The sequence below is a fragment of the Streptomyces sp. NPDC032721 genome, assembly GCF_055579625.1.
This window is the reverse complement of sequence record NZ_JBVIMX010000001.1, coordinates 958,514-1,016,184: the sequence shown is the minus strand read 5'-3', so window position 1 is coordinate 1,016,184 and position 57,671 is coordinate 958,514. Positions and strand designations below refer to the sequence as shown.

Annotated in this window: 42 protein-coding genes and 2 pseudogenes (2 of these 44 running past the window's edge); 35 read left to right on the top strand and 9 right to left on the bottom strand. The window is 72.0% G+C overall.

Annotated elements, in window-relative coordinates; all coding sequences use genetic code 11:
- The 3 genes in view from ACZ5PB_RS04295 to ACZ5PB_RS04285 are tightly spaced (at most 37 nt apart) and all read right to left on the bottom strand, a layout consistent with a single transcriptional unit that may run on beyond the window.
- Positions 1-533, bottom strand: the 5' portion of a protein-coding gene (locus tag ACZ5PB_RS04295) for an ATP-binding cassette domain-containing protein (protein ID WP_468687629.1). Its footprint begins 478 nt before the window's first position; only the first 533 of its 1,011 coding nucleotides appear in the window; the start codon lies at positions 531-533; its stop codon lies off the left edge, out of view.
- A gap of 37 nt (positions 534-570) precedes the next feature.
- The gene (locus tag ACZ5PB_RS04290; protein ID WP_468687627.1) at positions 571-1,410 is read right to left on the bottom strand and encodes a TIGR03943 family putative permease subunit; all 840 of its coding nucleotides are present in this window, start codon (positions 1,408-1,410) and stop codon (positions 571-573) included.
- Positions 1,407-2,468, bottom strand: a complete 1,062-nt coding sequence (locus ACZ5PB_RS04285; protein ID WP_468687626.1) for a permease — start codon at positions 2,466-2,468, stop codon at positions 1,407-1,409. Before ACZ5PB_RS04285 ends, ACZ5PB_RS04290 begins: the two co-directional genes overlap by 4 nt.
- A 194-nt stretch (positions 2,469-2,662) precedes the next feature.
- Between ACZ5PB_RS04285 and ACZ5PB_RS04280 the strand changes: the two genes are divergently transcribed.
- The 5 genes from ACZ5PB_RS04280 to ACZ5PB_RS04260 all read left to right on the top strand — a co-directional run bounded on the left by ACZ5PB_RS04280 (position 2,663) and on the right by ACZ5PB_RS04260 (position 7,140).
- A complete protein-coding gene (locus ACZ5PB_RS04280; RefSeq protein ID WP_468687625.1) occupies positions 2,663-4,018 on the top strand; it encodes a carbohydrate-binding protein in 1,356 nt (451 codons plus the stop codon).
- Positions 4,019-4,258: 240 nt separating this feature from the next.
- A complete protein-coding gene (locus tag ACZ5PB_RS04275; protein WP_468687624.1) occupies positions 4,259-4,648 on the top strand; it encodes a cell division protein SepF in 390 nt (129 codons plus the stop codon).
- 55 nt (positions 4,649-4,703) lie between these two features.
- A complete protein-coding gene (locus ACZ5PB_RS04270) occupies positions 4,704-5,885 on the top strand; it encodes an AAA family ATPase (protein ID WP_468687623.1) in 1,182 nt (393 codons plus the stop codon).
- Between the two features lie 77 nt (positions 5,886-5,962).
- Positions 5,963-6,325 (top strand): nucleotide pyrophosphohydrolase, encoded by a 363-nt coding sequence (locus ACZ5PB_RS04265; RefSeq protein WP_468688276.1) that lies wholly within the window; start codon positions 5,963-5,965, stop codon positions 6,323-6,325.
- A gap of 275 nt (positions 6,326-6,600) precedes the next feature.
- A complete protein-coding gene (locus ACZ5PB_RS04260) occupies positions 6,601-7,140 on the top strand; it encodes a DUF6099 family protein (RefSeq protein WP_468687621.1) in 540 nt (179 codons plus the stop codon).
- A gap of 11 nt (positions 7,141-7,151) precedes the next feature.
- Here ACZ5PB_RS04260 and ACZ5PB_RS04255 read toward each other — a convergent pair whose 3' ends face one another.
- A complete protein-coding gene (locus ACZ5PB_RS04255) occupies positions 7,152-7,412 on the bottom strand; it encodes a hypothetical protein (protein WP_468687619.1) in 261 nt (86 codons plus the stop codon).
- A 246-nt stretch (positions 7,413-7,658) separates the two neighbouring features.
- Between ACZ5PB_RS04255 and ACZ5PB_RS04250 the strand changes: the two genes are divergently transcribed.
- From ACZ5PB_RS04250 to ACZ5PB_RS04170, 17 genes and pseudogenes are all read left to right on the top strand, one after another.
- Positions 7,659-8,582, top strand: coding sequence for an LLM class F420-dependent oxidoreductase (locus tag ACZ5PB_RS04250; protein ID WP_468687617.1), 924 nt, complete (start codon positions 7,659-7,661; stop codon positions 8,580-8,582).
- A 30-nt stretch (positions 8,583-8,612) separates the two neighbouring features.
- Positions 8,613-9,512: a homocysteine S-methyltransferase gene (mmuM, locus tag ACZ5PB_RS04245; protein WP_468687615.1), complete on the top strand. Its 900-nt coding sequence runs from the start codon at positions 8,613-8,615 to the stop codon at positions 9,510-9,512.
- A gap of 57 nt (positions 9,513-9,569) precedes the next feature.
- The gene (locus tag ACZ5PB_RS04240) at positions 9,570-11,063 is read left to right on the top strand and encodes a 3' terminal RNA ribose 2'-O-methyltransferase Hen1 (RefSeq protein WP_468687613.1); all 1,494 of its coding nucleotides are present in this window, start codon (positions 9,570-9,572) and stop codon (positions 11,061-11,063) included.
- A pseudogene (locus ACZ5PB_RS04235) lies at positions 11,060-13,686 on the top strand (polynucleotide kinase-phosphatase). The gene ACZ5PB_RS04240 and the pseudogene ACZ5PB_RS04235 overlap by 4 nt, the downstream one beginning before the upstream one ends.
- 224 nt (positions 13,687-13,910) lie before the next feature.
- The gene (locus tag ACZ5PB_RS04230) at positions 13,911-14,645 is read left to right on the top strand and encodes a Crp/Fnr family transcriptional regulator (RefSeq protein ID WP_468687612.1); all 735 of its coding nucleotides are present in this window, start codon (positions 13,911-13,913) and stop codon (positions 14,643-14,645) included.
- A 185-nt stretch (positions 14,646-14,830) separates the two neighbouring features.
- Positions 14,831-15,862, top strand: coding sequence for a nucleotidyl cyclase domain-containing protein (locus tag ACZ5PB_RS04225; RefSeq protein WP_468687611.1), 1,032 nt, complete (start codon positions 14,831-14,833; stop codon positions 15,860-15,862).
- Complete coding sequence (locus tag ACZ5PB_RS04220) at positions 15,859-18,306, top strand: hypothetical protein (protein WP_468687610.1); 2,448 nt, start codon at positions 15,859-15,861, stop codon at positions 18,304-18,306. Before ACZ5PB_RS04225 ends, ACZ5PB_RS04220 begins: the two co-directional genes overlap by 4 nt.
- A complete protein-coding gene (locus ACZ5PB_RS04215) occupies positions 18,303-19,769 on the top strand; it encodes a hypothetical protein (RefSeq protein ID WP_468687608.1) in 1,467 nt (488 codons plus the stop codon). Before ACZ5PB_RS04220 ends, ACZ5PB_RS04215 begins: the two co-directional genes overlap by 4 nt.
- Complete coding sequence (locus tag ACZ5PB_RS04210) at positions 19,766-20,362, top strand: Pycsar system effector family protein (protein ID WP_468687606.1); 597 nt, start codon at positions 19,766-19,768, stop codon at positions 20,360-20,362. Before ACZ5PB_RS04215 ends, ACZ5PB_RS04210 begins: the two co-directional genes overlap by 4 nt.
- Before the next feature lie 19 nt (positions 20,363-20,381).
- Positions 20,382-22,805, top strand: coding sequence for a VWA domain-containing protein (locus ACZ5PB_RS04205; protein WP_468687605.1), 2,424 nt, complete (start codon positions 20,382-20,384; stop codon positions 22,803-22,805).
- Between the two features lie 30 nt (positions 22,806-22,835).
- Positions 22,836-26,369 carry a tubulin-like doman-containing protein gene (locus ACZ5PB_RS04200; RefSeq protein ID WP_468687604.1) on the top strand — a complete coding sequence of 1,178 codons (3,534 nt, stop codon included), beginning with the start codon at positions 22,836-22,838 and terminating at the stop codon, positions 26,367-26,369.
- Positions 26,366-29,083 carry a hypothetical protein gene (locus ACZ5PB_RS04195; protein WP_468687602.1) on the top strand — a complete coding sequence of 906 codons (2,718 nt, stop codon included), beginning with the start codon at positions 26,366-26,368 and terminating at the stop codon, positions 29,081-29,083. The genes ACZ5PB_RS04200 and ACZ5PB_RS04195 overlap by 4 nt, the downstream gene beginning before the upstream one ends.
- Positions 29,080-31,257, top strand: a complete 2,178-nt coding sequence (locus ACZ5PB_RS04190; protein ID WP_468687600.1) for a hypothetical protein — start codon at positions 29,080-29,082, stop codon at positions 31,255-31,257. The genes ACZ5PB_RS04195 and ACZ5PB_RS04190 overlap by 4 nt, the downstream gene beginning before the upstream one ends.
- On the top strand, positions 31,257-33,605 hold the full coding sequence (locus ACZ5PB_RS04185) for a hypothetical protein (RefSeq protein ID WP_468687599.1): 2,349 nt from the start codon (positions 31,257-31,259) through the stop codon (positions 33,603-33,605). Before ACZ5PB_RS04190 ends, ACZ5PB_RS04185 begins: the two co-directional genes overlap by 1 nt.
- Before the next feature lie 79 nt (positions 33,606-33,684).
- Positions 33,685-34,917 (top strand): arginine deiminase, encoded by a 1,233-nt coding sequence (locus ACZ5PB_RS04180; RefSeq protein WP_468687597.1) that lies wholly within the window; start codon positions 33,685-33,687, stop codon positions 34,915-34,917.
- 80 nt (positions 34,918-34,997) lie between these two features.
- Positions 34,998-36,032 carry an ornithine carbamoyltransferase gene (argF, locus tag ACZ5PB_RS04175; protein WP_468687595.1) on the top strand — a complete coding sequence of 345 codons (1,035 nt, stop codon included), beginning with the start codon at positions 34,998-35,000 and terminating at the stop codon, positions 36,030-36,032.
- Between the two features lie 128 nt (positions 36,033-36,160).
- Entirely contained in the window at positions 36,161-37,591 is a 1,431-nt protein-coding gene (locus tag ACZ5PB_RS04170) for an amino acid permease (RefSeq protein ID WP_468687594.1), read from the top strand.
- On the opposite strand, the gene ACZ5PB_RS04165 is transcribed toward ACZ5PB_RS04170, so the two are convergent.
- Positions 37,569-37,991, bottom strand: a complete 423-nt coding sequence (locus ACZ5PB_RS04165; protein WP_468687593.1) for an ATP-binding protein — start codon at positions 37,989-37,991, stop codon at positions 37,569-37,571. The genes ACZ5PB_RS04170 and ACZ5PB_RS04165 overlap by 23 nt on opposite strands.
- A gap of 337 nt (positions 37,992-38,328) precedes the next feature.
- Here ACZ5PB_RS04165 and ACZ5PB_RS04160 point away from each other — a divergent pair, with 337 nt between their 5' ends.
- Both ACZ5PB_RS04160 and ACZ5PB_RS04155 read left to right on the top strand, forming a co-directional pair.
- Positions 38,329-39,159: an enoyl-CoA hydratase family protein gene (locus ACZ5PB_RS04160; protein WP_468687591.1), complete on the top strand. Its 831-nt coding sequence runs from the start codon at positions 38,329-38,331 to the stop codon at positions 39,157-39,159.
- A 2-nt stretch (positions 39,160-39,161) separates the two neighbouring features.
- Positions 39,162-41,510, top strand: a complete 2,349-nt coding sequence (locus tag ACZ5PB_RS04155) for a bifunctional salicylyl-CoA 5-hydroxylase/oxidoreductase (protein WP_468687590.1) — start codon at positions 39,162-39,164, stop codon at positions 41,508-41,510.
- 23 nt (positions 41,511-41,533) lie between these two features.
- Here the strand turns inward: ACZ5PB_RS04155 and ACZ5PB_RS04150 are convergent, their stop codons facing one another.
- Genes ACZ5PB_RS04150 through ACZ5PB_RS04140 form a run of 3 tightly spaced genes read right to left on the bottom strand, consistent with a single transcriptional unit; the run spans position 41,534 to position 44,938 of the window.
- On the bottom strand, positions 41,534-42,361 hold the full coding sequence (locus tag ACZ5PB_RS04150; protein WP_468687588.1) for a GNAT family N-acetyltransferase: 828 nt from the start codon (positions 42,359-42,361) through the stop codon (positions 41,534-41,536).
- Complete coding sequence (locus tag ACZ5PB_RS04145; protein WP_468687586.1) at positions 42,358-43,281, bottom strand: PaaX family transcriptional regulator; 924 nt, start codon at positions 43,279-43,281, stop codon at positions 42,358-42,360. The genes ACZ5PB_RS04150 and ACZ5PB_RS04145 overlap by 4 nt, the downstream gene beginning before the upstream one ends.
- Before the next feature lie 4 nt (positions 43,282-43,285).
- Entirely contained in the window at positions 43,286-44,938 is a 1,653-nt protein-coding gene (locus ACZ5PB_RS04140; RefSeq protein WP_468688274.1) for an AMP-binding protein, read from the bottom strand.
- Positions 44,939-45,182: 244 nt separating this feature from the next.
- On the opposite strand from ACZ5PB_RS04140, the gene ACZ5PB_RS04135 reads away from it, so the two are divergent.
- The 10 genes and pseudogenes from ACZ5PB_RS04135 to ACZ5PB_RS04090 all read left to right on the top strand — a co-directional run bounded on the left by ACZ5PB_RS04135 (position 45,183) and on the right by ACZ5PB_RS04090 (position 55,929).
- On the top strand, positions 45,183-46,571 hold the full coding sequence (locus ACZ5PB_RS04135; RefSeq protein WP_468687584.1) for an acyl-CoA dehydrogenase family protein: 1,389 nt from the start codon (positions 45,183-45,185) through the stop codon (positions 46,569-46,571).
- Entirely contained in the window at positions 46,568-46,969 is a 402-nt protein-coding gene (locus tag ACZ5PB_RS04130) for a RidA family protein (protein ID WP_468687583.1), read from the top strand. The genes ACZ5PB_RS04135 and ACZ5PB_RS04130 overlap by 4 nt, the downstream gene beginning before the upstream one ends.
- A 113-nt stretch (positions 46,970-47,082) precedes the next feature.
- A pseudogene (locus ACZ5PB_RS04125) lies at positions 47,083-47,505 on the top strand (FAD-dependent oxidoreductase); the annotation flags it as partial.
- Between the two features lie 113 nt (positions 47,506-47,618).
- Complete coding sequence (locus ACZ5PB_RS04120) at positions 47,619-47,933, top strand: (2Fe-2S)-binding protein (protein WP_468688272.1); 315 nt, start codon at positions 47,619-47,621, stop codon at positions 47,931-47,933.
- A gap of 121 nt (positions 47,934-48,054) precedes the next feature.
- Entirely contained in the window at positions 48,055-48,978 is a 924-nt protein-coding gene (locus ACZ5PB_RS04115) for a dihydrodipicolinate synthase family protein (protein WP_468687581.1), read from the top strand.
- Positions 48,979-49,047: 69 nt separating this feature from the next.
- Complete coding sequence (locus tag ACZ5PB_RS04110) at positions 49,048-50,064, top strand: proline racemase family protein (protein ID WP_468687580.1); 1,017 nt, start codon at positions 49,048-49,050, stop codon at positions 50,062-50,064.
- A complete protein-coding gene (locus ACZ5PB_RS04105) occupies positions 50,061-51,479 on the top strand; it encodes an aldehyde dehydrogenase family protein (RefSeq protein ID WP_468687579.1) in 1,419 nt (472 codons plus the stop codon). Before ACZ5PB_RS04110 ends, ACZ5PB_RS04105 begins: the two co-directional genes overlap by 4 nt.
- A gap of 44 nt (positions 51,480-51,523) precedes the next feature.
- Positions 51,524-52,243 (top strand): GntR family transcriptional regulator, encoded by a 720-nt coding sequence (locus ACZ5PB_RS04100; protein ID WP_468687578.1) that lies wholly within the window; start codon positions 51,524-51,526, stop codon positions 52,241-52,243.
- A 79-nt stretch (positions 52,244-52,322) separates the two neighbouring features.
- Entirely contained in the window at positions 52,323-52,757 is a 435-nt protein-coding gene (locus ACZ5PB_RS04095) for a VOC family protein (RefSeq protein WP_468687576.1), read from the top strand.
- Between the two features lie 826 nt (positions 52,758-53,583).
- On the top strand, positions 53,584-55,929 hold the full coding sequence (locus tag ACZ5PB_RS04090) for a collagenase (RefSeq protein WP_468687575.1): 2,346 nt from the start codon (positions 53,584-53,586) through the stop codon (positions 55,927-55,929).
- 137 nt (positions 55,930-56,066) lie between these two features.
- On the opposite strand, the gene ACZ5PB_RS04085 is transcribed toward ACZ5PB_RS04090, so the two are convergent.
- The gene (locus ACZ5PB_RS04085; RefSeq protein WP_468687574.1) at positions 56,067-57,299 is read right to left on the bottom strand and encodes an LmeA family phospholipid-binding protein; all 1,233 of its coding nucleotides are present in this window, start codon (positions 57,297-57,299) and stop codon (positions 56,067-56,069) included.
- A gap of 156 nt (positions 57,300-57,455) precedes the next feature.
- On the opposite strand from ACZ5PB_RS04085, the gene ACZ5PB_RS04080 reads away from it, so the two are divergent.
- Positions 57,456-57,671 carry the 5' portion of a PaaX family transcriptional regulator gene (locus ACZ5PB_RS04080; protein ID WP_468687573.1) on the top strand. 687 nt of this gene lie beyond the right edge of the window, so only the first 216 of its 903 coding nucleotides appear in the window; the start codon lies at positions 57,456-57,458; the stop codon falls past the right edge of the window.

Here is a 57,671-nt window from a genome sequence, read left to right as displayed (position 1 = left end):
CGGTGGCGGTTGCGCGGGTCGAGGCCGGTGGTCGGCTCGTCGAGGAAGATGATCCGAGGGCTGCCGACCAGGGTCATCGCGAGGTCGAGCCGGCGGCGCATGCCACCGGAGTAGGCGAGCGCGGGCTTCTTCGCCGCCTCCGTCAGATCGAAGCGGGCGAGCAGATCGGCGGTGATCCGGCTGCCTTCACGGCGGGGGAGGTGGTTCAGGTCCGCCATGAGCCGCATGTTCTCCTCGCCCGTGACCATGCTGTCCACCGCCGAGAACTGTCCGGTGACCCCGATCGCGGCGCGTACCGCCTGGGGTTCGGCGGCCACGTCGTGCCCGGCGACCCGGAGCTCGCCCGCGTCGGCGGTGATGAGGGTGGAGAGGATCTGGACGGTGGTGGTCTTGCCGGCGCCGTTCGGGCCGAGCAGGGAGAAGACCGTGCCGGTGGGGATGCGGAGGGCGATGCCGTCGAGGACGGTCTTCTCGCCGTACGACTTGCGCAGTCCGGTCGCCGAGATGGCGAGCCGGTGGGGTGTGTTCGTCATGCCGCAGAGCTTGCGGCGGGGGCGGTTCAGCGCGGTTTCAGCGCGGTTTCAGTGGGTCCTGCGGTTCCCGGCCGGGGGTCGGCTCGACGGTTTGCGGGTTGTCGGGCTCGTCGGCCGGAGCCTTGTCGAGGTAGGGATTCAGCGGCTCCGGGATGTTCCGTACCGTGGCGACGTCGAGCGCGAGGGCGGCCGAGAGGGAGCCCAGGGTGCCGTCCGGGTGCCAGGTGCCGGTGACCTGGACCCAGGTGTCGGCGGGCGGGGCCTTCGTCCCGTGCATCGTCACCGTCAGGGACTGCGAGTCGGCCGCACAGCAGCTCACGAGGAGACGGGTCAAGCGCCAGGTCCCGGCCTTCCCTGCCTTGCCCTTTCCCTTGTCCTTGTTCTTGTCCGGTGTGACGAACCCTTGCAGGAGTACGGTGCGGCCCTTCAGGCTCTGCTCCTGTTCCTGCTGCACGCGCGCGATGTACTCGGTCAGCGAGAGCGGGACCGGGCCGTGCGCGGGGAGTGGCTTGAAGTGTTCGTAATCCTCGACGATCTTCGGGTTGTCCCGGGTCGCGGTGTACGAGCCCAGGGCCGGCGGCGCGAAGAGAAGCAGCGCGAGCGCGGGCGGCAGCAGGAGCCAGGCGATCCGGGGGCCCCGGGAGTGGTCGTGACCGTGGGACGACTCCGCGGCGGTGTGCCGCTGCCGACCGCCCCCGATCAGCCCGTCGCGCACGGCGCCCACCGCCGCCAGCACGCACAGGGCGATCCCGGTGGCGACGAGGAAGGGCATCAGCCCCTGCTTCACGTACCGCAGTCCGATGTCGCTGAACAGCGAAACCCGCAGCAGACCCATCCCGAGCAGCCAGAGCAGCAGCGGCTGTACGGCGCGCTTCACAGCAGCCACCACCCGGTCAGCGCGCTGAACGCCACGGCGACCACGGCGGTGGCCGCCGAGAACCGGACGGCGAAGGACCGGCCGAACGTTCCTGCCTGAAGCGCGATCAGTTTTACGTCGACCATGGGCCCGACCACCATGAACGCCAGCCGCGCGGTGGGCGAGAACCCGGTCAGCGAGGCGGCGACGAAGGCATCGGCCTCAGAACAGACGGCCAGCACCACCGCGAGCGCGGCCAGGAACAGCACCGACAGCCAGGGCGACGCCGAGAAGGTCTCCAGCACGGTGCGCGGCACGGCGACGTTGAAGGTGGCGGCGGCCATGGCGCCCACCACCAGAAAACCCCCGGCGTGCAGGAAGTCGTGCTGGAAGCCCTGCCGGAACTCCTCCCAGCGGCTGTGCCCCGGCCGGTGGCCGGAGTGCCGGGCGGGCATCCGCAGCCACCGCTCGCGTCCGAGCCGCAGCCACAGCCAGCCCATCACGGTGGACACGGCGAGCGAGGCGACGAGCCGCGCGACCACCATGCCCGGCTGCCCGGGGAAGGCGACGGCGGTCGAGACCAGCACGATCGGATTCACGGCGGGGGCCGACAGCAGGAACGCGAAGGCGGCGGCAGGCGTCACGCCCCGCCTGATCAGACTCCCCGCCACCGGCACGGACGCACACTCACAGCCCGGCAGCACGACCCCCGCCACACTCGCCACCGGCACCGCGAGCGCGGGATTGCGCGGCAGTGCTTTGGCGAACACATGGGCCGGTACGAAGGCGTTGACCGCGCCGGATATCAGCGTGCCGAGTATCAGGAACGGCAGGGCCTGCACGGTGACGGCCACACAGATCGTCTGCCACGCCCGGACGGCGGGACTGGCGACCCAGTCAGCGACCCCCGCGGCCCAGGCGAGCCCGCAGACGGCGAGGACGGAGAGGGCACCCGCGGCGATGACGGACGGGGACGGGGACGTGGACGGGGGCGTGGTCGTGGACGGAGATGGGGACGTGGACGTGGGCGCCTGCGTGGATGCGGGCGCTCTGCCCATCTGCCCCTGCGATCCGTTCACGCGGTCCCCCCGACATCCACCGGCATCCCCTCATCGACCTCGGGAGACTATATGAAAACGATGGTCAACAACTACTCGGGGCGGTGGCGGGTTCAGGGCCATAACGTCAACCGAGGGGGCAACTGGCAGCTCCCGGGCGCCAGTTGACGCTTCTACGGTTTCGGTACCCCACCCGAGATCGAGGAGATCCCCCCATGCTCCACAGACATGCCAGGGCCGCCTGTGCCGCGTTCGCCGCCGTCGGCGCGCTGGTACTGGCCGGAATGCCCGGTACCGCTTCCGCGGACGCTGCCCCGGCCGCGCCCCCCACCGCGGCCGAGACCATGGGCGTCGCCAAGGCGTCTCCCGAACTGTTGCGGGCCATGCGGCGCGACCTCGGCATCACCGAGGCGCAGGCGAAGGCACGGCTGGCGAACGAGGCCACCGCGGGTGCCGTCGCCGGAGGGCTGCGCAACGCGCTCGGCCGGGACTTCGCCGGTGCCTGGGTGCACGGCGCCGACTCCGGGAAGCTGAGCGTGGCCACCGCCGACGCCTCGGACACGGCCGCCATCGAGGCACGGGGCGCGCGCGCCGTCGTCGTACCGCACACCCTGCGGCAACTGGAAGGTGCGCTGGCCAAACTGGACGGCGTCGCGGGTGCCTCGGCCGCGGACGTTCCCGTGCGGTACGTCGACGTGACGACGAACACCGTGACCCTGGAGGCGATACGCCCGGCCGCCGCGAAGGCGCTGGCCGCCGCCGCGGGGGTCGACCCCTCGCTCGTACGCATCGAGAAGTCGACGCAGCAGCCGCGTCCGCTGTACGACCTCCGGGGCGGCGACGCGTACTACATGAACGGCAGCGGCCGCTGCTCCATCGGGTTCTCGGTCACCAAGGGAACCCAGCAGGGCTTCGCCACCGCAGGCCACTGCGGCCGCCCGGGAACCACCACCACCGGCTACAACCAGGTCGCGCAGGGCTCCTTCCAGGCCTCGACCTTCCCCGGCCGCGACACCGCCTGGGTGGCCACCAACGCCAACTGGACCGCGACGCCGTACGTCAAGGGAGCCAGCGGAAACGTCCAGGTCACGGGCTCGACCCAGGCTGCCGTCGGCGCCTCGGTCTGCCGGTCGGGATCCACGACGGGCTGGCACTGCGGAACCATCCAGCAGCACAACACCAGCGTCACCTACCCCGAGGGCACCATCAGCGGTGTGACCCGCACCTCGGTCTGCGCCGAACCGGGTGACTCCGGCGGCTCCTTCATCTCCGGCAGCCAGGCCCAGGGCGTCACCTCGGGCGGCTCCGGCAACTGCAGGTCCGGCGGCACCACCTTCTATCAGCCCATCAACCCGCTCATCCAGGGGTACGGGCTGACCCTCAAGACCACCTCGGACGACCCCGGCCCGGGTGAGCCGGGGGAGCCCGGCGGCACCTGGGCCGCGGGAACCGTCTACGCGACGGGAGCCCAGGTGACGTACGGCGGCGCGACCTACCGGTGCCTCCAGGGGCACCAGGCGCAGGTGGGCTGGGAGCCCTCGAACGTGCCCGCGCTGTGGGAGCGCGTCTGACGGTCCCGACGGGCGAGGTCCCGCCCGACGGGGCCGATCCCGCCCGGCGGGGTCCCCCGGCGGGGTCCGGGCCGCGTGAGCTGAGCCACGTGGTGTGAGCCTCGTGGCGCGAGAGCCGCACATTCTCCGGGCGGAGAATGTGCGGCTCATCCGGTTGTGCGCCGTGTCGCTGGTAGGCCGTACGGGTGAGTGGCGTCAGAATTGCCGGATGCAGATACAGCACGTGGGTGGGGTGGTCCGGTGAGCAGGTATGACGTCACCGACGAGCAGTGGGACGGGCTCGCCCAGGTCGTACCGCTGCGCAGCCGCAACGAATGGCCGTCCAGGACCGATCACCGCACGATGCCGCAGGAGTACGAAGCGGCGGAGCAGCGGCGGATGATCGTCCTGCGGGTACAGATCTTCTCGGACGCGCGCGAGGTCGCCGAGTACCTCATCGCGCAGGTTCCGGTGCTCCTCGACCTGACCAGCGCGGAGCCGGACGTGGCCAAGCGGATCCTGGACTTCAGCAGTGGAGTGGTCTTCGGCCTCGGCAGCGGGATGCACCGGGTCGACCGGAACGTCTTCCTCCTGGCACCGGTCGGCATGGAGGTCGAGGGCGTGGAGGCGGCGGCGATCCCCCGATCGTAGGAGGGTTCTCAGATGTAACGGTTCGTCACCGGCGCGGATGCATAGCGTCCGCATCATGACTGTGCCTTCGCCTTCCTCCTCGCCTTCCCTGCCTTCACTTGCACCTCCTTCCGTTTCTGTCCGTCCGCACCGCCCCACGGTCACCGAACTGCGGCTCTCCGCTTTCGGTGCGCACCGTGGGGCGGTGTTCGTGCTGGGCCCGCTGACCTTCTTCGCGGGGCCGAGCGGGAGCGGGAAATCGACGGTCCTGCGGGCGTACGAGGCCCTGGCCGGGCTCGCTTCGGGCGAGCCGCTCGGCGAGGTCTTCCCGGATCCGGAGGGCTGCGTTCCGGAGGGTGCGGCGGCCGACGGACAGCTCCGGCGCGGATTCCGCATCGGCTGTACGGCGGACGGCCCGGCCGGCTCCGTACGACTCGATCTCGTCGTTCAGGCACAGCCGGAACTCAGGGTCGTCGGCGAACGTTTGACCTGTGACGGGCAGGAACTCCTGACGACTTCGCTGCGTGACCCGGGCCGGCCCACCGTCCAGGCCGCCTGGTTCACCTCGGGTGCCGCGCGGACGACGCGGGTGCCGCTGCCGGACGACCGGCTGGGCACGGCGCTGCTTCCGCTGCGCGTGGCGGGCAGGACCGACGGAGAACTGCGGGTGCTGGCCGCCGCCGAACAGGTCCTCGTCGCGCTCCGGTCGGTCTACGCGTGCGACCCCCGGCCGTACCGCATGCGTGCGCCGGTGGCGGTGGGCGAGGGGCTGCTCAGGCGGGACTGCGGCAACCTCGCCGATGTGCTGCGGCGTACCGGCGGCGAGTGCGCGATCCGGCACGCGGCGCTGGTCGCGGCGGCCCGGGCGGGCTGCGCGGGCCCGGTCGACGGCCTGACCGCCCAGGCGCTGGCGGACGGTACGGTACGGGCCCTGCTCGGGCGGGGCGCGCGGGGCGCGACGCCGGTGGGGAGGCTGGGCGACGGGGAGTTGCGGTACCTGGCGCTCGCGCTGGTGCTGCTCACCGGGCCCGGGGTGCTGGACGTGGAGCAGGAGATCGGGGTGCCCGACGCGCACCGGACGCTGACGGTGCTGGCCGACGGGTTCGACCGGGGACTCGACCGGCGGCAGTCGAGGGCCCTCGCGGAACTGGCCGGGCGGATGTGCGCCCGGGGTCACATCCGGCTGGTCGGGACGGTGGGGGGCACCTCGTGCGTGGCCGGGGTGGAGGGTGCGGCGGTGGTAGACCTGGGGGTGTGACGGATGATTCGGCGATGACGACGGGGACGACGGGCGTGCAGGGCGTGGGGACGAGCGGTGACGGTGTGAGCGGCGGGATGGCGGGCGCCGAGGGTGTGCGGGGTGCGGCGGGCGCGGAGCTCGATGTGGCGGTGCTGCAGCGCCGGCTCGCCGCGTTCGCCGAGGCGCGGGACTGGGGGCAGTACCACACGCCCAAGAACCTGGCGGCGGCGCTGAGCGTCGAGGCGTCCGAACTGGTGGAGATCTTCCAGTGGTTGACCCCCGAGCAGTCGGCCCGGGTCATGGAGGAGCCGAAGTCCGCGCACCGGGTCGAGGACGAGGTGGCGGACGTGCTGGCGTACCTGCTCCAGTTCTGCGAGGTGCTCGGGATCGATCCGCTGGCCGCTCTGGCCGCGAAGATCGAGCGCAACGAGTCCCGGTTCCCGGCGTCGGGGGCCTGAGACCGGTCAACCGGGGGCCTGAGACGGGGGAACCGGGAGCCTGAGACCGGGGAACCGGGAGTCGCGCCCCGCCCGCCGCGCGCGGCTTCGACGTGTCCCGCCGAGCAAGATTCGTCACTCTTCGGAGTGATGGCGTTATCCACAACTCCTTTGGTATCCACAGATTTCCGCATAGCACTGGCTTTCCAGTCCGGTTCCCCTCACTCTGGGTAGTGGAAGCGGTGCGGGATGTGGAGCGGGCCGTGGAGCGAGCGGGACGGCAACGGGGGTAGCGGATGGACGCGGTGAGGCTCATCAGGGTCAGCAGACACGCACTGGCTCAGAGCCAGGCGTCGAGGGAGATCCTGTCGGAGGCGTGGCAGGCGCAGGCGTTGACCCAGGCGATCGGCGGGCTGCTCGCCATGAAGGGGCCGCCGGAGCTGAGGGGAGAGGCGCAGGGACTGTGCGAGGCGGGCGGGCGGGGGAGCGGTGCGGTCGACTGGCCGGTCCAGCGGGCGGGCGGCGAGCTGGAGCCGGCGGGATTCCCGGCCGGGCAACCGCCGGACCCCGGGCCACGGGCCGCGCAGCTGACCGAAGTCCCGGACGCGCGGGCCACGTTGGCGGATCTGGCCGTACTGCTGGGAGAGGTGGGCATCGCGCTCGTGGGGGTGGCCTGTGCCACCGACGAGGACGGCTTCTACTGGCAGACCATCGAGGCGATCGACGCCGCCGACGAGTCGAACGACCGGGTGCGCGGACTGCTGCGCCGGCTCACGGTGTGGGAGCACAGCAGGCTGCAGGGCGCGGCCCATGACTCGGCGGCGGGGCCGTCATGACCCTGTCCCGGTCAGTGGGAGCGGTGGTCCCGGTCGCCGTCGTCGTGGCCTTCGGAGCTGGTCGTGCTGCCCGTGGTGGGGCTGCCCGTCGTCGGCGGGCGGTCGCCCGTGGTCTGCAGATCGGCGTCGAGTTGCGAGAGATCGGCGGTCAGTGCCGCCATCAGTTCCTCCATCTGCTGCAACAGGCCCTTGGGGGTGGCCTGCTGGCCCGGTACGGACTGCGGTACCGGATTCGCGGACGCGGCCTGTTCTGGCACGGCTTCCTGGGACATGGCGGCCTCCTCGGCCCAGGCCCTTCCCGTGGGGGAGGGCGGTGTTGCCATCAACGCCCCGACAGCGGTCGTCGGCGCGCGGGCCGGGCTGTCCGGCTCCGACCGAGCAAACGAGTGCCTGGGGCACCAGTCACTGACACTGCCGTGCGAGGACCCCCAGGGAGGCGGATTTTCACCCGACCGGGCAGATGGGGGACAGATGGGGCCGACGGGGTTGACGGCAGTTCGAAGGTGCAGGATGGAGGTATGGATCTTCGAATCTTCACCGAGCCCCAGCAAGGGGCGAGCTACGACAAACTGCTGACCGTGGCGAAGGCCACCGAGGACCTCGGGTTCGACGCCTTCTTCCGCTCCGACCACTATCTGCGGATGGGCTCCGCCGACGGGCTCCCCGGTCCGACCGACGCCTGGATCACCCTGGCCGGGCTCGCCCGCGAGACCAAGCGGATCCGGCTCGGCACACTGATGACCGCAGGTACCTTCCGGCTCCCCGGAGTGCTGGCCATCCAGGTCGCCCAGGTCGACCAGATGTCCGGCGGAAGGGTCGAACTGGGCCTGGGAGCGGGGTGGTTCGAGGAGGAGCACAAGGCGTACGGAATTCCCTTCCCCAAGGAGAAGTTCGCCAGGCTGGAGGAGCAACTGGCCATCGTCACCGGCCTGTGGGAGACGGAGGTGGGCAAGACCTTCAGCTACGACGGGACCCACTACCAGCTCACCGACTCCCCGGCGCTGCCCAAGCCCGCACAGAAGAAGATGCCGGTCCTGATCGGCGGGCACGGGGCGGTGCGCACGCCGAGGCTGGCCGCGCAGTACGCGGACGAGTTCAACATCCCCTTCGCCTCGCTCGACGACACGGCTCGGCAGTTCGCCCGGGTGCGGGCGGCGGCCGAGCAGGCCGGCCGGAAGTCGGGCGACCTGGTGTACTCCAACGCGCTGGTGGCGTGCGTGGGCAAGGACGACGCGGAGGTCGCCCGCAGGGCGGCGGCCATCGGACGGGAGGTGGACGAACTCAAGGCCAACGGACTGGCGGGCTCGCCCGCGGAAGTGGTGGACCGGCTCGGAGAGTTCGGGGCGATCGGATCGGCCCGGGTGTATCTCCAGATGCTGGACCTGGACGACCTCGACCACCTGGATCTGATCTCCTCACAGGTGCTGTCCCAGCTCAACTGAGCCCAGCTCGACGTCGTAACAGGAGTCATCGTGGAGCCCACCCGCCCGCTCGCCGCCGCACTTGCCGAGGGGACCGTCGTCCTCGACGGCGGTCTGTCCAACCAACTGGAGTCACAGGGCTGCGACTTGTCCGACGCGCTCTGGTCGGCGCGGCTGCTCGCCGACGACCCGGGGCAGCTCCGGGCGGCGCACGCGGCGTATGTGCGGGCGGGCGCCCAGGTGCTCATCACCTCCAGCTACCAGGCGACCTACGAGGGGTTCGCGGAGCGGGGTGTCGGGCGCGACGGGGCGACGGAGCTGCTCGCCCGCAGTGTCTCGCTGGCGCGGGAGGCCGGGGCGGCGGCGGAGCGGCCGGTGTGGGTGGCGGCCTCGGTCGGCCCGTACGGGGCGATGCTCGCGGACGGCAGCGAGTACCGGGGACGGTACGGGCTTTCGGTCGCGGAGCTGGAGCGGTTCCACCGCCCGAGGATCGAGGCCCTGGCCGGGGCGGCGCCCGACGTACTGGCCCTGGAGACGGTGCCGGACGTCGACGAGGCGCAGGCGCTGCTGCGTGCGGTCGAGGGGACCGGGATGCCGGTCTGGCTGTCGTACAGCATCACCGGGGACACCACCCGGGCCGGTCAGCCGCTCGACGAGGCCTTCGCGGTGGCGGCGGGCAACGACCAGGTGATCGCGGTCGGGGTGAACTGCTGCGAGCCCGGCGACGTGGACCGGGCGGTGGAGGCCGCGGCGAGGGCGACGGGCAAGCCGGTCGTGGTGTACCCGAACAGTGGTGAGGAGTGGGATGCGGCCGGGCGCGGGTGGACCGGGGCCGGGACCTTCGACGTGGCGCGGGTGCGGGGCTGGCAGGAGGGCGGGGCGCGGCTGGTGGGCGGCTGCTGCCGGGTGGGGCCCGGCGAGATCGCGGGACTGGTGAAGAACGCGGGCTGACCCCGGGCACGGGAAAACCCATGGTCGCAAGGGGCGAACCGGGCAATACTCGATCGGGTGTTCTTGACGATCAGTACCTTCGGCGACCAGGAACGTCCCGCGACCGACCTCGGGTTTCTGCTGCACAAACACCCCGGGCGGAAGCAGGCGTTCGCCACCTCGCACGGCACGGCCCATGTCTTCTACCCCGAGGCCACCGACGACCGCTGCACGGCTGCCCTCCTCCTGGAGGTGGATCCGGTGGCGCTCGTGCGGCGCGGCAAGGGCAAGGGGCAGGGCGGCTCGCCCGACTCGGCGCTCTCGCAATACGTGAACGACCGGCCGTACGCCGCCTCGTCGCTGCTCGCCGTGGCCCTGAGCACCGTCTTCAAGAGCGCCCTGCACGGGGTGTGCAACGCCAGGCCCGAGCGGGCCGCCGCGCCGCTGCCGCTGCGCATCGAGGTGCCCGCGGTGCCCGCGCGAGGGGGTGCCGCACTGGTGGAGAAGCTGTTCGCGCCGCTGGGCTGGACGAGCGTGCGGGCGGTGCCCGTGCCGCTGGACGAGCGGTTTCCCGAGTGGGGCGACTCCCGCTACGTACAGCTGGTGCTGGAGGGGGAGCTGCGGCTGGAGGAGGCGCTGCGGCACCTCTATGTGCTGCTGCCGGTGCTCGACGACTCCAAGCACTACTGGGTGTCGCCGGACGAGGTCGACAAGCTGCTGCGGGCCGGTGAGGGGTGGCTGCCGACGCACCCCGAGCAGAAGCTGATCACCAGCCGCTATCTGTCGCGCCGCTGGGGACTCACCCGGCAGGCCACCGAGCGGCTGGAACTGGCACGGCTCGCGGCCTCCGACGACACCACCGTCGAGGAGATCGACAACGCGGTGGACGACGAGACCGGCGAGACCGAGGAGCGGCCGACGCCGCTCGCGGTCCAGCGGCGGGACGCCGTCCTGGCGGCGCTGCGCGCCGCCGGGGCGAGCCGGGTGCTCGACCTCGGCTGCGGGCAGGGACAGTTGGTGCAGGCATTGCTGAAGGACGCGAAGTTCAGCGAGATCGTCGGCGTGGACGTGTCCGTACGGGCACTGACCATCGCCGCGCGGCGGCTCAAGCTGGACCGGATGGGCGAGCGGCAGGCCGGCCGGGTCACGCTGACGCAGGGATCGCTGACCTACACCGACAAGCGGCTCGCCGGATACGACGCGGCCGTGCTGAGCGAGGTCATCGAGCACCTCGACCTGCCCAGGCTGCCCGCGCTGGAGTACTCCGTCTTCGGGGCGGCCCGGCCCGGCACCGTCATCGTGACCACGCCGAACGTCGAGTACAACGTGCGCTGGGAAACCCTGCCCGCCGGGCAGGTCCGGCACGGCGACCACCGCTTCGAGTGGACCCGGCAGGAGTTCCGCGCCTGGGCCGACGGGGTGGCCGAACGGCACGGTTACGGCGTGGAGTTCGTCCCGGTGGGGCCCGACGACCCCGAGGTGGGACCGCCCACGCAGATGGCCGTGTTCAGCAGGAGGAGCGCGAGTGACGGCGCGACGACAGAGGAAGAGAAGGAGGGAAAGGCCGCATGAACAGCACTGACACCAGTACCGACACCAGCACTGACACCAGTACCGACAGCAGCACTGACACCAGTACCGACGGCACCACCGCATCCCGCAGGCTGCCCGTTCCCGACCTCTCCCTCGTGGTGCTCGTCGGGGCCACCGGATCCGGCAAGTCGACCTTCGCCAAACGGCACTTCAAGCCGACCGAGGTCCTCTCCTCGGACTTCTGCCGGGGCCTGGTCGCCGACGACGAGAACGACCAGAGCGCCAGCCGGGACGCCTTCGACGTCCTGCACTACATCGCGGGCAAGCGCCTGGAGGCCGGGCGGCTGACCGTCGTCGACGCGACGAGCGTGCAGTCGGAGAGCCGCAGGCAGCTCGTGCAGCTGGCCAGGAAGTACGACGTACTGCCGGTCGCCGTCGTGCTCGACCTGCCGGAAGAGGTGTGCGCGGCACGCAACGCCGAGCGCCCCGACCGGGCCGGTATGCCCCGGCACGTCATCCAGCGCCACCGGCGCGAACTCCGCCGCTCCCTCAAGGGACTTGAGCGCGAGGGGTTCCGCAAGGTGCACGTGCTGCGCAGCGTGGCGGAGGTGGAAGCGGCACAGGTGGTGCTGGAGAAGCGCTACAACGACCTCACCCACCTCACCGGACCCTTCGACATCATCGGTGACGTCCACGGCTGCCGCTCGGAGCTGGAGACGCTGCTCGGCAAGCTGGGGTACGTCGACGGGGCACACCCACAGGGGCGGACCGCCGTCTTCGTGGGAGACCTCGTCGACCGGGGGCCCGACAGTCCCGGGGTACTGCGCAGGGTCATGGGAATGGTCAAGTCCGGCAACGCGCTCTGCGTGCCCGGGAACCACGAGAACAAGCTCGGACGTTGGCTCAAGGGAAGGAACGTTCAGCACACCCACGGACTCGCCGAGACCATCGAGCAGCTGGGCCGGGCCGAAGAGGAGGAGGCAGGCTTCAAGGAACAGGTCAGGGAGTTCATCGACGGCCTCGTCAGCCACTACGTCCTCGACGGCGGAAACCTCGTCGTCTGCCACGCCGGGCTGCCCGAGAAGTACCACGGGCGCACCTCCGGCCGGGTCCGCTCCCACGCGCTGTACGGGGACACCACCGGCGAGACCGACGAGTTCGGCCTGCCCGTGCGCTACCCGTGGGCCGAGGACTACCGGGGCCGTGCCGCCGTCGTCTATGGGCACACCCCGGTGCCGAGCACCTCGTGGATCAACAACACCCTCTGCCTCGACACCGGTGCCGTGTTCGGCGGGCGGATGACCGCGCTGCGCTGGCCGGAGCGCGAACTCGTCGACGTACCGGCCGAGAAGGTCTGGTACGAGCCGGTCAAGCCGCTCCTCACCGAGGCGCCCGGCGGGCTCGACGGGCGTCCGCTGGACCTCGCCGACGGGACGTGGCCGGACGGCGGGTCGTGGAGACCCGCGAGCACGGCCGGGTCGCGGTGCGCGAGGAGAACGCGGCGGCGGCGCTCGAAGTGATGAGTCGGTTCGCCGTGGACCCGAAGCTGCTCACCTACCTGCCGCCGACCATGGCGCCGACGGCGACCTCCCGGGCCGAGGGCTACCTGGAACACCCCGTCGAGGCGTTCGCGCAGTACCGGGCGGACGGGGTCGGGAAGGTCGTGTGCGAGGAGAAGCACATGGGCTCGCGGGCCGTGATGCTGGTGTGCCGTGACGCGGAGGCGGCACGGCGGCGGTTCGGCGTGGACGGGCCGACCGGGGCGGTGCACACCCGGACCGGGCGGCCGTTCTTCCCGGACGAGGCCGTGAGCGAACTCGTCCTCGCGCGGCTGCGGACGGCCGTCGGGGAGGCCGGGCTCTGGGAGGAGCTGGAGAGCGACTGGGTGCTGCTCGACGCCGAGTTGATGCCGTGGTCGCTCAAGGCGTCCGGGCTGCTGCGCCAGCAGTACGCGGCTGTCGGCGCGGCACCCGGGGCGGCGTTCCCCGGGGTCCTTCAGGCGCTTGAGGCCGCCGCGGGGCGCGGTGTCAAGGGTGCCGACGAGCTGCTTGCGAAGCAGCGGGAACGAGCGGCCGACGCCGGGCTCTTCACCGAGGCCTACCGGCGGTACTGCTGGACGACGGAAGGGCTGGACGGGGTGCGGCTGGCACCGTTCCAGCTGCTCGCCGTGGAGGGGCGGTCGCTGGCCGCCGTACCGCACGACCGTCAACTGGCCTGGCTGGACCGGCTCGTGGAGCACGACCCGACGGGGCTGCTGCAGACCACGCGCCGGCTGGTCGTCGACACCGACGACGAGGCGTCGGTGCGCTCCGGGGTCGACTGGTGGCTGGAGATGACCGGCCGGGGTGGCGAGGGCATGGTCGTCAAGCCGCTCGGCGCACTGGTCCGGGACCGGAAGGGTCGGCTGGTGCAGCCCGGGATCAAGGTACGGGGACGGGAGTACCTGCGGATCATCTACGGGCCGGAGTACACGCGGCCCGAGCAGCTGGAGCGGCTGCGGGAGCGGCACCTCGGGCACAAGAGGTCGCTGGCGCTGCGGGAGTACGCGCTGGGGATCGAGGGGCTGGAGAGGCTGGCGGAGGGCGAGCCGCTGTGGCGGGTGCACGAGGCGGTGTTCGCGGTGCTGGCCCTGGAGTCGGAACCGGTGGACCCGAGGCTGTAGGGGGCGGGTCCGGAGGGTGCGGTTCCATCGAGGGCCGCACCCTCCGCCCGATCCCCGCCCCGCCGCGGCATCGAGTCCGAGCCAGTAAAGGCGGTCTCAACTGGGGCGACGAGAAAGGGAGTTGATCGTTCTTGACTCGGGTGGTACGGGTGCCTAGTGTTCCTTCTCTCTCTGCTTGACGCACTGTCAAAACGTCGCGTCCGACGCGCCATCGGGGGCGAGCGATGAGTCTTTTCGGCCAAGGCCGTCCCTTCCTGGATGCGCTTTCACGTCAGGATCGGGAGAGCCTGCTCGCACTCGGCGCCCCGCGCCACTACGAACCCGGGCAGGTCATGCTCCAGGAGCGCGACACCGGCACCTTCGTGCTCGCCGTGAGTTCCGGGTGGTCCGTGGTCTCCGTCTCCACCGAGCGCGGCGCGCGGCTGATCCTCGCCCTGCGCGGGGCCGGAGAGGTGATCGGGGACCTCGCCGCCGTCGACCAGGGTCCGCGCAGCGCCACCGTGACCGCCCTCGGTTCCGTCGAGGCGACCTCCATCAGCGGCGAGCGGTTCCGCTACTTCCTCTCCGCGCGGCCGCACGCGACCGCGCTGATCATGCGGCAGTTCAGCGCGCGGCTGCGCAGCGCCGACAGCGAGCGGCGCTCCCTCGCCTCCGAGACCGTGCTGCGCCGGCTGGCCGTACGGCTGCTCGAACTCGCGCAGCGGGCCGGGCGGGCGGACGAGAAGGGCTCGGTGATCGTCGAACTTCCGCTGCCCCAGCACGATTTGGCGTCGGCGGTCGGTGCGACCAGGGAAGCGGTGGCGAAAGCGCTGCGGCTGCTGCGCGAGCAGGACGTCGTACACACCGGGAACCGGCGGGTGACCGTCACCGACATGGAGCTGCTCCACCTGCTGGCCCAGGGGCGGGCCGGGCCACCGCCGCGCGGCGGGCCGGGGGAGAAAGTTCGCCCGGATGTGTAAACGGCTACATCGCGCGGTGGCGGACGGTACAAGAGTGATCTCGGCGGACGACGGCACAGGAGGCACCGGTGTACGGAACGGGAGACGCGGCGGGTCGGCCGTGGAAGGGGGCGGCTGAGCCGGCCGGGGAGGCCGCGCGGTCCGGGGGGTCCGGGGGGCCCGGGGGGTCCGGGGAGCCGGGGGCGGTGAACCGGCTGGTGGTCTTCGTGGACGCCGTGGGATCGGGGGTCCTGGGGCTGGCGGCCAAGAGGCGGATGCGGGAGGCGCTGTACATGGCCTTCGGGGAGGCGTTCGCGTCGATCGGGGTGGCCGCCGACCGGCTGCACCGGGAGGACCGGGGGGACGGGATCCTGGCCGCGCTGCCCGCCGAGGTGCCGCCGTCGTACATGGTCGGCCGCTGGCTGAGCACCTTCTGCGAGAGCCTGCGCGAGTACAACAACGGGAAGCCGGACCCGTTGCGGGTGCGGGTCGGGATGCACATGGGGCCCGTGTTCGACGACGGGAAGGGGCTGGTGGGGCGGGCGGTCGACCTGACCTGCCGGCTGTGCGACAGCGATACCGCGAAGCGGGTCATGACCGCGGTGCCCGACTCGCAGCTGATGATCGTCGTCTCCGGCTGGCTGTACGACTCGGTGGTTGCCGAAGGGGGACGGTACATCGAGCCGAAGCAGTACCGGAGCGGACGGGTCAGCTCCAAGGAGACCGACGAGACCGCCTGGTTCCACGTCCCGGGACTCCCGCACCCGCCGCTGGACGCGGTGAACGGAACCCGGGGACCGACCGCGGAGCACCGGGCTGCGGGATCAGGACGCGGTGATGGGCCGCACGAGGGGGGCGGCCCATCATCGCCGGGGGTGCGGCCCGAAGGGCGGCAACCGCAGCCTCCCCAGCAGGAGTTCCACGTCAAGGGCGACAGCGTGAGCTTCGCCAACAACACCATCCACGGCGAGGTGACGGGCATCCGCAAGGACCGTGGCGCCCCGGGTGAACCCCGGCGCGAACCCGAGCAGCCGCAGCGGGACCCGCGGGCCCGGGCACGGCGGGAGCGCGACGAACAGTCGCCGTACGGTCCGCGCGCGTACTGGGGGCCCGCGACGGAGGAGCTGGAGCCGGACGAGGGGCCGGAGCCGGAGGAGTACGAGCCCGGCTGGGCCGACGAAGACGGCCGTGGCGGAGGCCGGGACGGCAGCCGGGGCGGGAGCGGGGGCGGCGCGTGAGCGACTCGGACGAGGGCGTCGGCGGGGAGTCCGGCGCCGCCGGGGGCGGCTCCCCGGGGGGAGGGGCCGGGCCGGACGGCGGGGGTGGTCCCGGCGGCGGTCAGGACAAGGGGGCGCCGGGCACGCCCGACGGCGCCCCCGACAAGAACAACAGGAACGACAGGAACGACAGGAACGACAAGAACGAGAAGGCCGACCACGACGAGGGCCAACAGACCGAGGCCAGCCCCTTCGATCAAGTGGGGCGCGGGCCTCTGGGCGGCGGCGGTGGCGGAACTGGGGGATCCGGCACCGCCCATGCCGCCCGGCAGAACTTCGCCGGGCGCGAGGCGGTCAGGGACCGCTACGACATCGGCGGCGACAGCCACATCAGCACGGGCAACATCACCCACATCAACCACTACGGATCGTCGTGGGGCAGCAGCCCCGTGGTGGCGGGCTCCGTGCCCCAGGAGGAGCTGGACCGGCTCTCGGACGTCTACTGCGAGGCGGCCGGCTACCAGCGGATGAAGGACCGGCTGCGCGAGGGCAGGCTCCTCGTGCTGTGCGGCGAACCGGGCAGCGGCCGTACCGCCACCGGGCTCGCCCTCCTCGCCGAGCTCACCCACGACCGGGTCGACCGGCTGGACCCCGGCATTCCGCTGCACCGCATCCAAGCGGCCCACCTGACGCCGAAGCACGGCTACCTCCTCGAACTCCCCCTCGACGACGGGAGCGAACAGCCCCTGTCCGAGGAGGGGGCCGGCCGGGGGAGCGACCGGGGCGTCGGCACCCGGACCGGCCACCCGCGCGGCGCGGGCCGGCCCACCGAGCTCCACCTCGACCGGCTCAGCGGACTGCTCGCCGCGTCCGAGGGGTACGCGGTCGTCCTGGCGGGCGGCGGCGAACTCGCGGGCCGGTTCCTGCGCGGACGGTACGGAATGCTCTGCCACCAGCCGCCCACCGAGGCGGTGCTCCACCGCCACCTCCGCGTACTCCTCAAGGACGCGCCCGAGGACGCACTCGTACGCGCGCGCGGTCGCTTCGAGGAGGCGGGCCTCAAGGAGGCGCTCGGGCTGGAGGAGCTGCGTCCCCGGGAGGCCGCCCGGCTCGCCGGGCAGCTCGCGCTCCGCGAGAACGCAGTACTGACGGACGATCAACTCCGCGCCGAATGCGCCGCGTTCGTGCACCTCCAGGCGCGGGCCTGGTTCGCCGACGCGGACCGGCCCGGCGTCCTTCCGGCGGCCCTGCCGCTGCTGGACACCACCGCCTTCCGGATCGCGGTCGCCGTGTTCAACGGATCCTCGTACAGCCTCACCGCGGAGGCGGGTGAGCAGCTCGCCTGGGAGCTGGCGATGACGCTCGACCCCGAACAGGCCGTCGGACGGCGGCTGTTCGCGGTGCACGACAAGGACAGACCCGCGCTCGCCAGGGCCGTCGTGGAGGACGGCGAGTTCGACCTCGGCGACGCGAAGGTGCCGATGCGCGCCGTCCGCTTCCAGGGGCAGGGCCTGGCCACGGCGGTGCTCCAGGAGGTGTGGCACGGCTACCACAACGTACGGGGCCCGCTGACGCGCTGGCTGCGCGCGCTCTGCGACGACCCGCGCCCGCAGCTGTGGGTGCGCGCTTCGATCGCCGCCGGGGTGCTGTGCTCCTGGGACTGGGTTTACGGGGCGGGGGAACTGCTGCACCCCATGGCGGGCGTGGACAGCCCGACCCTCCAGATGGCCGCGGCGACCGCGCTGGCCGAGGCCTCCCGCGAGCCGTCGGTGCGCCCGGCGGCGAAGGCCACCCTGAAGGAGTGGGCGAAGAGCGGCGACAGTGCGCTGGTCACGACAGCCCTGCTGGCCCACGGGTACGGCATGGCGGCGGGCTCCGTCCGCGCCTCGCTCGACGCGCTCGCCAAGGTGGCCCGCCGCGACGACGTGACCGTCGACGAACTCGTGACCGCCTCCTTCAGCGTGACCCGGCTGCTGGCCGGGGCCGACCCCGACACCGTCGTGGAACGGTTCGGCGACTGGCTGCGCGAGGGCGACAGGTCCCTCGTCGACCTCGTCCTGATAGGGGTCATAGGGGCGCTGAACACCAAGGCCACGTACCTCTGGGGCCTGCACGAGGACGAGGAGATGGAGGCGCACGGAGCCAAGCCGCTGATCGCCGCACTGCTGGTGACCCGGCCGGACCTGCGCCGCAAGCTCGCCGACCTGGTCCGGCACGCGCTGAGCACCGCCCGCTCCGGCGACGCCGCACTGGACGCGCTCGGCAGCTGGCTGCGCCGGGCCGCCGAGGAACCGCAACTGCTGGGTCCGGCCTGCGAGTTCCTCGCCCTGCTCGCGGACGGACGGCGGGACCGCGACCGGCTGCGCCACCTGCTGCACCGGCTCGTGCGCGATCCCGGCGACCCACTGGACAAGGCGGCGGCCCGCCGGATGTGGGACGCCGTGGGAGAAGGAGCAGAGGAATGACGGACAGGGATCCGGGGGAACCGGGGAGGCGGCCCGAACAGCCGCGAGCACGGGCAGGCGAGGACCGGCAGCCGCAACCGCAGCGGCGTGGCCGGTCATCGTCGCGTGACCAGGACGAACAGCCGTACGGAAGAGCCGGGTCCTGGCAGGGGCAGGGGCAGGGGCAGGGGCAGGAGCGGGGCCAGGGCCAGGGCCAGGGTCAGGGGCGGCGGAACGGGCAGGACGGGCGGGGCGGGCGGGACGTGGGCAAGGACCAGAGCCCCCGGGGCCCCGTGGTCGGCGAGTACGAGCCGCCGTACGTCCGCCGCAGCAGCCAGGTCGCCGCCGTGATGCTCTACAACAACGGCGGCTACAGCGTGCTGTGGCCCGACCGCCGCGAGGACGTCAACAAGCCCTGGATCGGCCGCCCTTACAGCATCGTCGAGGTCCGGCTCGGGGTGCACGTCACCACCTTCGAACTGCGCCTCCCGGCCGCCGGTGACGCGGCGTTCTTCCACGCCACGGCCCGGGTGCGCTGGCAGGTCGACGACCCGCGCCTGGTCGTCAGCCAGATGGTCTGGGACGTCGGCGAGCTGCTCCGCGACGAACTCCTCGCCCAACTCCGCAGCGTCTCGCGCCGGTTCAGGCTCACCGACTCCCAGCGCGCGGACGACGCCGTCCGGGCCGAGGTGGAGGCCGGCCGCATCGACCTGGGTGCGGACCTCGGACTCTCCACCCGGGTCCATGTGTTCATCGACCTCAGCGAAGAGGTCAAGACGCGGGTCAAGGAGAAGGACACCCTCGTCATCGACATGGAGAACGACGACATCAAGGCGGAGTCGGTCAAGCGCAACGAAGCGCGCAGGCGCGAGGCGATCAAGGTCGAAGCAGCGGAACTCCAGGCGGTGCTGGCCCGGGGCGAGGACAGTGAGATCGCCTACTACATGGCCACCAATCCGACCAAACAGTGGGAGATCCGCACCGCCATCGAGCGCGAACGGCGGGAAGGGCAGACGGACTTCATCAATCTGTTCCACAAACTGCTGGAGACCGGGAACCTGGAGCGGCACGACATCGGCGACCACATGTACGAGGTCCTCCAGTACCTGCGGGAGAGCTCGAACGGAGTGCTCGGCGGCGTCCCCGACACCCTGTTCCCTCCCCGTAGGGGTGGATCCCTCAACGCACCGGACGGAAACCGGAACCGGATCAGGTCCTCGGGGCGTGATGGGGACCATGGTCGGGAACTGGAGCGCGGCGACAGCACCGAACGGCGGCAGCGGGACGAGCCCTCCCAGCCGTACTGGGAAGAGGAGTCCGGACCGGTGCGCGGCCGGGAGGGGCAGGACGGCCGGGACGGCCGGGTGCACCAGCCGACGAGGGTCGAAACCTGGGCGGACCAGGAGCACGAGGGGGGACCGCGACCCGAGCACGGGCGGACCTCACGGCCGAGCGACGGCTTCGACGACTGGGACGAGGCATGACCACCACTGAACCGAGCCGCACACCGGACCCGAATCCGGACCCGAACCCGGTTCCGCTTCCGAGCCCGGACCCGAGCACACCGCCGCCTGCCCCCGAACCCGCCCCCACACCCTCGGCCCCCGCTCCCGTCAACCCCGATGTGCGGTTCGTCGCGGAGCGGCTGCTGGACTCCGTACGCGAGGACATAGGGCGCGCCGACTCGAAGGCGGCCATCCTGCTGTCCGGCGGGCTCGCCTTCCTGGCCGTCGTATGGGCCGGTGAGGGGACCGCGGAGCCCAAGGGGTTCGCGCTGGGGCTGCTGGTGGCGGGCGGGTCCCTGTGGCTGGCGGGGCTGCTGATGCTCATCAGCGTGGTGCTGCCGCGCACCCGGATAGGTGCCGACGCCACGTTCCTGCGCGACCTCACCGGAGGCACCCCGTCCGAGGAACTGCACACCCGGCTGACCGAGTCGGGCGCGGACGTCGTGCGCTGGATGCTCGGCCAGGCGACCGCACTCGGCGCCGTGCTCACCGCCAAATACCGCTGGCTGCGCGCGGGGGTCTGCTGTCTGACCCTCGGCGTGGTGCTCTCCGTAATCGCCCGAGTGTGGTGACGAGACGATGGATCAGCAGATGAATCAGACCGTACGGCCGGGCCGCAGGCAACGCCGCGCGCCGTTGCGCGCCGCCGGACTGGGCCTCGTACTCCTGGCACTCGCGGGAGCCGCCCAGCCGAACGCGCCGGCCGCCCAGCCGAACGCGCGGTCCGCACAGTCCGCGCCGGCCGCCGAAGGGCCCGATCCGATCGACTTCGCCGTCGTCGTGGACCTCTCCAAGAGCCTCGCCGACAAGGACCTGGCCCGCGAGGTGGAGGCCGCCGCGCTGCTCAGCCAGGGTGAGATATCCGAACGGTCCCGGGCCGTCGTGATCGGCTTCGGCAGCTCGGAGAAGGCCGGGGAGTCGGCGGTGCGCGAGGTCTGCACGCTGACCGTGGCCGACGCGGCGGGCCGCAAGAAGCTCAGCGACTGCGTGCAGAAGCTCGGCGACCGGGCCAAGAACGGCACCGGCCCCGGCACCGACTTCCCGGCCGCGTTGCGCCAGGCCGTGGCCCGGCTCACCGCGGACGGCAAGCCGGGCACCCCCAAGGTGGTGTTCCTGCTCACCGACGGGAAGCTGGACGTCGCCGACAGCCCCGCGTACGGCGCCGACGCCGCGAGCCGCCAGTCCAACGCGGCCAAGCAGCTCACCGAGGAACTCGCCCGCGCCCGCTCGGCGTCGGTGCAGATCTGGCCCCTGGGCTTCGGCAGCCAGATCGACAGCGGCGCACTCGACGCGATGGCCAAGGGCGGCTACCGCAACGGCTGCGCCGACCTCCCCGGTGCCACCCCCCGGGCGCGGGTGGTCTCCAACTCGGAGCAGATCGACCAGGCACTCCAGGAGACCTTCGCCGCCGCCCGCTGCGCCCAGGTCGTCGAGGGCACCCGGGGCAAGCCGCCCGGGGACCTGTCGGTGACCATCCCGCCGATCGCCACCGACGGCTCCATCACGGTCAGCAAGCACGACCGCAAGGTGTCCGTGACGTACTACGACCCCAGCGGGAAGAAGGTCCCCACCAGCGGTTCCGCCGACGGCTCCAGCTTCGAGGTCAGCGGCCAGGACGGCCCCGTCGAGGCGCTGCGGGTGAAGAACCCGATGCCGGGGAAGTGGCGGGTCAACGTCGAGGCGCCCGAGGGGCACCGGAGCCAGGACGTCGCGGTCCGGGCCATCTGGCAGGGCAGGCTCCGGTCCGCGATCGCCCTCGACCCCTCCTCGCCGCGCGCGGGCGAGAAGGCCGTGGTGGAAATGCGCATGCAGACCCGGCAGGGCGTCGTCATCACCGACCAGAACCTCCTCAAGGGGATCCAGGTCGGCGTCAAGGTCACCGGGCAGGGCTTCGCGCCGGTGAACGTCACGCTCAAGGACGACGGGACCACACCCGACGCCAAGGCCGGGGACGCCCGTTTCACCGGCACCCTCGACGTGCCCAAGGGGGCCACCGGATCCCTCGCCGTCACCGGAGAGATGTCCGCGCCCGGCGTGACCGCCGACCACCGGCCGCTGTACACGACCCTGGCCTCCGGACCGGCACAGGTCGAGGCGGGGCTGAGCATCAAGCGAAGCACCGTGTACCCGGGGGGAACCCTCCGGGGAACCCTGGACGTCACCAACAACGACTCCGTGGCGCACACCCTCAAGATCAGCCTCGCGGACCTGCCCCCGGGCACCGCTGTGAAGGTGGCCCCGGCCACCGTGCGGGCCGAACCGGGCGCCTCGCACCACGAGTTCACGGTGGCCGTCGGTACGGGCGTCGCGCTCGGCGAACTCGGCGGCTCGGTCGTCGTCGTCGACGCCGACGCCCGGGGGAGCACCCTGGACAGCACCTTCCTCGAAGCCCTCGTCGAAGCCGCACCCACCTGGTGGGACCGCTGGTGGTGGGCCGTGATCGCGGCGGCGGCGCTGCTGCTGCTGGCCGCCGCTGTGGTGGGCGTCCTCATCAGGGCGCGCAAGCGGCTGCGCGACCTGACCGGCGTACGGCTCGAACTGTGCAGGGGCACCCAGACGCTCGACAGCCTGACGGTACGGCCCGGACAGAGCAGCGGCGGCACCTTCCACTTCACCGTGGAGCGCGCCAGCGGATCCGCGCCCAAGCTGCGGCGGGCGACCGTGGCCGCCCACCGGCTGAGCCGCACCGGTGCGGGAGTGATCGCCGTACGGCTGCACCGAAGGGGCGAACGCACGCTCGCCCCGGGGGAGTTGCTGGAGATGGAGGACGGTCTGCAACTGCTCGTGCACGACAGCAGGCGCACCACCACGCCTCCCAGGCCACCCCGTGGGCGGCCGGGCGGGCGGCCCGGCGGCAGGCAGGGCGGACCCGGCGGCCCCGGCGGACCGGACGGCTCCGGCGGCCCCCGCAACGGCACCCCGAACGGCGGCCGGGGCGCACCGCGCGACCCGGCGGCCGGGACCGGGACCGGGTCCGGGTCCGGTGGCCGCCGCAGTTACGACTCCAACTTCTGAGCCCGGGCACCAAGGGGAGACGAGAGACAGATGAAGATCTACCAGCCCATGCTCTTCGTCGGACTGGGCGGCACCGGCGGCCGCATCGGCGCCGAGCTGGAACGCGGTCTGCGCCGCGAGCTCTGCGGCCCCGACGGCACCAAGCTGGCCGGTGACGAGCGCCGCAAACGCTTCCAGCTGCCCGACTGCCTGCAGTTCGTGTACGCCGACTTCAGCGAGTCCGAGCTCGACCAGCTGCCGCACCTCCAGGCCAAGGGCGCCGAGGCGGCCGCGTACGCCCGTACCTCACGGGTCGTCCACGACCTGCTGCCCGCCCACTACGACAGCTCCCCGGACGTCGCCCGGATGCTGCGCGTCGCCCTCCACGAGGAGACCCGCACCTGGCTGCCGCCCAAGGAGCGTGAGCCGCGCGTCGCCCCCTTGCACAACGGGGCGGGCCAGCTGCCCACCGTCGGCAGGTCCGCGCTGTTCGCCACCCTGCGCGGCGGCCTGGAGCCGGTGCTCGGCCAACTGCGCGCCGCCATCAGCGAGATCAGCAACTCCGCCGGTGACCTGCGGGACGTCGGCGGACGGCAGATCCGGGGCTGCGACGTGTTCGTGGCGTTCTCGGTGGCCGGCGGCACCGGCGCCGGCATCTTCTACGACTTCATCCACCTCATCGGGCACGAGTTCCGCAAGTCCAAGGTGCCCGGGGTGAAGATCTACCCCCTCGTCGTGATGCCGTCCGCGTTCCCGCCCGAGGCGGGCGGCGGCCGGGACGCCGAACTCAACGCCGCCCGCGCCCTGGTGGACCTCTCCCGGCTCGTCGACGACCAGAACGTGCCCAGCGCCCAGTCCGACTTCGGCGACGTCGAGCAGCAGGGCTCGCTCGCCGTCCGCTACCCGGGGGAGGGGCTGGTGCGGCTGCGCTCCTCGACGGTGCAGACCGCGTTCCTGTTCAGCAAGCCCTCCGGGATCAGGCCCGAGGACCTGCGCCGCTCGGCGACCGCGATGGTGATGTCGCTGATCGGCACCGAGCTGGGCGACGACTCCGCCAACGGGCGCAGCGAGGGCGACTACATGTCGTTCGCCGCCAGCTTCGTCAACAAGAGCGTGGAACGCTCCACCCCGTCCCGCTCCGGCATCGGCCACCGGGGCATGTCCACCAGTCTGGCCGCCTCCCTGACCGTCCCGGTCGACGACCTCGCGGAGATCGTCGCCAGCCGTCTCCTCGCCCAGGCCGTACGGGACATGGGCGAGCGGGCCCTGCGCGCCGACGAGGAGGGCACCGAGCGGGTGCGCGACCTCTTCGACCGCTGCGGCATCGGCGCCCTGTGGACCAGGGAGGCCCCCGAGGTCCCGGCGCCCGACCCGCTGCCCAAGGGGGGCAAGGACATCGGGCAGGCCCTGCGGGACCGGATCGGCGACATGGAGGACGGCCTCAGCCGCCTCGACCGGGAACTGGGGCGCGAGGTCCCGCGCATGGTCGAGGACTTCAAACCGGGCACCGGAGTACGCGAACTCCTCGGCGTGATAGGGCCGTTCAGAGCCGAGCGGGTACTGCTCGGGCTGCCCGAGCACCAGCAGCGGGCCGCCGCCGTCGGCTTCGCCGGGATGCTCGACAACCGTAAGAACGACCCCGACAAGCCCGACGGAGTCACCCCCTCCGCACCCCAGGTCCCGCGCGTCAGGCGCAGCGTCGGCGGCATCGTCCCGGCCCGCTGGGGCGACCCGGACGTCCAGCTGGCCGTCGAGGAGCAGGACACCTGGTACCAGTGGCGGGCCAACCGGCTGTGGCACCGCAGCTGGAAGGACCACGAGCTGCGCTGGCGCGCCCCCCTCGCCCGCACGATCAAGGAAGTCTCCGCTCTGGTACGGGCGTTGAAGTCGCACGAGGAGGACGAGCGCAAGTCCTTCCGGGACCGCCGCAAGGAGCTCTACCGCGACGACCGCACCGGCGTCGCCTACCTGCTGCCCCCGCAGGGCACCCTCGGTGCCTTCTACGACGACGTCTTCGACCGGCTGCGGCAGAACGAGGGACTGCCCGAGAACCAGGACGCGGCGGGACTCCTCGACAAACTGGTCCAGCCGGGCGACTGGCAGCTCGCCCTGGACGCAGTACGGCGCTCCCCGCGCGACGCCGTCAAGGAGATCAAGCAGGTCGTCGAACGCCGGGTCAAGGGCCTGTTCGGCGAGGCCAGCATGCTCAACGACCGTCCCCTGCTGCCCTCGCTCGGGGTACTCCTCCAGGCGGCCGCGGGGGACGAGGAGGCCGAGGCGTCCGTCGACGCGCGCTGGCTGGAACAGTTCCGCTCCCAGCTCGCCAGCCTGCTGCCGGTCGGCTTCACCCCCGACGGCAACGGCCCCCTCAAGGTCCTCATCGTCTACCCGCAGAGCGAGACCAACGAACGCAACGCCCGCTTCCTCCAGGAGGAGCTGAACCTGCCGCGCGACCTGGGCGGCAGGCCGGAGACCCGGGCCGTGGACACCCAGGCGATCACCGTCGTGCTGTTCCGCAGCGGGATGAGCCTCACCGACGTGTCCGAGGTCAGGCACGTACTGCGGCTGTGGGCCGAGTCCCGGGACGCGGCCGGCACCGACGACTTCCTCCAGTGGCGCCAGCGGCTCGGCTACCGCGACGACTGGCTTGCCAGCACCGAGGACGACCGCCAGCGCATCCTGCACCGCATCCTGTGCGCCATGTGGAACGGCCGCGTCGAGGTGAGCGGCCCCGCCCACTCGCCCAGGGCCATCCGGATCCGGCTCCAGGAGGGCGACTCCGCCACCATGACGCTGCGGCTGGAGGCCTTCGACGAGTCCGTCTCCAGCTGGTCGGGCCTGCTGCGGGCGTACGAACAGTGGGCGCTGCTCGACGAGGGCGAGATCATCGAGGACTTCTGCGACCAGCTGATGGCCGCCCAGCCGCACGGCCTCACCACCACCCCCGTCGCGCCCTCGGAACTCTTCCGCACCCTGGTCCAGGACGTGGCACCCCAGCAGATCGCGCTCCTCGAAGAGCTCTCGGCGGAGTACGGGGCCGAGGACGAGGAGTGGATGGTCCCGCTGCACGGCTTCTGGGAGCGCACCCTCCAGGGCGCCCTGGACCTCCGCTTCCCGGGCGCCCTGCGCCCCACCCGGCCCAACCTGCGTGCGCTCTTCCAGCGTTACGGGGTGGAACGGGGCAGCGGCCCCCGGGCGCTGGGCCGGGGGCGGTACGCGACCGGGACCGGTCCGGCGGGCGGCGGATCCGCACCGGAGGACACGACCCGGGTGAACGGGCACGGGCCCGGGCCCGCCGGTGACGAGTGGCCGGGCGACGAGGAATGGGTGGTCGCGAGCGACCGCCCGACCACGAACGGCCGCACCCGGCCCAGCCCCTTCCAGGACGACGGCCCCCTGTGGTTCGACGAAGAGGCCGAGTGGCCGCAGGAACCCGTTGCGGCGGAGGACCTCGACGGTGCCCGGGAGGCGAAGGAGCCCGGCAGCCCGGGTCCCGGCAGCCCGGGTCCGGGCCGTCCGGACCCGGACGGCGACCGCTTCCGCAAGCCCTCGGCCGGACAGGGGTCGGAAGGGGAGCAGTGGTGATCATCGAACAAGGGCTGCCCGCACACGCGGTCTGCCTCGACCTGCGCCCGGTCACCGGACCGGACGCCGAACCGGGTGCGGTCGCCCGAGCGGTGCGCGAGTCCCTCGCCGCCGTACGGGCGTCGGCCGGCGCACGGCGGCGCTTCCTCGTCGTCGACCACGCCGCCGAACTCGACCGGAACCAACTGCTCTACGAACAGCTCTTCGCACACGGGGCCGCCCGCATCGTCTGCCTGGCGATCGGACCGGCCGACCAGGAGGCGCAGGCCGCCTCCGTACCCGTGCCGCCGGCCCGTCCCCTGGTACGGCCGCTCTCCCTGCGGCCGCCGGACGCCGGAGTGCTGTGGATCCTCGACCCGCTCGCGGGCGAGGCGCCCCCGGCGGGCGGGCTCGACGACGGCGACGTACTGCGGCCGCTGATCGAAGTGATCTCCGAGCCCGGGGTGTTCGACGCGGTGCTGCTCGCGCTGGGGAAGGTGACGGACGGGGTCGCCGTACCCGGGGTGCACATCCTCGAACACGATCTGACGGAGGCCGCCCGCCGCCGGACCTGGCGCCAGGCCCTCGACACCCTGGCCGGTCAGGACGTACCCGCACCCGCGCTCGTCGCCGCCGCCTCACCCGCCGCCCACTCCGGCTACGCCGACGAACCGGCCACCGGATCCCAGGAGGCCGTCCCCTCCGAACTGTCCCCGCTGCTCGGCGGCGGCATCCCCCGCAGCATCCGCGACCGGGCCTGGCTGGTGCACGGCGGCGACGCCGAACTGCGCCACCGCAGGTGCGAACAGGCACTGCGCAACGCCGAGAGCGCGTACGAACAGACCCGCACCGCCTCGGGACTCTTCACCTCCGCCCGCCAACAGGCCGACGTGCCAAGCGCGTTGGGCGAACTTGCCGCCGCCCTGGAGAGCTACCGCGAGACCATCGCGGGCGCCCTCACCGAAGGCGACGGACTGCGCCTGACGCCCGAACAGCGCAGCCGGCTGAACCGGCGCGGCATCGAACTCCCCGAGATAGCCGAGGTCTCACGCGAGAGCGTCGGCCCGGGACTGCGCGGCTACACCGAGCAACTCCTCGGCAAGGGACTGCCGTTGAGGTCGGTCGCCGCCAGGCTCGGCGGCCTTTCCGACCAGTCCGCACCCGTGGGCAGCGCCGCCCGGCTCAGCGAGCTCGACCAGGTCTGCCCGAGCGGCTACGCGGCCGAACTCGCCCGCCCGGCCCCCTTCGTCGTGGGCCACGACCGGCCCGCCGCCGTCGACCCCGGCCTGGCCCTCCTGCTCGCCTTCGCCGCCGGACTGTGGCCCTGGTTCGGCTGGCTGATCGGCCCCCTCGCCGGTGCGGCGATGGCGGTGCCCGCCCTGCTCATGATGAGCGGCAGGCCCAGCCGCTCACCGGACCGGCGCATCGACGGCGGCGGTACGACGGGGTGGTTCGGCCGCCTCGTCGCCGGACTGGCCGGTGGCGTGGCAGGCGGTCTTGTCGGCCAACTCGCCTCGGTGCCACCCTGGCTGGGGGCCGGTGCACTGGTGCTCGCGGTGGCCCTTTCGGTCACCCTCTCGGCACGGGACTGGACGCGGGCCGTCGATGCCTGGTGGACGGAGATGCGGGTGCGCGAGGCGGCGGGCTGCGTGGACGACATCGACGGGCTGCTCGCCGAAACGGCCGTGCACGACTGGCTGTTCGCCGACGCCCGCTACCACTGCTCCGACGGGGCGCGGGCAATCGCCGTACTGCTGAGGCGGGTTGCCGAGCGGGTGGAAACGTACGAGCCGCCCCAGCGGCCCGCCGTGGCCGCGGGTGGACCCGCCGTCGCTCCAGGGGCGAACACCGGGTACGAGTACGAGCCGGCGTCGGGGGAGTCCGGCGATTCCGGAGAGCCCGGCGCTACGGGGGAGACGGGCGAGTCGGGCGAGTCGGTCAACCCCACCACTCAGGTGTGGAGTTGGGACAGCTGGAGCGATGCCGTCGACACCGATCACACCGGCAGCCCGCTCAGCGAGATCTTCGCGCCCGCGCCCGACGCGGCCTTCCCGCCGGAGCAGTCCACCTCCCCGTACGGTACGCACTCCCACCACCGCTTCGAACAGCCCTACGACGAATGGGAGTTGAGCGACGCCGCACGTCCGGCCTGGCTTGAGCGGGAGACCGGCGACGGGGGCTCCGCGCTCGTCTCGACCCTCGTCTCCGACCTGACCCACGGCATCACCGGCCTCCTCGGCTCCTGCTGGGCGACCGTCGAGCGCGACCCCGACGCCGCCTCCCGGCTCCCCCTCGCACCCAAGGTGACCGGTCTCCTCGACCAGGAGCACGCGGCCCTGCGCCGCGATGCCGTCGCCGCGCCCCCGCCGTTCGTCCCGCACACCGAGAACCGCCCCGGCGCGGCACTCCTGCTCGGGGTCGCCGTCGACCGCACCGCCGAAATGCTCGACTCGGACTCCTTCGCCGAACGGGCCCTGCGGCTGTGCGCCGCCGAACACCGCCGGATGCTCTCCAGGGACCCGGAGGCCGAACGGCGGGTGCGGTTCGCCCCGGAGGCCGCTCGCCGGGGCGCGGAGGTCGTCGACCCGGACGGCTGGCACGGCCCGGCGGACGACGTGGTGTGGACACCGGGCGGCCGGCACGCCGGAGTGCTGAGCCTGGTACCACTGCGCACCGGCGGGGTCCGCACCGTGCGCTCGTACGACGAACCGGAAGCGGAAGGCGAGTACGCATGACAGAGGCGCTACCGGCCGAAGAGCTGGAGTTCTTCCTCCTCAAGGGGGACTCCGTTCGTTTCGCGGCCGGGTTCGGCGACGACCGCCGCGTCGGCGGGCGCGGCACGGCACTGACCCGCGAGGCGAAACTCGGCGACGGCTGGGAGGTCGTCCAGCACCGGCTGCCGCTCTCCGCCCGCAGCAACCCGGCGGCGTTCGACGCCCTGGAACGCGAGGTCGCCGCCGCCGTCACCGTCGAGCGGAGCTACGGGAGCGAACCGTACGGCGAGATCTTCACCCGGCTCGTGGGCTTCAACCTGGACGCCCCCGAGCCCTTCGTGCTGTACAAACGCCCCGTCGGCGACCCGCTCGCGGAGCGCCTGGGCGCCCTGGGCATCCAGGCGCAGCGCAACGTGATCAGCCAACTCGTGCTGGCCGTACGTCTGTTGGGGGCTGCCGGGCTCGTCCACCGGGCCCTCACCCCGCACACCGTCCGCTGGGACGGCAGGCGGATCCAGCTCGCCGAACCGTACGCCGTGATCCGGGCGGGCGACCCCCGCGACGCCTTCGGCACCGGCCCCTGGGCCTCGCCCGAACAGTGCGAGGGCCGGGGCTTCGCCGACGAACGCGACGACGTGTGGGCCGTCGCCCAGCTCGCGTACACCCTGCTCTCCGGGCGCACCAGCAACGGTCAGGGACCGCCCGCCGACCTCGCCGACTACCGGCAGCTCGCCGCACTCGGCAACGGGACGGCCCATGGGAGCTCCGGCGGAACCTTCGGCGGCGCCTCCGGCGGTGCCTTCGCCGCGCTCGCCGCCGACCGGCCCGCCGCCGCCGACCTGCTGCGGCTGCTCGGCGTCCCGGACCCGCTGGGTGCCACCCCCACCGCCAGCGACCCGCTGGCCAGGGCCCGCGCCGACTTCGACGACCGTACGGCGGCCAAACGCCGGGCCCGTGGCCTCGGCGCGACGCCCGGGAGCGGCACGGCCGAGGCCAACGGGCAGGAGTGGAACGGCGGTTACGAATATCCGGCCTCGCGCACCGGCCGCCGCTCGCTGCGCGACCTGTTCGCCACCGGACTGCCCCGCAGAGCCGCGGCCCCACCCCCGGAACCGGCGCCTGCGCCCCCGGTCGTACAGCGGTCCGCGCTCTGCCCGCACTGCCGCCTCCCCGTCGCCTACGACGAGAGCCGGCTCTTCGCACGCAACGCCAAGAAGGAGTACAAACCGCTCGACCTCACGGCGGAACTGCGGCCGATGCACCGCACGGAATCCCTCCGGCACGCCTTCCAGGCGTGCCCGCACGCCCCCGCCGCGCGCCCCCACTACCTGCCCGTGCCCTACCTGACCAACGGCGAACCCCTCACCATCGCCATGGTCGGCAGCTCCGCCGCGGGCAAGACCCACCTGCTGGCCGCGATGCTCGGCGAGATCGAGCAGGGCGGCCTCGAACCGTACGGACTGACCTGCCTCCCGCTGAACCCGGACTGGCACCGCGAGTTCCTCCAGGAGAAGGTCCAGCGCCTCCATCAGGGCGAAATGCTCGACGGCACCCACCAGGAACCCTTCGCCGACTTCGCCGACGGGCTCCTGGTCACCGGAACCGGGGTGAACCGGCCCGTCCTCTTCTTCGACCTCGCGGGCGAGGACCTCGCGCAGGACAACGAGGTGGCCCGCTTCCTCGGCGAGGTCGGCGCGTTCATCTTCGTGCTCGACCCGCTGCGCGCACTCCACCTGTCCACCCTCGACCCGATCCGCGCGCGCGTCGGACTGCACCAACGCGACCTGGGGGACGAGGCGTTCACCACCGTCCTCAACCGCATCCCCAGGGACGGGCGTTACGTCGACGCGGCGGCGGCCGTCGCCGTCAACAAGAGCGACCTCGTACGGTTCGACCCGGCCGTGGACCGCTGGCTCAACCGCTCCGCCGGACCGGGATTCGACGTCGCGACGGTGCGCGAGGAGAGCCGGGACGCCTACGCTTTCGTACAACACCACGGCAGCCGGGCCTGGTTGAAACCGTACGACGACTGCGGGCGCTGCACACTGCACTTCGTGGCCGCCACCGGAGGACAGGAACGCGACTCGGCCTTCCCCAACGGGGTACGGCCCCGGCGGGTACTGACCCCGCTGCTGTCGATCTTTGCCATGTGCGGGCTGCTGCCCGGCGTCGACCGGGAAGAGGTGGGGGCCTGATGGGCGGGCGACAGGGAGACGAATCGGTCGAGCAGATCGTCTTCCGCTGGGACGCGGGCAACCGCTCGGGCAACACCGGCTTCGGACCGGTGGCCTGGTCCTGCGACCCGGCCACCGCACAGGAGCTGTTCCGCAGCGTGGCACCGCTGCTGCGCGGCAACTTCAGCCCCGACGACGGCCCCGACGCCGCGGGCCTGGTCCGGCTGGAGCAGGAACAGGGCATGGTCATGCTGCTGCGCCGCACCCCGCGCCGCGACCCCGGCGGGCGGCCGGGCACCCTCTGCCACGCACTCATCGGCTCGGCGGGGGCGCTGGACCCCGACACCTGTGTGGGACTGGACAACTGGTCCTGGGCACGGGGCGGCCCGGACTGGGGAGAGGTACGGGGCGAACTGCCCAAGGTCCCGGCCGCGGCGCTCGCCGACTCCTCCGCCCGGGGCCTGGCCGTCTTCACCGACGAGTCCGACGGCGCCACCCCGGACACCGCACGCCCGCTGGTCGCGGCGGCGGCGGAACTGCTGCGGCACCCCCGGCGCGGGCTGATGGTGCTGGACCGGGAGGGCGGGCGCAGCGCCTGCCGCACGCTGATGGGCATGCACGGGATCTTCAGCGCCGTCCTCCCCGGCACCTGGACGTTCGCCACCCGGGACACCGCCGAGTCCGGCCTGATCCGGTTCGCCTTCGTACGCCGCTGGCCGGGATCGACGGCCCCGGACTCCCGGCGCACCCGGGTCGACCCGGACGAACGGCACGGCGACCTGGCGGAGGAACTCGCCACCCACCTGGTCGGCCACTACCTGGCACGGATCGGCCGGCCCGACCGCATGTACGAGGTGTCGGACGCCCTGGGCGACGCGGCTGACGGCAGCAAGGCGAACAACCTGGACGGCGAACAGCTCCAGCGCGCCGCCGAACGCGCCCTGCACCACCTGAAACCCGCCCCCTCGGCCCGCCAACAGGTCGCCCCGCCACGCGCACACGAACAACTCCGTGCCCGCACCCTGGAAACCCGCCGCGAACAAGAACGCGAACTGGAACGCCAACGCCAACTCCGCATCGCCCGCGACCGCCACCAACCCCGAGACCCCGCGACGACGCCCCCGCCCCCTTGGACGCGACCCTCGCCCCCGCCCCCTGGGGCGCGACCCACGCCCCCGCCCCCTGGGGCGCGGGCCACGCCCCCGCCCCCTTGGGCGGCGGGGCCGCCCCCCGGGGGCGGAACGGGCGGGCAAGGGGGCGGCCCCCGCCGGAGCCCCCACCCCTCGCCCCCGCCCCCAGTACCCCCCACCTCCCACGCGTCCGCTCCATCCCACCCCGCCCCGGCTTCCCACGCGTCCGCTCCATCCCACCCCGCCCCGACTCCCCACGCGTCCGCCCGACCCCAACCCGCTCCCACCCCCCACCCGTCCGCCCCACCCCAAACACCCCCCACCCCACCCCCGCACACCCCAAACCCCACCCCCACCCAAAACCCCACCCCCACCCCCCACTGGCCCGCCCCCACCTCCACCCCCCGCCGCCTCATCCCCACCCTCCGCCGCAAGTCCTCCACCCCGTACCCCGAACTCCTCTCCCTCCTCCAAGCCCTCGAAGAGACCACCCCCGCCGACGCCGAACACGGGCCCCTGACCCAAACCCTCCCCGGCGTCGCCGACACGGACCTGATCACCGCCACCCGCGAGCGCCTCAGCTACCCGGCGACCACCCTCCTCATCACGGAGGCCGCCTCCCGCTGGCCCCAATGGCGGGACCCGGTAAGGCTCCAGTTCTGCGAGGCCTGCCTCGAAGCGGCACTGTTCCTGCCCCGCTGGCAGAGCCCCGCCGACACCCACCCCGACGACGAGGTCCGCGCCGCCAACGCCGCGACCCTCTACGGCTGGGCGGTCCGCCCCCTGGCCGCCGAGGCAAGCCCCAGCGCCCGCCTGGAGGAACTCCTGCCCAGGCTGCGTTCCGGCCCCGACCCCGCCGCCAGGTCCGCCGTACGCCAGATCCTCGAAGCGGGGGAACTGCCGGGACTGCGCGAGGAGGTGTGGCGTGCGGTGCTCACCAGAGGACGCGAGCCGCGCGGCAGCCGCAGCGACGACCCCGGCCGACCACCCCCGGAGGGCGGACCGCCCCCTGCGGCGGTGCGGCCCTCCTTACCCGAGGAGAGCCAGCCCCGCCCCACCACATCCGCCCCGGCCCCACCCACCACACCCGCCCCGCCCTCACCCCCCACCCGCCCCTCCACCTCAACACCCGCCCCCGACGACGACCACGCCCGCCGCATCAAAATCGTCCTGGCAGTCGTCGCCGTCCTCGTCGCCCTCGTCATCACCCTGCTGGTCCTGATCGCCCGTTCCCTCTGATTCCGGCATCAGCGCCCTCGGCCCTCGACCCTCGGCATCAGCAGGGCGCGAACCGCCCGTCTCGGCCAGGATGGGAGCCATGGGATTCCATGTCGACTCCGAGACCGGGCGGCTGCGCCGCGTCATCCTCCACCGCCCCGACCTGGAGCTGAAGCGGCTCACACCCAGCAACAAGGACGCGCTCCTCTTCGACGACGTGCTGTGGGTGCGCCGGGCGCGGCAGGAGCACGACGGGTTCGCGGACGTACTGCGCGACCGGGGCGTCGAGGTGTACCTCTTCGGCGACCTGCTCACCGAGGCACTCGAACTCCCCGCCGCGAGACGCCTCGTACTGGACCGGGTCTTCGACGAGAAGGAGTACGGCCCGCTCGCCACCGACCACCTGCGCGCCGCCTTCGACGAACTGCCCGCCGCCGAGCTCTGCGAAGCCCTGGTCGGCGGCATGACCAAGCGCGAGTACCTGGCCCGCCACCCCGAGCCGACCTCGGTCCGCTTCCACGTGATGGAACCCGACGACTTCCTGCTCGGCCCGCTGCCCAACCACCTCTTCACCCGCGACACCTCCGCCTGGATCTACGACGGAGTGTCGATCAACGCGATGCGCTGGCCGGCCAGGCAGCGCGAGACCGTGCACTTCGAGGCGATCTACCGGCACCACCCGCTGTTCACAGGACCGGACGCCGGCCCCTTCCACACCTGGTCCGAGGGTCAGAGCGACTACCCGTCCACCATCGAGGGCGGCGACGTCCTGGTCATCGGCAACGGCGCGGTCCTGATCGGGATGAGCGAGCGGACCACCCCGCAGGCGGTGGAGATGCTGGCCCGTGGTCTCTTCGCGGCCGGTTCCGCGCGGACCATCGTGGCGCTGGACATGCCCAAGCGGCGGGCGTTCATGCACCTGGACACGGTGATGACGATGGTCGACGGCGACACCTTCACCCAGTACGCGGGCCTCGGCATGCTCCGCTCGTACACGATCGAACCGGGCGCCGGGGACAACGAACTGAAGGTCACCGACCACCCGCCGGAGCACATGCACCGCGCGATCGCCGCCGCCCTCGGCCTGGACTCGGTACGGGTGCTCACCGCGACGCAGGATGTTCATGCGGCGGAACGCGAGCAGTGGGACGACGGCTGCAACGTGCTCGCGGTCGAGCCCGGCGTCGTGGTGGCGTACGAGAGGAATGTGACCACCAACACCCATCTGCGGAAACAGGGCATCGAAGTGATCGAGATCAGGGGCAGCGAACTGGGCAGGGGACGGGGCGGGCCGCGCTGCATGAGCTGTCCGATCGAACGCGAGGCCGTATAGAACCCCTACGGCCCGTATAGTGATGCGTTCTTCCGTATAGGATTTCATCACTCCGTCCGGTCGTCCCCTGGAGCCCCACCATGACGTCACCCCTCACAGATCTCGCCGGCCGCCACTTCCTCAAGGAGCTCGACTTCTCCGCCGAGGAGTTCCGTGGTCTGCTCGCCCTGGCCGCCGAGCTGAAGGCGGCCAAGAAGTCCGGCACCGAGGTGCCGAGGCTGCGCGGCAAGAACATCGCGCTGATCTTCGAGAAGACGTCCACCAGGACCCGCTGCGCCTTCGAGGTCGCGGCGGCCGACCAGGGTGCGTCGACGACCTACCTCGACCCGGCCGGATCCCAGATGGGGCACAAGGAGTCGCCGAAGGATACGGCGCGCGTACTGGGCCGGATGTTCGACGGCATCGAGTACCGGGGCGACGCCCAGGCCACCGTCGAGGAACTGGCCGCCCATGCCGGTGTCCCCGTCTTCAACGGCCTCACCGACGACTGGCACCCCACCCAGATGCTCGCCGACGTCCTGACCATGACCGAGCACGCCCCGGACAAGCCCCTGGAACGGCTCGCCTTCGCCTACCTCGGCGACGCCCGCTTCAACATGGGCAACTCCTACCTGGTCACCGGCGCCCTGCTCGGCATGGACGTCCGGATCGTCGCCCCCCGCGCCTACTGGCCGGCCGAGCAGATCGTCGCCGAGGCCCGCAAGCTGGCCGGGGCGAGCGGTGCCCGCATCACCCTCACCGAGGACGTCGCGGAGGGCGTACGGGGAGCGGACTTCGTCGCCACCGACGTCTGGGTGTCGATGGGCGAGCCCAAGGAGATCTGGGCCGAGCGCATCGAGGCCCTCGGCCCGTACGCCGTGACCATGGACGTGCTGCGCGCCACCGGCAACCCGGACGTGAAGTTCCTGCACTGCCTGCCCGCCTTCCACGACCTCGGCACCAAGGTCGGCCGCGAGATCCACGAGCAGTACGGGCTGGAGTCGCTCGAAGTCACCGACGAGGTCTTCGAGTCCGCGCACTCCGTCGTCTTCGACGAGGCGGAGAACCGGCTGCACACGATCAAGGCCGTACTGGTCGCGACGATGGCCGACACGGATGCGGGCATAGGCGCATAGCAATACACCCGATTGGGTGAATATGCAGCGCATTGGCTACGATGACCCTGCTTGATGGGGTTCGGGCGCTTCTGCTCGGACCCCATCCGTTTTTGCGTACGCCGTGCACCAGAGAAGAGAACCACCCCATGCCAACCCTCAAGCGCATCAAGTCGCCCGATCTCCTCGTCGCGGAATCCGGCGCGGACCTGGAGGGCCACGGCCTGAAGCGCACCATGGGGCTCTTCCAGCTCGTGTGCTTCGGCGTCGGCGCCATCGTCGGCACCGGCATCTTCGTCGGCCTCTCCGACAGCGTCGCCGAAGCCGGACCCGCTGTCGTCGTCTCCTTCGTCCTGGCCGCCATCACCTGCATCTTCACCGCGTTCTCCTTCGCGGAGCTGGGCGGCGCGATCCCTGTCTCGGGCAGCTCGTACTCCTTCGCCTACGCCACCCTCGGCGAGCGCATCGCCTTCCTCGTCGGCTGGTGCCTGCTGCTGGAGTACGGCATCTCGGTCTCGGCCGTCGCCGTCGGCTGGGGCCAGTACCTCAACGAACTCCTCGACAGCCTGATCGGCTGGCAGCTGCCCGCAGCCCTCTCCAGCCCGCCCGGCGACGGCGGGATCGTCAACATCCCGGCCGTCGTCGTGATGCTGCTCGCCGCGCTGCTCCTGGTGCGCGGCATCCGCGAGAGCGCCCGCGCCACCGCGGTGATGGCCGTCGTGAAGATCGCGGTGCTGATCCTGTTCTGTGCGATCGCCTTCACCGCGTTCAACTCCGACAACCTGTCGCCGTTCGCCGCGCACGGGCTGATGGGCGTCACCTCCGGCGCCTCGGTCGCGTTCTTCTCGTACATCGGCTTCGACGCCATCACCACGGCCGGTGAAGAGGTCAAGAACCCGCGCAAGAACATCCCCATCGCGATCATGATCTGCATCGGTGTCGTCACACTGCTCTACTGCCTGGTCGCGATCGCCGCCATCGGCGCGATGTCGGCCGACGAGGTGGCCTCCAAGCCCGCCGCGCTGTCCCTGATCGTCAACCAGGTCACCGACTCCTCGCTCGGCGGCGGAATCATCGCCTTCGGCGCGGTCGTCGCCATCGCCTCGGTCGTCCTCGCGGTGATGTACGGGCAGACCAGGATCCTGATGTCGATGTCCCGCGACGGACTCATCCCGCGCGTCTTCGAACGCATCTCGCCCAGGACCTCGACGCCGGTCGCCAACACCTGGATCGTGGCCTGCGTCTTCGCGGTCCCGGCGGCGGTCGTCCCGCTCGACGTCGTCATGAACCTCACGACCATCGGCACCCTCGCCATCATGGCCGTCGTCAACGTCGCGGTGATCGCACTGCGCCGCCGCAACCCGGACCTCCAGCGGTCCTTCCGGGTGCCGCTGTTCCCGGTGCTGCCGGTGCTGGGCGTGCTCTTCTGCCTGTACCTGATCTACGGAACGGGCTGGCGCACCTGGCTCCAGTTCGGCGTGTTCCTGATCGTGGGAGCGCTGGTGTACGGGCTCTACGGCCGCCGGCACTCGCGCCTCGGCACGACGGAGGAACCGCTCAGCGCGACGCGGGGAGCGTGAACCAGACCGCCTTGCCGGTGGGCGTGCGGCGGTGACCGCAGTCCGAGCTGAGGGTACGGATCAGCAGCAGGCCCCGGCCGTGCTCCTGCCAGGGGTCGGGGCTCGCGTCCCCGGCACCGCGGTCCAGGTTCCCCGGCGGCTCCGGGTCACCGTCGTGCACCTCCACCTGGAATCCCGTCGGCAACAGCTCCACCACCAGCTCGATGGGGGCGGAGCTGTCCGCGTGCTCGACGGCGTTCGCCACGAGCTCGGCGGTCAGCAGCTCGGCCGTGTGGCAGTCCGCCTCCGCGGCCTCCAGCTCCGCCAGCGCCGTACGGACCAGGGCACGCGCCATCGGCACGGCGTACGACGAGTGCGGCAGTTCGATACGCCAGGAGGCGGGGCCGGAAGCTGAGTGCAAGGTGGGGTCCGATCGGGCAGGAGAGGAGCCTTGCTTCCACCGTACGAAGCGAAAAGCCGTTCCCCCAGGGTCTCTCGCCGGGTCGTGCCGGGACCTGCGCCCCCACAGGTCGGGACTTTGGGCGTGATGCACGGCACAAACGGGCCCTGGCCGGGCCCGGCCAGGGCGCGCCCTGCGCAGGCGGGCACGCGAGGATGCCTGATATCGCGCACTCGTGACGGCGGTCACGGACCGGTGATAACTTCGAAGGACCCCCGAGGATCCCGAGGGCCCCGGAGCGCTCCCCAGGAGGCGCGAGGGACTGCAAGGGACCGCCACCGAAGGAGGCCGTGCCCCGATGAGCCCTTTCCTCAGCTCCGCCCAGCGCACCGAGAAGTGGCGTCATCTGCGGCTGACCCTGGACGACGACGGCGTCGCGACCGTCACCCTCGCCCGGCCCGACAAGCTCAACGCCCTCACCTTCGGCGCCTACGCGGACCTGCGTGACCTCCTGGCCGAACTCGCCAGGGAACGCACCGTGCGCGCCCTGGTCCTCGCGGGGGAGGGGCGCGGCTTCTGCTCCGGCGGCGACGTGGACGACATCATCGGCGCCACCCTCGCCATGGACACCGCACAGCTCCTCGACTTCAACCGCATGACCGGGCAGGTCGTGCGCGCCCTGCGCGAATGCCCCTTCCCGGTGATCGCGGCCGTGCACGGCGTCGCGGCCGGAGCGGGCGCCGTACTCGCGCTCGCCGCCGACTTCCGGATCGCCGACCCCTCCGCCCGGTTCGTGTTCCTGTTCACCAAGGTCGGCCTGTCCGGCGGGGACATGGGCGCCGCCTACCTGCTGCCCCGGGTCGTCGGCCTCGGCCACGCCACCCGGCTGCTGATGCTGGGCGAACCCGTCCGCGCCCCCGAGGCCGAACGGATCGGCCTGCTCAGCGAGTTGACCGACGAAGGCCAGTCCGACGCCCGCGCCACCGCCCTCGCCCGCCACCTCGCGCAGGGCCCGGCCCTCGCCTACGCGCAGACCAAGGCCCTGCTGACCGCCGAACTCGACATGCCCCTGGCCGCCTCGGTCGAGCTCGACGCCAACACCCAGGCCCTGCTCATGAACGGCGAGGACTACGCCGAGTTCCACGCCTCCTTCACCGAGAAGCGGCCCCCGAACTGGCAGGGCCGCTGACCATGCCTCCCCTCCCTTCCCCCCTCCCCGCCCCCCTTCCCACCGGCCGCCCACCGCTGCGCGTCGCCGTCATCGGCGGCGGGCCCGGCGGGCTGTACGCGGCAGCCCTGCTCAAGCGGCTCGACCCGGACCGCGAGGTCACCGTCTTCGAGCGCGGCGCACCCGAGGACACCTTCGGCTTCGGCGTCGTCCTCTCCGACGAGACCCTGGGCGGCATCGAGCACGCCGACCCCGAGGTCTACCGGGCACTGACGGCCGAGTTCGTCCGCTGGGACGACATCGACGTCGTGCACCGGGGACAGCGCCTCACCTCCGGCGGCCACGGTTTCGCCGCCCTCGGCCGACGCCGGCTCCTGGAGATCCTGCACGCCCGCTGCCACGCCCTCGGCGTCCTGCTCCACACCCGCACCGAGGCCCCGCCCGCCGCCGAACTCGCCGCCACCCATGACCTGGTGATCGCCGCCGACGGAGTGCACAGCCTCACCCGGCAGACCCACGCCGAGGTCTTCCGCCCCCGCATCACCTCCCACCGCTGCCGCTACATCTGGCTCGCCGCCGACTTCGCCTTCGACGCCTTCCGCTTCGAGATCGCCGAGACACCGCACGGAGCGATGCAGCTCCACGGCTACCCCTACGCGAAGGACCCCGCCACCGGGGAGGGCTCCTCCACCGTCATCGTCGAGATGCGCGAAGAGGTCTGGCGGGCCGCCGGCCTCGACACCTGCGACGAGGCCGAGTCCACCGAACGCTGCGCCAAGATCTTCGCCGACGCCCTCGGCGGCCGTCCCCTCAAGGGCAACAACTCCTCCTGGATCGCCTTCCGCACCGTCGTCAACGACCGCTGGTCGCACGGCAACACCGTCCTGCTCGGCGACGCCGCCCACACCGCCCACTTCTCCATCGGCTCCGGCACCAAGCTGGCCGTCGAGGACGCCCTCGCGCTGGCCGCCTGCATCGAGGAACAGCCCGACCTCCCCACCGCCCTCGCCGCCTACGAGACCGAGCGCCGACCGGTCGTCGAGTCCACCCAGCGTGCCGCCGCCGCCAGCCTCCGCTGGTTCGAGGACCTGGCCGGCTACCTCGACCAGCCGCCCCGCCAGTTCGCCTACAACCTCCTCACCCGCAGCCGCCGCGTCACCCACGACAACCTCCGGCTGCGCGACAGCGCCTTCACCGAAGCCGTCGAGAAGGACTTCGGCTGCCCCAACCCGGACACGCCCCCGATGTTCACCCCCTTCCGGCTGCGCGGCCTCACCCTGCGCAACCGCGTCGTCGTCTCACCCATGGACATGTACTCCGCCGAGCACGGCGTCCCCGGCGACTTCCACCTCGTCCATCTCGGCGCCCGCGCCCTGGGCGGCGCGGGCCTGGTCATGACCGAGATGGTCTGCGTCAGCCCCGAGGGCCGCATCACCCCCGGCTGCGCCGGCCTCTACACCCCCGAACAGGCCGCCGCCTGGCGGCGGATCACCGACTTCGTCCACGAGCAGTCCCCGACCACCGCCATCGGGGTCCAGCTCGGCCACTCCGGCCGCAAGGGCTCCACCAGACTGATGTGGGACGGCATCGACCAACCCCTCGACGACGCCAACTGGCCACTCGTCGCCCCCTCCCCGCTGCCCTACCGGCCCGGCGTCAACCAGGTCCCCGCCCAGCTCGACCGCTCCGGCCTCATCGACATCCGCGAACAGTTCGCCGCCGCCACCTGGCGCGCCGCCCGCTGCGGCTTCGACCTCCTCGAACTCCACTGCGCCCACGGCTATCTGCTCTCCGAGTTCCTCTCCCCCCTCACCAACCAACGCACCGACGCCTACGGCGGCTCCCTCACCCGCCGCCTCCGCTTCCCCCTCGAAGTCTTCGACGCCGTCCGGGGCATCTGGCCCGACGACAAGCCCATGACCGTCCGCATCTCCGCCACCGACTGGGCCGACGGCGGCACCACCGAGGAGGACGCCGTCGAGATCGCCCGCGCCTTCGCCGCCCACGGCGCCGACGCCATCGACGTCTCCACCGGCCAGGTCGTCCCCGACGAGGCCCCCGAATTCGGCCGCTCCTACCAGACCCCGTACGCCGACCGGATCCGCAACTCCCTCGACGTGCCCGTCATCGCCGTGGGCGCCATCTCCTCCTGGGACGACGTCAACTCCCTCCTCCTCGCAGGCCGGGCCGACCTCTGCGCCCTCGCCCGCCCCCACCTCTACGACCCCCACTGGACCCTGCACGCCGCCGCCGAACAGAACTACTCCGGCCCCGCCGCCCCCTGGCCCCTCCCGTACCGGGCCGGCAGCCGCCGCCCCCCGACCGGCCGCACCGACGGCCCCAAACCCCGTCTCTCGCTACACCCTTCATAAGGGCGTGGCCCCGGCGGGTCAGGTCATTCCGCGGTGACGACCACCCGGTCAGCGACCGCCCGGTAGCCGAGCCGCCGGTAGAGCGCGTTGCTCGTCGGATTCGCCAGATCCGTGAAGAGCAGCACCTCCGCCGCCCCGGCATCCCGCGCCGCCGCACTCACCACCGCCGTGACCGCTGCCGCGTACCCGTGGCCCCGGTGCTCCGGAGGTGTGTAGACCGGGGCGATGCGTACCGCACCCGCCGCCGGGTGACCCGATCCGGCCAAGGACACCGGGGTACCACCGGGGTGCACCCACAGCGTCAGGCCGCCGTGCGCTATTCGGTCGTCCACCGCGGCCCCGGTCCGCACGGTCGGCAGCCCGGTGTCCCGGCCGAAGGCGTCGTACCACTCGACGAGCAGGTCGCGGTCGTCGGCCGTGGCCGTACGGGCGTGCCCGGGCGGCGCGGGCTGCGGGGGTATCAACTCGCCCAGCCTGTGAAGGCGTTGCTCCATCCCGGTTCGCGAGCCGGGCCACCCGGCGGCCAGCGCCGAGGCAGTGCTCCGGTCGGCATTGACCGCAGTGACCCCGTACTCCTCGCACGCGCGGGCCAAGGGGACCACCGCCTCGGCGGGAAGTTCACTCACCAGCAGCGGATGCGGCCGTGTCCACACCACCGCGCCCTGCACGATGCCGTCCGCCCCGCGCCACCAGCCGAAGAGCGGAAGGTGATCGCCGAACGTACGCAGTCCGCGCCTGCGGAGCGTGGCGACGACGGTCAGCAGTTGGGTGTTCTCCGCGGGACGGGCGGCCACCGCCGACTCCGCCTCGTCCCGGTAAGCGTCAAGGTCTTCGCTGAATGTCCAGGTCATGCCCCATCATGCGCAGCTTCCCGCAGGTCCTGCTCGCGGTTGTCCACAGGCTCGGGCTGCGGTCGTACAAATGCGGCGCCCGCGTCGCGCAGCCGGTTGTGGAGCTGGGTGAAGACCTCGGCCGAGCGGCCGCCCGGCCAGTCCTTGGGCAGCAGTTCGGCGGGCAGGCCCGGGTCCGCGTAGGGGAGGTGGCGCCAGGAATCCAGGGTCAGCAGGTAGTCCCGGTAGGCCCGTTCGGCCGTCGCCGGGTCCGTTGTGAGGGCCGAGCCCGACGTCGGGCGTGCCCCGTCGCGCTCCTTCCAGTACCGCAGCACCGGCTCATGGCGGCGCAGGAAGTCGTCGTGCAGGGCGGCTATTCCCGACAGGTCCCACCAGCGGGCGACCGCGTCCGCCGTCGCCGCGAAACCCAGGTGGTCACCGCGGAACAGGTCCACGTACTCGGCCAGTTGGAGTCGTTCCAGCGTGTGCCTGGTCTCCTCGTACAGGCCGCCGGGCGCGATCCACACCCCCGGTGCCGCCGTGCCGAAGCCCAGCCGGGCCAGTCGGGAGCGCAGTACGTGACGCTTGGCGCGCTCGGCCTCGGGGACGGAGAACACCGCCAGCACCCAGCCGTCCGACAGGCGCGGCTCCGCGCGGGCGTCGATCCGGGCGTAGATGCGGCGGTCGCCGTCGTCCAGGAGCTGGCGGGCGTCCTCCGACAGCGTGTACCCGGCCGCGCCCTGCGCCGTACGGGCGGGAATCAGCAGGCCGCGCCGCTTGAGCCGGGACACCGCCGAGCGCACCGACGGCGCGTCGACGTCCACCGCCGCGAGCAGCCGGATGAGCGAGGCGATCGGCATCGGCGCGCCGACCGCATCGCCACGCCCGTAGGCGCCGTACAGCGTGATGATCAGGGAGCGGGGAGTGTGCAGGTCAGCCACGTGATCACTGTACGTTCCCGCCTGCGGTGCCGGGCTGCTGGGCGTCACGCAGCCGGAAGCGCTGCAGTTTGCCCGTGGGCGTGCGCGGCAGCACGTCCAGGAACACGATCTCGCGCGGGCACTTGTACGGCACCAGCTCCGCCTTCACGAAGTCCCGCAGCAGCGCCGTCGTCGCCTCGGTCCTCGGCACCCCCTCCCGCAGCACCACATAGGCGGCGACGATCTGCCCGCGCAGCTCGTCCTCGCGGCCGACCACCGCCGCCTCCAGCACGTCGGGGTGGTGCAGCAGGGCCTCCTCGACCTCGGGCCCCGCGATGTTGTACCCAGCGGAAATGATCATGTCGTCCGCGCGGGCCACATAGCGGAAGTAGCCCTCGGCGTCCCGGACGTAGGTGTCCCCGGTGATGTTCCAGCCGTCCCGCACGTACACCTGCTGGCGCGGGTCGGACAGATAGCGGCAGCCCACCGGGCCCCGTACCGCCAGCAGCCCCGGCGAGCCGTCGGGGACGTCGGCGCCGTCCGCGTCCACCACGCGCGCGTACCAGCCGGGCACCGGCCGCCCCGTGGTGCCCGGGCGGATCTCGTCGTCGGCCGCCGAGATGAAGATGTGCAGCAGCTCGGTCGCACCGATGCCGTTGATGATGCTCACCCCGGTGCGCTCCCGCCAGGCCTGCCAGGTGGCCGCCGGCAGGTTCTCGCCCGCCGACACACAGCGGCGCAGCGCGCTCAGGTCGTACGCCGTCGGCGACGCCAGCTCCTCCAGCATCAGCCGGTACGCGGTCGGCGCGGTGAACACCACCGACACCTGGTGCTCGGCCAGTGCTGGCAGCAGTTGCATGGGCCCCGCCTGTTCCAGGAGCAGCGCCGAGGCCCCCACCCGCAGCGGGAAGATCACCAGACCGCCCAGGCCGAAGGTGAAGCCGAGCGGCGGACTGCCCGTGAAAACGTCGTCCGGTTCGGGTTTGAGGACGTACTTCGAGAAAGTGTCGGCAATGGCCAGCACGTCCCGGTGGAAGTGCATGCACCCCTTGGGGCGGCCCGTCGTCCCCGAGGTGAAGGCGATCAGCGCGACATCGTCGCCGGCCGTCGCCACCGCCTCGTACCGCGTCGGCTTGATCGCCGCCATCCGCACCAGATCGTCGGGCGCGTCCCCGCCGAACGCCGTGATCCGCAGCCCCGGGACCTCGGCCTTCACCAGGTCGTCCACCGTCCGCACGTCGCACAGGGCATGACTCACCTGCGCGATGCCGCAGATCGTGGCCAGCTCGGCAGCCCGCTGCTGCGCCAGTACGGTCACCGCGACCGCGCCCGCCTTCATCACGGCGAACCAGCAGGCCACCAGCCACGGAGTGGTGGGACCGCGCAACAGGACCCGGTTGCCGGGAATCACCCCCAGGTCGTGGGTGAGCACGTGCGCGATCTGGTCGGCGTGCTCACGCAGCTCGCCGTACGACCAGATCTCGCCGGAGAGGGTCCGCAGGGCCGGCCGGTCGGCGCGGAACTCCTCCAGCGTGCGGTCCAGCAGCTCGACACCGCAGTTGAGCCGGGCCGGATAGCGGAGTTCCGGCAGGTCGAAGAGGAGTTCGGGCCACTGCTCGGCGGGCGGCAGGTGGTCGCGCGGGAAGGAGTCGGCGTGCGCCGACGGGTGCAGCTCCATGGCCATGACGGGTTGGCCCCCTTGCAGCGAGCAGTCCGGGATGCGACTGACGGTCTGACGGGTGGTTGATCCGGCCGTGCGGTAGCACTGTTCCGAGTATCGCGGGCATGCGTGGCGCTGTCGTGCCGGTGCCTCAGTGCTCGTGCCTCAGTGCTCGTGCTTCAGTGCTGGTGCTGTCGAGCGTATCGTGATGGTGACGACAGTCAACGGTCCGCGATAACACGCGGGATGAGAGGGGCCACAGATGCCCGGATTCGCGCTGGAGCCGGAACAGCTGACGTGGTGCGAGGAGCTGCGCGCGCTGGCCGGGGAACGGCTGCGCCCCCTGGCGGAGAAGGGGGAACCCGGACAGCTCAACCGCCCCCTGGTCGCGGCGCTGGGCGAGCTCGGACTGCTGGACAGACTGTTCTCGTCCGGCGCGCTGGACCTGTGCCTGATGCGCGAGTCGCTCGCGTACGGCAGTACGGAGGCGGAGACCGCGCTCGCACTCCAGGGCCTCGGCGCGTCGCCGGTCGCGCGGGCGGGCACCGACGAGCAGCGGGCCCGCTGGCTGCCCGGTGTACGGGCGGGCCAGGTGATCGCCGGATTCGCGCTCAGCGAGCGGGCGGCCGGGTCGGACGCCGCCGCACTGACCCTCCGCGCCGAACCCGTGGCGGGACCCCGGAGCGGCGCGGCCTCCGGCGCGGACCCGGGATCGAGGCCCCGTACAGGCGCAGGTGCAGGCACGGGTGCAGGCACGGGTGCAGGCGCAGGCGCAGGTGCAGGCGCGGGCGCAGGCACCGGCTCCCGTACAGGCCCAGGCTTCCCGACCGGCACCGGCACCGGCACCGGCCCCGGCACCGGCTCCGGCTCCGGCACCGGCTCCCGTACCGGCACCGGCACCGGCTCCCGTACCGGCACCGGCTCGGGATCCGGTGCCCCGGGCTGTGCCGACGGCTGGCTGCTCAGCGGCGAGAAGTGCTGGATCTCCAACGCCCCGTACGCCGACTTCTACACCGTCTTCGCCCGTACGACGCCGGGCGCGGGCGCGCGCGGCATCACCGCGTTCCTCGTGCCCGCCGACCGCCCGGGACTGACCGGCAGCGCACTCGACATGCTCTCTCCGCACCCCCTCGGCAGCCTCACCTTCGACGCCGTGGCCGTCACGGAGGCGGACGTCATCGGCGCACCGGACAAGGGCTTCCGGGTCGCGATGGACACCCTCAACCTCTTCCGGCCGAGCGTGGGCGCGTTCGCGGTCGGCATGGCGCAGGCCGCGCTGGACGCGACGCTCGACCACACCTCGTCGCGGACCGCGTTCGGCGGGCCGCTCAAGGACCTCCAGTCCGTGTCGCACCAGGTCGCCGAGATGGCCACCCGCACGGAGGCGGCCCGGCTGCTCGTCTACGCGGCGGCGTCCGCGTACGACAGGAACGAACCGCAGGTGCCCAGGAGTTCCGCCATGGCGAAACTCTTCGCCACCGAGACCGCGCAGTTCGTGGTGGACGCGGCCGTCCAGCTGCACGGCGCCCGCGCCCTCCAGCGCGGCCACCTCCTCGAACACCTCTACCGGGAGGTGCGCGCCCCGCGCATTTACGAGGGGGCGACCGAGGTCCAGCGCACGATCATCGCCAAGGAGCTGTACGCCCGATGACCCTCCAGCGTCACAACCCCGCCGAGCTCTCCCCGCCCACCGGCTTCTCGCACGCCGTCAGCGTCGCCGCCACCGGCTCCCGGCTGGTCTTCCTCGCCGGACAGACCGCCCTCGACGGGGCAGGGAAGGTGGTCGGCGAGACTCTGCCCGAGCAGTTCGAGACCGCGCTCACCAACCTGCTGGCCGCTCTCGCCGATGCCGGGGGCACCCCCGACACCCTCGCCCGCGTGACGGTGTACGCCACCGACGTCGCCGACTACCGCGCGCACGCCCCCGAACTGGGCCGCATCTGGCGCCGGTTGGCGGGGCGCGACTATCCCGCGATGGCCGTGGTGGGAGTGGTGCGGCTGTGGGACGAGCAGGCGCTCGTGGAGCTGGACGGTACTGCCGTGCTCTGAGGGGAAGTTGAGGAGGAGCGGCCCCAGCATCCCTTGGCAGCTCCAGTGTTGTGTGACATATTACTGACGTGTTCACGAGACGCCGCTTCGACGTGGTCGTCGTCGGTACCGGAATGGTCGGAGCCGCCTGCGCCCATGACGCATCCCGTGCCGGGCTTTCGGTCGCCGTGGTCGACCGGGGCCCGGTGGCCGGCGGCACCACCGGCGCCGGCGAGGGCAACCTGCTCGTCTCCGACAAGGAGCCAGGACCCGAACTCGACCTCGCGCTGCTGTCCACGAGACTGTGGCGCGAGCTCGCCGCGGAATTCCCGGAGTCCATCGAGTGCGAGGCCAAGGGCGGACTCGTCGTCGCGGCCCACGAAACCGGCCTCGCGGCCCTGCGCACCTTCGCCGCCGCACAGCTCGCTGCGGGCGTGCACTGCGAGGAGGCCGGCCACCTCACGGACCTCGAACCCCATCTCGCCCCCGGCCTCGCGGGCGGCATTCACTACCCCCAGGACGCCCAGGTCCAGCCCGCCCTCGGGGTGACCCGGCTGCGGAACTCGCGCCTGCAGAAGGTGAATTGGCGGCCCATCACATCGCCGGAAGAGGCGCGGTGCCACGCTCCCTCGTCCGGCGCCGCGAACGGCTGCGGCGGTTCGCCGATGCCATGGCCGCCGCGCACGCACCCGGTCCGCACTGGGCGGACTGGCTGCACCCCGACACCGATGTCTGCCGCTGCGAAGAAGCCACCGCCGGACAGGTTCGCGAGGCTGTCGACGAGCTCGGCGCCCGCGACACCCGTGCGGTCAAACTGCTCACCCGTGCGGGAATGGGCTGGTGCCAGGGCCGGATGTGCGGGCCGGCGGTCGCCGCACTCGCGGCGAGTGGCGAGGGCGGGGGAGGCGGGGGAGGTGGCAGCGCGGCTCCTGGCCGACGTCCGATCGCCTGTCCGCTCACCCTCGGCGAACTGGCCGACGACTGACCGGCGCGGGCCCCCGGACCGTGAACTCGACTGCGGCCGCCGATGAGTACAAGCACCCGCACCCTTGCCGGACCCGCACACCATTCAATAAAATGTCACACATCACTTGAGGAGTCGCTGCATGAACACCACGCACACCCCTGCCCCCGCCACCCCCTCCCGTCTGCGCCCCTGGCACGGCGTCATGGTCGCCACCACCCTGCCCTTCCGTGACGACCTCACCGTCGACTTCGACGCGTACGCCGCCCAGGTGTCCCGCCTCATCCAAGCGGGCTGCGACGGTGTCGTGCCCAACGGGTCGCTCGGCGAGTACCAGACCCTCACCGACGAAGAGCGCGTCCAGGTGGTCCGTACCGCCGTCGAGGTCGCCGGCGGTGACCGCGTCATGCCCGGAGTCGCCGCGTACGGCAGTGCGGAGTCGCGCCGCTGGGCCGAGCAGGCGGCGGAGGCCGGGGCCGGTTCCGTGCTGCTCCTGCCGCCCAACGCCTTCCGGGCGGACGCCGATTCGGTACGGGCACACTTCGCGGAGGTCGCCCGCGCCGGTGTCCCCGTCGTCGCGTACAACAACCCCATCGACACCAAGGTGGACCTGACCCCCGAACTGCTCGCCGACCTTCACTCCGACGGCAGCATCGTCGCCGTCAAGGAGTTCAGCGGCGACGTCCGCAGGGCCTACGAGATAGCCGAACTCGCCCCGGAACTGGACCTGTTGATCGGCGCCGACGACGTCCTGCTGGAGCTCGCTCTCGCCGGGGCGGTCGGCTGGATCGCGGGATACCCCAACGCGCTGCCCGCCTCCTGTGTCGCCCTCTACCGGGCCGCTGTCGCGCACGACCTGCACACCGCCCTGCCCCTCTACCGCGCGCTCCACCCCCTGCTGCGCTGGGACTCCAAGACGGAGTTCGTGCAGGCCATCAAGCTCTCCACGGACCTTGCAGGACAGCGTGGCGGACCCACCAGGCCGCCGCGCTTCCCGCTCCCCGCCGCCGACGCCGCAGTCGTCCGCGCCGTCACCGAGAAGCTCCTCGCCGACGGCCACCACTGAACCGGCGGCGCCCCCAAGGTCACCACCGTCCCTCCCCGGACATCCCAACCAGCCTGCGAGGAGAGCCAGTTGCGCACCCGACACGTCTTCCACGCCGTCGACTCCCACACCGAGGGCATGCCCACCCGCGTCATCACGGGCGGCATCGGCACCATCCCCGGCGCCACCATGGCCGAGCGCCGCCTCTACTTCGCGGAGCACCGCGACCAGATCCGCAGCCTGCTGATCGACGAGCCGCGCGGCCACGCTTCCATGAGCGGCGCGATCCTCCAGCCGCCCACCCGCCCCGACGCCGACTACGGCGTGCTCTTCATCGAGGTCTCCGGCTACCTCCCGATGTGCGGCCACGGCACTATTGGCGTCGCCACCGTCCTCGTCGAGACCGGCATGGTCGAGGTCCAGGAACCCGTCACCACGGTCCGGCTCGACACCCCCGCCGGGCTCGTCTCCGTCGACGTACAGGTGCGGGACGGGGCGGCCACCGCCGTCACCTTCACCAACGTGCCCGCCTTCAGCGTCGCCCTCGACCGCAAGATCGAGATCCCCGAACTCGGCACCCTCACCTATGACTTGGCGTACGGCGGAAACTTCTACGCCTTCGTCCCGCTGGACTCCGTAGGCCCCGAGGGCATCCCCTTCGACCGGGCCCGCAAGGGCGACATCCTCGCCGCCGGACTCGCCCTCATGGACGCGGTCAACGCCGACCCCGCGCACCGTCCCGTGCACCCCGAGGACGACCGTATCGGCGGCCTCAAGCACGTCTACTTCGCCGCTCCCGGCTCCGACGCCGTCCGCTCCCGGCACGCGATGGCCATCCACCCCGGCTGGTTCGACCGCTCGCCCTGCGGCACCGGCACCTCCGCCCGGATGGCCCAGCTGCACGCCCGGGGCGAACTGCCCCTCGACCGCGACTTCGTCAACGAGTCCTTCATCGGTACGGAGTTCACCGGGCGGCTCATCGACACCACAACGGTCGCCGGAATACCGGCAGTTGTCCCCACCGTCACCGGCCGCGCCTGGATCACCGGCACCGCACAGTACTTCCTCGACCCCGCCGACCCCTTCCCCGGAGGGTTCATCCTGTGACCGGTGCATCCTTCATCACCACCACCCGGATCGTCTCCCGCAACCCCGCGAACCCGGACGAGATCGTTGTCGACGTACCAAGTACCGGCACCTGGGCGACGGTTGAGGCCGCCGACCGGGCCCGGGGTGCACAGCGCACCTGGTACGCGGCCGGAGCCGCCGCGCGTTCCGCCGCCCTCACCGCCACCGCCCAGGCCGTCGAACAGGCGGGCGCGGAGCTCGCGGAGCTGGCAGTGCGGGAGGTGGGCAAGCCCATCGCCGAGGCGCGTGCCGAGGTCTCCCGTACCGTCGCCATCCTCCGCTACTACGCCCAACTCCCTTACGACGCCACCGGATCCGTCCATCAGCCGGCATCCGGCACCGGACTCCTGCTCACCCGCCGCCGGCCGCGCGGGGTCGCCGGACTCGTCACCCCCTGGAACTTCCCCTTCGCCATCCCCGTCTGGAAGGCGGCCCCGGCGCTCGCCGCCGGAAACGCGGTGGTGCTCAAGCCCGCCCCCGAGGCCACCGGATGCGCCCTGCGCCTGACGGAACTCCTCCAACAGGCGCTCCCCGAAGGAGTGTTCACCCTCGTACCCGGCGGTGCACCGGAGGGCAACGCCCTGGTCACCGCCGTCGACGTGGTCAGCTTCACCGGCTCCACCGTCACCGGCGGCGCCGTCGTACGGGCCGCCACCGCACGCGGCATCCCCGTCCAGGCCGAGACCGGCGGCCTCAACGCCGCCCTCGTACTCCCCGACGCCGACCCCGCCCGGGCAGCCGCGCACATCGCCGCCGCCATCGCCGGATACGCGGGCCAGAAGTGCACCGCGACCAGCCGCGTCATCGCCGTCGGCAGCGCACTCGGTCCGCTGCGCGACGCGCTGACCGAGGCGCTGCGGGCGATCCCGGCCGCCGACCCGGCTCAACTCGGCACTGTGTGCGGCCCGTTGATCTCGCAGGGCGCGCGGGAGAACGTACTGTCCGCGTCCCGTGGCGTGCCCGTACTGGCGGGCGGCAAGGTGCCCGAGGGGGGCGATGACGGCGAGGGGTCCGGGTGGTACGTCGAGCCCACCCTCGTCGAGCAAGTCCCCTCCGGGCACCCGCTCCTGCGCGAAGAGGTCTTCGGTCCGATCGCTGTCCTCCGCCACGCCGACGACCTCGACCAGGCGGTCCGCATGACCAACGCGGTACCGTACGGCCTCGTCACCTCCGTGCACACCGGCGACCTGGACGCGGTCCTGGGCGGCCTCGACGGACTCGACACCGGCATGATCCGTATCAACGCCCCCTCCACCGGCGTCGACTTCCACCTGCCCTTCGGCGGTACGAAGTCCTCCGGCCACGGCCCGCGCGAACAGGGGCGCAGCGCACTGGACTTCTACACCTCCACCCGCACGTACTCCCTCCACCGGGCGGCCGACAGTGCAACGTGACATTGTACGCTGGGCAGTCCGCAGCAAACCGGAGGGCCGCAGCCATGGGCGAACTCAAGCAGCAACGCCACCTCATCACCGCGCAGGAGCGGCTCCGCGACCAGGTCGCCAACGCCCTGCGGGCCGCCCTCATCGCCGGCGAACTGCAGCCGGGCTCCGTCTACTCGGCACCCGGTCTCGCCGCCGACTTCGGTGTCTCCGCCACGCCGGTGCGCGAGGCGATGCTCGACCTGGCCAGGGAGGGCCTGGTCGAGCCGGTGCGGAACAAGGGCTTCCGGGTCACCGAGGTCAGCGAGCGCGACCTCGACCAGTACGCCGAGATCCGGGCGCTCATCGAGGTGCCGATCGTCGGGCAGGTCACCCGGAGCGCGACCCGCGAGGAACTGGAGGCGCTGCGTCCGGTCGCCGAGGAGATCGTCGCCGCGGCGCGGGAGCACGATCTGATCGGGTACCTGGAGGCCGACCGCCGCTTCCATCTGACCCTGCTCGGGCTCAGCGGCAACGACCGGCTGGTCGAAACGGTCAGTGACCTGCGCAAGCGCTCGCGGCTTTATGGGCTGACCATGCTCGACGAGCGGAACCAGCTGCTGCCGTCCGCCGAGGAGCACCTGGAGCTGCTCGACCTGATGCTGGCCGAGGACGCCTCGGGCGCGGAGGCCTGCATGGCCCGCCACCTGGGGCATGTCCGTTCGCTGTGGGCGCGGGCCCGCGACGAACCCGTGGAGTCGGGGCGGCCCGCCGCACGGAAGCTGGGCGTCCGCTAGCGGGCTGGGCAGCGGCGTATCAGGATGGTGCCGTCCGAGCGGTAGTCGAGCCAGTGCGGAACAGCGGAGGAACGTCCTCATGGAGTGGACCCTCGAAATCGTCAGCGTGCCCGTGAGTGATCTGGACCGGGCCAAGGATTTCTACGCGGACAAGTGCGGCTTCACGGTCGACGTGGACCTCCAGGTGGCGGAGGGGGTACGGGTCATCCAGCTGACCCCGCCGGGGTCGCGCTGCTCGATCGCCCTGACGGAGGGGACGGCGCCGCCGGCGGAGTGGGTCGGGGGCGCGGCGGCCGGGTCGCTGCACGGGGCGCAATTGTGCGTGATCGACGTGGCGGCGGCGCGGGAGGAGCTGGTGGGGCGGGGGGTGGAGGTCAGTCCTGTGATGCACCTGGGGGACAAGGGGTGGGAAGAGGGCAAGGGGGACACGTGGAACTCGTGGGCCTTCTTCAAGGACCCTGACGGGAACAGCTGGACGATCCAGGAAGCGCCGTCGCCGTTGTCGAACCGCTAGTCCGCCGGGGGCGGGGGCAGGTAGATCGAGGGAACGCACTTACGGCCCCGTGCATCTTCCTCACTGCCCTCTCCCCTGTCGCGCGCACGGGCGGCATCTTCCCGGGGACGCGTACGCCGCCCAGCCCCTGTGGCCACCACCGCCCCGCCCCCCTGCGGGCCTGGTGGCCGCCGCCGCCCCGCTCCCCGTGGGCACGGGGGCCGCCCCCCTGGGGCGGAACGGGTGGGCACGGGGGGCGGCCCCCGGTTCCGCTTGCCCCCTTGCTTTGGTCCGGCCCCGGTGAGGGGGTCTGGCTTGCCAATTCTTGGGCGGTGGGGCGGTACGGGGCGGAGGTGGCACGGCCCGGAGGGTGCGGCTCCGCCGGGGGCCGCCCCCTTGCCCGCCCGTTCCGCCCCCGGGGGCGGCCCCGCCGCCCAAGGGGGCTAGGGGGGTAGGGGGGTAGGGGGTAGGGCTGGCCCCGCCACCCAAGGGGGCTAGGGGGAGGGGGTAGGGCTGGCGGCCACGCCGCCCATGGGGGTGGGGGCGACTGGGGGGCGCAGGCGGGTTCGTGGTGGGGCGACTTGGCAACCTGTGGGGCGAGTTGGGGCTCGTCAGGGTCGCCGAGGGTCCTGTGTGCGGCAAATTGCAGGTGTTCGGGGGGAGTTGAGAGGGGCTCCAGGTCACGTTTTTGTCTTCGGGGGGAGGAGAGTTGTCCGAAGGCTTGTCAGTGCAATTTCACATTACTATGTTACGGGTCACACCTCGGGCCGGGGAGTCGACGGAGTCCGTCCTCCTCGCCCAATCAACTCCCCACACAGATCCGGAGATTCAGGTGTCACACCCGCGTATGCCGCGCAGGATCCTGCTGGCCGCCACCCTCTCGGCCACCCTCGTACTCCCGGTCGTCCAGTCCTCCGCCCAGGCCGCGCCCAATCCCCCCGCGCCGGCCGCCGCCACCCCCTTCGCCGCCGTCCCCAAGCAGCCGAAGGCCCGTACCGCCAACCCCTTCGACGAGGTCCAACGCCTCGCCACCGCACCGAAGTTGAAGAACGAGCCCGCCCCGGCACCGCGTGCCGTCACCAGCAAGGGCCGCGTCCCCGGCGCGCAGACCAAGCCCCTTGATCCCGCCCAGAGACCCGCGGCCGCTACCGCACCCAGAGCCGCCGTCGCACCCTGCACGCTCGACGGCATCACCCGGCTGAACCCCACCCAGTTCGCCGACTTCCTGGCCGACCCGGCCGTCACCGCCGACGGCTGTCTGCGCGACCTGATCTGGACCTGGGACGCCCGGCTGGTCCCCGTCATGTCGGACGCCCACGTCCAGGCCGTCTCCCGGCGCGCGGAATCCCTCGCCGCCGCCCACGACGGCAGGAACTCCACCCACCTCCTGGAGATGTTCACCTACCTCCACGCGGTCGCCTACCACGACTTCTCGCGCGACGAGATCGACGTCACCGACGCCCCCACCGTCGACGCCATGCGCCGCGCGATAGCCGCCTTCGGCACCGCGGCCCGTACCTTCGACGTCACCAGGGCCAACGCCGAAACCCTCCGCGAAGCCCTCATCGCCGGTACCGCCCCCGGCCTGCGGCAGCACCAACTAGCCCTGGTCCAGAAGGTGCTGGCCACCATGGACCCGTCCCACACCGCCACCCACAAGGACCGCTACTGGGCCGGAGCCGCGCTCTCCGCGCTCTCCCTCAACTACCTCGGCGTCTACCCCGGCAACCAGGACACCGCGTTCCGCACCGCCGTCAGCAACGACCCCACCTACCGCGCCGCCTTCAAGGCCTTCGCCGGCTACACCCACCTCAAGGGCACCGAGAACGAGTGGGTGGTGCGCGACGCACTCAGCGAGTACGGCCGGTTCGGCGAGATACCCGAGCTCAAGACCGGCATCGTCGCCGACCTCGGCACCCTCCTGGCCACCACCAAGCAGAACTTCGGCGAGGGCAGCCAGCCCTGGGCCAAGGTCGCCAGCTGGCTCAACTACTTCGGCGCCTGCGCGCAGTACGGCATCTGCAAGGGCGACATCGAGAAGAAGATCTTCCCGTACACCTACTCCTACGACAACGGCACCATCAAGGTCCGCACCGGCCTCGACCGCGCCACCGTCGACCAGCTCTACTACGCGTCAAAGCAGGTCAAGGCCCAGTTCCACCGGGTGATCGGCAGCACCGAGCCGATCGCGGGCGACACCAACACCACCCTCAACATCGTCCTCTACGGCTCGCGCGCCGACTACGAGACGTACCACCCGCTCCTCACCGGCATGGACACCAACAACGGTGGCATCTACATCGAGAAGGGCGCCACCTTCTACACCTACCAGCGCCGCGTCCCGCAGGACTCCTCGCTCACCCTCGAAGAGCTCTTCCGCCACGAGTACACGCACTACCTCAACGGCCGCTTCGCCGTGCACGGTTCGTTCGGCGAGGGCCCCTGGTACCAGAACGACCGTACGACCGCCATGGACGAGGGAACGGGCGAGTTCTTCGACGGCGCCACCCGCGACGACGGCATCGCCGTACGCCAGTCGCTCGTCGAGGACATCATCAACGACACGCAGGGCGGCAAGCCCCGCATGACGGTCAATCAGCTGCTGCACGCCACGTACGACGGCGACGGCTTCCGCTTCTACTCGTACGCCGGAACCTTCTTCGAGTACCTCTGGCGCGACCACCCGGGCAAGCTCCAGGAGATGTACCGGCACCTGCGGGCCAACAACCCCACGGCCTTCGACAACTGGCGCAAGCAGCAGGGCTCCGACGCCAACCTCCAGCGCGGCTACGACGCCTTCCTCGACCAGCAGATCGCCATCGTCGACGACCTCTTCGTGCCCAACACCCAGTACACGCCCAACGGTTCGCTCAAGTACGCGGCCGTCGCCGACGTGAAGAACGCCTTCAGGTCCGCCACCTCCATGGACCCCGTCTGCAAGGACGACGGCGGCAAGGAGATGGGCCGGTTCGTCTGCACCGGAAGCATCACCGCGAACCTGTCCAACCCCAACGACCCCAGCGCGGTCTTCAAGGACGTCTCGGAGACCGTCGACTACTTCATCCTCGACCGCGCCGAGCCGGCCGCGAACAACCTCGCCGACATGAACTGCTCCTTCGGCGCGGTCAAGCTCTGGTCCAACGCGAAGGCGGGCACCGCACCGTACGTCTGCGAAGGCCCGCTGCGCCGCTAGCGCCCAAGGCAAGGCTCCAACCGCATCACACGCCACACCCGGGGCCCGGCCCGCCGCAGGCGCGATGCGGCGGGCCGGGTGGCCGGCCGTAAGGGGGGCGCGGGGCGCGGCCGAAGCCGCCCCCCGCGCCTCCCCCGTCAGCCCTTCTTGGCTACGTCGCCGAACGTCAGCCCCGTCCCCGCCAGATCCGCCCGGATCCCCTCCGGCTCCACCTTGATCTCCCGCAGCCGCAGCTCACCAGGCGTCTTCGGCAGACGGAACGACATCGACAGCTTCTCCGAGAGCTCCGGCGGGCGCATCGCCAGCAGCGAGGCGATCATCTTCGGGTCGATGCCGACCTTCTCCAGCAGCCACGGGTGGTCGATCACCACATCCACCAGGTTCAGCTTCATCAGCTGTTTCACGAACTGCGGAGACCCGGTCAGCCTGTGCAGCTCCGCCTCGCTGCTGAGCGCCTTGGCGACCCACTCCTTCGGGATGCCGAGGCGGTCCACCACCGACGGGACCGACAACAGCTCCTTGACCCGGGACACCTGCTTGGCGAGCTCCGCCGCCGCCTGCGGGTGCAGGCGCAGGCCCGAGGTGGCCCGGTCCTTGCCGGGGCGGTACGTCACCAGGCCCGGCAGATCGACCCGCATGTGGTCGATGGTCGTGGACACCGCCTGGTCCCCGTCGCGCCGGATGTGCGCCTCGGCGCCGATCAGCACCTTCGTCCCGGCGATCGGCAGCTCGCCGGTCACCTTGATCCTGTCGTGCCCGTCCTTCTTGAACTTGGCCTGGGAAGAGCCGAGTTCACGGTTCAGGTCGTCGAAGGACAGCAGTACGTCGCCCTCCACGCTCCCGATGACGGCGCCCTGGACCGACGTCGGGAGGCTGCCGACGATGCTGATGTCGCGGGCAGTCGCCCGTACCTCCGCGATGGACACCCGGTCCGCCGCGACGTCGGGCACGGCGACGTCGACCCGGTCGAGACGCTTCTCGAAGACCTGGGTGAGGAACGGGAAGCCGTGGATGTCGACCTCGGGGGCCGTGGCCAGCTTCATCGACTTCTTCAGCTGGTCCTCGGCCTTGTCCTGCGCGTACAGCAGCGCGAACCGGTCCGCGAGCACCAGGAAAGCGGCACAGACCACCACGGCCACGACCACCTTGAAGACCACGGGCACGGCCGCCATGCGGCTGCGCCCCCGGTGGTTCGGCGGCTGCCACTCGTCGTCCTCGTCATCGTCGTCCGACTTCAGTCCGAGGCCGAGGATGCCCGTGTCGGGTTCGTACGCTCCGTAGTCGGGTTCGGGCGGGGCGAGGCGGGCGAGCTCGTCGTACGGATTGCGTGGCCTGCCCGGTTCGTGGGGGGAATCGTTCTGAGGGTTCATGCGTGTGGGGGGTCGCATCGGCTCATCCCACCATGTGAACCACCCTCGAACGCAAGCTCGATGACCGTCTCCGCCGCTTTTGGTGGGGTTTACCGGCGTCGAAATCCGTCCGGACGCGGTCGCCGGAGCCGTCCCGGCGACGGCTACCGTGGAGGTGTGACCAGCGAAGAAGCGCTCCGCCCGCAGTCGTTGATGCTGACGTTCCTCGGCGACCAGGTGCTGGGCCGGGACGTCTGCGTGTACTCGGGCAGTGTCATCGAGCTCTTCCGGCGCGCGGGCGTGGGGGAGCAGGCCACCCGCTCCACGCTGACCCGGATGGTGGGACGGGGGCTGCTGCGCAGACAGCGCGAGGGCCGAAGGATGTACTTCGGT

Excerpts from the sequence above, each read along its gene's own strand:
- ACZ5PB_RS04090 (WP_468687575.1), top strand. The coding sequence starts at position 53,584 with ATGCCGCGCAGGATCCTGCTGGCCGCCACCCTCTCGGCCACCCTCGTA.
- ACZ5PB_RS04140 (WP_468688274.1), bottom strand. The coding sequence starts at position 44,938 with ATGGAGCTGCACCCGTCGGCGCACGCCGACTCCTTCCCGCGCGACCAC.
- ACZ5PB_RS04260 (WP_468687621.1), top strand. The coding sequence starts at position 6,601 with ATGGACGCGGTGAGGCTCATCAGGGTCAGCAGACACGCACTGGCTCAG.
- ACZ5PB_RS04265 (WP_468688276.1), top strand. The coding sequence starts at position 5,963 with ATGGCGGGCGCCGAGGGTGTGCGGGGTGCGGCGGGCGCGGAGCTCGAT.
- ACZ5PB_RS04250 (WP_468687617.1), top strand. The coding sequence starts at position 7,659 with ATGGATCTTCGAATCTTCACCGAGCCCCAGCAAGGGGCGAGCTACGAC.
- ACZ5PB_RS04130 (WP_468687583.1), top strand. The coding sequence starts at position 46,568 with ATGACCCTCCAGCGTCACAACCCCGCCGAGCTCTCCCCGCCCACCGGC.
- ACZ5PB_RS04120 (WP_468688272.1), top strand. The coding sequence starts at position 47,619 with ATGGCCGCCGCGCACGCACCCGGTCCGCACTGGGCGGACTGGCTGCAC.
- ACZ5PB_RS04270 (WP_468687623.1), top strand. The coding sequence starts at position 4,704 with ATGACTGTGCCTTCGCCTTCCTCCTCGCCTTCCCTGCCTTCACTTGCA.
- ACZ5PB_RS04150 (WP_468687588.1), bottom strand. The coding sequence starts at position 42,361 with ATGACCTGGACATTCAGCGAAGACCTTGACGCTTACCGGGACGAGGCG.
- ACZ5PB_RS04255 (WP_468687619.1), bottom strand. The coding sequence starts at position 7,412 with ATGTCCCAGGAAGCCGTGCCAGAACAGGCCGCGTCCGCGAATCCGGTA.
- ACZ5PB_RS04205 (WP_468687605.1), top strand. The coding sequence starts at position 20,382 with ATGAATCAGACCGTACGGCCGGGCCGCAGGCAACGCCGCGCGCCGTTG.
- ACZ5PB_RS04155 (WP_468687590.1), top strand. The coding sequence starts at position 39,162 with ATGCCTCCCCTCCCTTCCCCCCTCCCCGCCCCCCTTCCCACCGGCCGC.
- ACZ5PB_RS04100 (WP_468687578.1), top strand. The coding sequence starts at position 51,524 with ATGGGCGAACTCAAGCAGCAACGCCACCTCATCACCGCGCAGGAGCGG.
- ACZ5PB_RS04115 (WP_468687581.1), top strand. The coding sequence starts at position 48,055 with ATGAACACCACGCACACCCCTGCCCCCGCCACCCCCTCCCGTCTGCGC.
- ACZ5PB_RS04160 (WP_468687591.1), top strand. The coding sequence starts at position 38,329 with ATGAGCCCTTTCCTCAGCTCCGCCCAGCGCACCGAGAAGTGGCGTCAT.
- ACZ5PB_RS04280 (WP_468687625.1), top strand. The coding sequence starts at position 2,663 with ATGCTCCACAGACATGCCAGGGCCGCCTGTGCCGCGTTCGCCGCCGTC.
- ACZ5PB_RS04170 (WP_468687594.1), top strand. The coding sequence starts at position 36,161 with ATGCCAACCCTCAAGCGCATCAAGTCGCCCGATCTCCTCGTCGCGGAA.
- ACZ5PB_RS04185 (WP_468687599.1), top strand. The coding sequence starts at position 31,257 with ATGGGCGGGCGACAGGGAGACGAATCGGTCGAGCAGATCGTCTTCCGC.
- ACZ5PB_RS04180 (WP_468687597.1), top strand. The coding sequence starts at position 33,685 with ATGGGATTCCATGTCGACTCCGAGACCGGGCGGCTGCGCCGCGTCATC.
- ACZ5PB_RS04085 (WP_468687574.1), bottom strand. The coding sequence starts at position 57,299 with ATGAACCCTCAGAACGATTCCCCCCACGAACCGGGCAGGCCACGCAAT.
- ACZ5PB_RS04095 (WP_468687576.1), top strand. The coding sequence starts at position 52,323 with ATGGAGTGGACCCTCGAAATCGTCAGCGTGCCCGTGAGTGATCTGGAC.
- ACZ5PB_RS04200 (WP_468687604.1), top strand. The coding sequence starts at position 22,836 with ATGAAGATCTACCAGCCCATGCTCTTCGTCGGACTGGGCGGCACCGGC.
- ACZ5PB_RS04210 (WP_468687606.1), top strand. The coding sequence starts at position 19,766 with ATGACCACCACTGAACCGAGCCGCACACCGGACCCGAATCCGGACCCG.
- ACZ5PB_RS04190 (WP_468687600.1), top strand. The coding sequence starts at position 29,080 with ATGACAGAGGCGCTACCGGCCGAAGAGCTGGAGTTCTTCCTCCTCAAG.
- argF (WP_468687595.1), top strand. The coding sequence starts at position 34,998 with ATGACGTCACCCCTCACAGATCTCGCCGGCCGCCACTTCCTCAAGGAG.
- ACZ5PB_RS04230 (WP_468687612.1), top strand. The coding sequence starts at position 13,911 with ATGAGTCTTTTCGGCCAAGGCCGTCCCTTCCTGGATGCGCTTTCACGT.
- ACZ5PB_RS04215 (WP_468687608.1), top strand. The coding sequence starts at position 18,303 with ATGACGGACAGGGATCCGGGGGAACCGGGGAGGCGGCCCGAACAGCCG.
- ACZ5PB_RS04135 (WP_468687584.1), top strand. The coding sequence starts at position 45,183 with ATGCCCGGATTCGCGCTGGAGCCGGAACAGCTGACGTGGTGCGAGGAG.